Source organism: Haloarcula salinisoli (genome assembly GCF_019599405.1).
GTDB classification, from domain to species: domain Archaea; phylum Halobacteriota; class Halobacteria; order Halobacteriales; family Haloarculaceae; genus Haloarcula; species Haloarcula salinisoli.
In genome coordinates this window covers 329,744-385,328 of sequence record NZ_RKLQ01000002.1, presented here as the reverse complement: position 1 = coordinate 385,328, position 55,585 = coordinate 329,744, and the positions used below count along the sequence as shown (strand labels likewise).

General features: G+C 66.7%; 54 protein-coding genes and 1 tRNA gene (2 of these 55 cut by a window edge). 23 read left to right on the top strand and 32 right to left on the bottom strand.

The genetic code is table 11. The features are described from left to right. Window positions 1–720, top strand: partial view of an RNA-guided endonuclease TnpB family protein gene (locus EGD98_RS11080; protein WP_220588434.1) — the 3' portion only. The gene continues 552 nt to the left of window position 1, outside the view; the window shows 720 of its 1,272 coding nt (coding positions 553–1,272); the start codon falls outside the window, past its left edge; its stop codon occupies window positions 718–720. Window positions 721–887: 167 nt separating this feature from the next. Then, the gene (locus tag EGD98_RS11075) at window positions 888–1,991 is read left to right on the top strand and encodes a tRNA (guanine(26)-N(2))-dimethyltransferase (protein ID WP_220588433.1); all 1,104 of its coding nucleotides are present in this window, start codon (window positions 888–890) and stop codon (window positions 1,989–1,991) included. 12 nt (window positions 1,992–2,003) lie between these two features. Here the strand turns inward: EGD98_RS11075 and EGD98_RS11070 are convergent, their stop codons facing one another. After that, window positions 2,004–2,411 carry a hypothetical protein gene (locus EGD98_RS11070; protein ID WP_220588432.1) on the bottom strand — a complete coding sequence of 136 codons (408 nt, stop codon included), beginning with the start codon at window positions 2,409–2,411 and terminating at the stop codon, window positions 2,004–2,006. Between the two features lie 163 nt (window positions 2,412–2,574). On the opposite strand from EGD98_RS11070, the gene EGD98_RS11065 reads away from it, so the two are divergent. Continuing rightward, on the top strand, window positions 2,575–3,801 hold the full coding sequence (locus EGD98_RS11065) for a YihY/virulence factor BrkB family protein (RefSeq protein WP_220588431.1): 1,227 nt from the start codon (window positions 2,575–2,577) through the stop codon (window positions 3,799–3,801). Then, window positions 3,801–4,709 carry a phosphatase PAP2 family protein gene (locus EGD98_RS11060; protein ID WP_220588430.1) on the top strand — a complete coding sequence of 303 codons (909 nt, stop codon included), beginning with the start codon at window positions 3,801–3,803 and terminating at the stop codon, window positions 4,707–4,709. The genes EGD98_RS11065 and EGD98_RS11060 overlap by 1 nt, the downstream gene beginning before the upstream one ends. Here EGD98_RS11060 and glnA read toward each other — a convergent pair. Further along, complete coding sequence (glnA, locus tag EGD98_RS11055) at window positions 4,706–6,058, bottom strand: type I glutamate--ammonia ligase (RefSeq protein ID WP_220588429.1); 1,353 nt, start codon at window positions 6,056–6,058, stop codon at window positions 4,706–4,708. The two genes, EGD98_RS11060 and glnA, sit on opposite strands and share 4 nt — an antisense overlap. 126 nt (window positions 6,059–6,184) lie before the next feature. Here glnA and lrp point away from each other — a divergent pair, with 126 nt between their 5' ends. The 3 genes from lrp to EGD98_RS11040 all read left to right on the top strand — a co-directional run bounded on the left by lrp (window position 6,185) and on the right by EGD98_RS11040 (window position 8,958). Beyond that, complete coding sequence (gene lrp / locus EGD98_RS11050) at window positions 6,185–6,640, top strand: HTH-type transcriptional regulator Lrp (RefSeq protein ID WP_220588428.1); 456 nt, start codon at window positions 6,185–6,187, stop codon at window positions 6,638–6,640. 204 nt (window positions 6,641–6,844) lie between these two features. Further along, window positions 6,845–7,441, top strand: coding sequence for a TetR/AcrR family transcriptional regulator (locus EGD98_RS11045; protein ID WP_220588427.1), 597 nt, complete (start codon window positions 6,845–6,847; stop codon window positions 7,439–7,441). Further along, complete coding sequence (locus EGD98_RS11040) at window positions 7,438–8,958, top strand: MATE family efflux transporter (RefSeq protein ID WP_220588426.1); 1,521 nt, start codon at window positions 7,438–7,440, stop codon at window positions 8,956–8,958. Before EGD98_RS11045 ends, EGD98_RS11040 begins: the two co-directional genes overlap by 4 nt. A gap of 80 nt (window positions 8,959–9,038) precedes the next feature. Here EGD98_RS11040 and EGD98_RS11035 read toward each other — a convergent pair whose 3' ends face one another. Next, window positions 9,039–10,676 (bottom strand): hypothetical protein, encoded by a 1,638-nt coding sequence (locus EGD98_RS11035; RefSeq protein WP_220588425.1) that lies wholly within the window; start codon window positions 10,674–10,676, stop codon window positions 9,039–9,041. 407 nt (window positions 10,677–11,083) lie between these two features. On the opposite strand from EGD98_RS11035, the gene EGD98_RS11030 reads away from it, so the two are divergent. Beyond that, window positions 11,084–11,461: a metal-dependent transcriptional regulator gene (locus tag EGD98_RS11030; RefSeq protein ID WP_220588424.1), complete on the top strand. Its 378-nt coding sequence runs from the start codon at window positions 11,084–11,086 to the stop codon at window positions 11,459–11,461. A gap of 155 nt (window positions 11,462–11,616) precedes the next feature. Here EGD98_RS11030 and EGD98_RS11025 read toward each other — a convergent pair whose 3' ends face one another. Then, window positions 11,617–11,943: a NifU family protein gene (locus EGD98_RS11025; protein ID WP_220588423.1), complete on the bottom strand. Its 327-nt coding sequence runs from the start codon at window positions 11,941–11,943 to the stop codon at window positions 11,617–11,619. A gap of 337 nt (window positions 11,944–12,280) precedes the next feature. On the opposite strand from EGD98_RS11025, the gene EGD98_RS11020 reads away from it, so the two are divergent. After that, window positions 12,281–12,751, top strand: coding sequence for an Lrp/AsnC family transcriptional regulator (locus tag EGD98_RS11020; RefSeq protein ID WP_220588422.1), 471 nt, complete (start codon window positions 12,281–12,283; stop codon window positions 12,749–12,751). A gap of 119 nt (window positions 12,752–12,870) precedes the next feature. Continuing rightward, window positions 12,871–13,134 carry a HalOD1 output domain-containing protein gene (locus EGD98_RS11015; protein WP_220588421.1) on the top strand — a complete coding sequence of 88 codons (264 nt, stop codon included), beginning with the start codon at window positions 12,871–12,873 and terminating at the stop codon, window positions 13,132–13,134. Here EGD98_RS11015 and EGD98_RS11010 read toward each other — a convergent pair. Beyond that, window positions 13,131–14,081, bottom strand: a complete 951-nt coding sequence (locus EGD98_RS11010) for an AEC family transporter (protein WP_220588420.1) — start codon at window positions 14,079–14,081, stop codon at window positions 13,131–13,133. The genes EGD98_RS11015 and EGD98_RS11010 overlap by 4 nt on opposite strands. Before the next feature lie 119 nt (window positions 14,082–14,200). Between EGD98_RS11010 and EGD98_RS11005 the strand changes: the two genes are divergently transcribed. Continuing rightward, the gene (locus tag EGD98_RS11005) at window positions 14,201–14,743 is read left to right on the top strand and encodes a pyridoxamine 5'-phosphate oxidase family protein (RefSeq protein ID WP_220588419.1); all 543 of its coding nucleotides are present in this window, start codon (window positions 14,201–14,203) and stop codon (window positions 14,741–14,743) included. 62 nt (window positions 14,744–14,805) lie between these two features. Continuing rightward, window positions 14,806–16,641, top strand: coding sequence for a pentapeptide repeat-containing protein (locus tag EGD98_RS11000; RefSeq protein WP_220588418.1), 1,836 nt, complete (start codon window positions 14,806–14,808; stop codon window positions 16,639–16,641). Between the two features lie 4 nt (window positions 16,642–16,645). Here EGD98_RS11000 and EGD98_RS10995 read toward each other — a convergent pair whose 3' ends face one another. The 9 genes from EGD98_RS10995 to EGD98_RS10955 form a co-directional block, all read right to left on the bottom strand. Next, window positions 16,646–17,065, bottom strand: a complete 420-nt coding sequence (locus tag EGD98_RS10995) for a hypothetical protein (RefSeq protein WP_220588417.1) — start codon at window positions 17,063–17,065, stop codon at window positions 16,646–16,648. 288 nt (window positions 17,066–17,353) lie between these two features. Next, entirely contained in the window at window positions 17,354–19,033 is a 1,680-nt protein-coding gene (gene thsA / locus EGD98_RS10990; RefSeq protein WP_220589403.1) for a thermosome subunit alpha, read from the bottom strand. A gap of 172 nt (window positions 19,034–19,205) precedes the next feature. Further along, window positions 19,206–20,201 carry an ATP-binding protein gene (locus tag EGD98_RS10985; RefSeq protein WP_220589402.1) on the bottom strand — a complete coding sequence of 332 codons (996 nt, stop codon included), beginning with the start codon at window positions 20,199–20,201 and terminating at the stop codon, window positions 19,206–19,208. A gap of 201 nt (window positions 20,202–20,402) precedes the next feature. After that, entirely contained in the window at window positions 20,403–20,951 is a 549-nt protein-coding gene (locus EGD98_RS10980; protein ID WP_220588416.1) for a KH domain-containing protein, read from the bottom strand. A gap of 433 nt (window positions 20,952–21,384) precedes the next feature. Further along, window positions 21,385–22,863: an MATE family efflux transporter gene (locus tag EGD98_RS10975; protein WP_220588415.1), complete on the bottom strand. Its 1,479-nt coding sequence runs from the start codon at window positions 22,861–22,863 to the stop codon at window positions 21,385–21,387. Window positions 22,864–22,910: 47 nt separating this feature from the next. Next, the gene (locus tag EGD98_RS10970; RefSeq protein WP_220588414.1) at window positions 22,911–24,008 is read right to left on the bottom strand and encodes an outer membrane protein assembly factor BamB family protein; all 1,098 of its coding nucleotides are present in this window, start codon (window positions 24,006–24,008) and stop codon (window positions 22,911–22,913) included. A gap of 97 nt (window positions 24,009–24,105) precedes the next feature. Beyond that, complete coding sequence (locus EGD98_RS10965; protein WP_220588413.1) at window positions 24,106–24,351, bottom strand: ferredoxin; 246 nt, start codon at window positions 24,349–24,351, stop codon at window positions 24,106–24,108. A gap of 200 nt (window positions 24,352–24,551) precedes the next feature. Then, a complete protein-coding gene (locus EGD98_RS10960; RefSeq protein ID WP_220588412.1) occupies window positions 24,552–25,793 on the bottom strand; it encodes a response regulator in 1,242 nt (413 codons plus the stop codon). An 81-nt stretch (window positions 25,794–25,874) separates the two neighbouring features. Continuing rightward, entirely contained in the window at window positions 25,875–27,914 is a 2,040-nt protein-coding gene (locus EGD98_RS10955; protein ID WP_220588411.1) for a tetratricopeptide repeat protein, read from the bottom strand. A 95-nt stretch (window positions 27,915–28,009) separates the two neighbouring features. On the opposite strand from EGD98_RS10955, the gene EGD98_RS10950 reads away from it, so the two are divergent. The 4 genes from EGD98_RS10950 to EGD98_RS10935 all read left to right on the top strand — a co-directional run bounded on the left by EGD98_RS10950 (window position 28,010) and on the right by EGD98_RS10935 (window position 33,539). Beyond that, window positions 28,010–30,433, top strand: a complete 2,424-nt coding sequence (locus EGD98_RS10950; RefSeq protein WP_220588410.1) for an ATP-dependent DNA helicase — start codon at window positions 28,010–28,012, stop codon at window positions 30,431–30,433. Beyond that, a complete protein-coding gene (gene cgi121, locus EGD98_RS10945; protein ID WP_220588409.1) occupies window positions 30,433–31,023 on the top strand; it encodes a KEOPS complex subunit Cgi121 in 591 nt (196 codons plus the stop codon). Before EGD98_RS10950 ends, cgi121 begins: the two co-directional genes overlap by 1 nt. 207 nt (window positions 31,024–31,230) lie before the next feature. Next, complete coding sequence (locus EGD98_RS10940; RefSeq protein ID WP_220588408.1) at window positions 31,231–32,553, top strand: oxidoreductase; 1,323 nt, start codon at window positions 31,231–31,233, stop codon at window positions 32,551–32,553. Between the two features lie 134 nt (window positions 32,554–32,687). Beyond that, window positions 32,688–33,539, top strand: coding sequence for an alpha/beta fold hydrolase (locus tag EGD98_RS10935; RefSeq protein ID WP_220588407.1), 852 nt, complete (start codon window positions 32,688–32,690; stop codon window positions 33,537–33,539). Window positions 33,540–33,554: 15 nt separating this feature from the next. Here the strand turns inward: EGD98_RS10935 and EGD98_RS10930 are convergent, their stop codons facing one another. After that, window positions 33,555–34,103, bottom strand: a complete 549-nt coding sequence (locus EGD98_RS10930) for a MaoC family dehydratase (RefSeq protein WP_220589401.1) — start codon at window positions 34,101–34,103, stop codon at window positions 33,555–33,557. Window positions 34,104–34,402: 299 nt separating this feature from the next. On the opposite strand from EGD98_RS10930, the gene EGD98_RS10925 reads away from it, so the two are divergent. From EGD98_RS10925 to EGD98_RS10905, 5 genes are read left to right on the top strand one after another with little or no spacing between them, the layout of a single operon-like run. Beyond that, window positions 34,403–34,699: an AbrB/MazE/SpoVT family DNA-binding domain-containing protein gene (locus EGD98_RS10925; RefSeq protein WP_220588406.1), complete on the top strand. Its 297-nt coding sequence runs from the start codon at window positions 34,403–34,405 to the stop codon at window positions 34,697–34,699. 7 nt (window positions 34,700–34,706) lie between these two features. Beyond that, window positions 34,707–35,258 (top strand): hypothetical protein, encoded by a 552-nt coding sequence (locus tag EGD98_RS10920; protein ID WP_220588405.1) that lies wholly within the window; start codon window positions 34,707–34,709, stop codon window positions 35,256–35,258. A 43-nt stretch (window positions 35,259–35,301) separates the two neighbouring features. Further along, the gene (locus tag EGD98_RS10915) at window positions 35,302–35,844 is read left to right on the top strand and encodes a poly(R)-hydroxyalkanoic acid synthase subunit PhaE (RefSeq protein WP_220588404.1); all 543 of its coding nucleotides are present in this window, start codon (window positions 35,302–35,304) and stop codon (window positions 35,842–35,844) included. Window positions 35,845–35,848: 4 nt separating this feature from the next. Beyond that, entirely contained in the window at window positions 35,849–37,309 is a 1,461-nt protein-coding gene (gene phaC / locus EGD98_RS10910) for a class III poly(R)-hydroxyalkanoic acid synthase subunit PhaC (protein ID WP_220588403.1), read from the top strand. A 40-nt stretch (window positions 37,310–37,349) separates the two neighbouring features. Further along, entirely contained in the window at window positions 37,350–37,799 is a 450-nt protein-coding gene (locus EGD98_RS10905) for a TIGR00725 family protein (RefSeq protein WP_220588402.1), read from the top strand. Here the strand turns inward: EGD98_RS10905 and EGD98_RS10900 are convergent. From EGD98_RS10900 to EGD98_RS10890, 3 genes are all read right to left on the bottom strand, one after another. Continuing rightward, window positions 37,785–38,012: a hypothetical protein gene (locus tag EGD98_RS10900; protein ID WP_220588401.1), complete on the bottom strand. Its 228-nt coding sequence runs from the start codon at window positions 38,010–38,012 to the stop codon at window positions 37,785–37,787. The two genes, EGD98_RS10905 and EGD98_RS10900, sit on opposite strands and share 15 nt — an antisense overlap. Next, window positions 38,009–39,532, bottom strand: coding sequence for a glutamate-cysteine ligase family protein (locus EGD98_RS10895; protein ID WP_220588400.1), 1,524 nt, complete (start codon window positions 39,530–39,532; stop codon window positions 38,009–38,011). The genes EGD98_RS10900 and EGD98_RS10895 overlap by 4 nt, the downstream gene beginning before the upstream one ends. A gap of 94 nt (window positions 39,533–39,626) precedes the next feature. Further along, the gene (locus EGD98_RS10890; RefSeq protein ID WP_220588399.1) at window positions 39,627–40,121 is read right to left on the bottom strand and encodes a DUF7858 family protein; all 495 of its coding nucleotides are present in this window, start codon (window positions 40,119–40,121) and stop codon (window positions 39,627–39,629) included. A gap of 170 nt (window positions 40,122–40,291) precedes the next feature. Here EGD98_RS10890 and EGD98_RS10885 point away from each other — a divergent pair, with 170 nt between their 5' ends. After that, entirely contained in the window at window positions 40,292–41,152 is an 861-nt protein-coding gene (locus EGD98_RS10885; protein WP_220588398.1) for a transcription initiation factor IIB, read from the top strand. On the opposite strand, the gene EGD98_RS10880 is transcribed toward EGD98_RS10885, so the two are convergent. The 10 genes from EGD98_RS10880 to EGD98_RS10835 form a co-directional block, all read right to left on the bottom strand. Then, entirely contained in the window at window positions 41,131–41,796 is a 666-nt protein-coding gene (locus tag EGD98_RS10880; protein ID WP_220588397.1) for a MinD/ParA family ATP-binding protein, read from the bottom strand. The genes EGD98_RS10885 and EGD98_RS10880 overlap by 22 nt on opposite strands. Further along, window positions 41,793–42,617: a DUF7857 domain-containing protein gene (locus EGD98_RS10875; protein ID WP_220588396.1), complete on the bottom strand. Its 825-nt coding sequence runs from the start codon at window positions 42,615–42,617 to the stop codon at window positions 41,793–41,795. The genes EGD98_RS10880 and EGD98_RS10875 overlap by 4 nt, the downstream gene beginning before the upstream one ends. A gap of 33 nt (window positions 42,618–42,650) precedes the next feature. Then, a complete protein-coding gene (locus EGD98_RS10870) occupies window positions 42,651–43,472 on the bottom strand; it encodes a DUF7856 family protein (RefSeq protein WP_220588395.1) in 822 nt (273 codons plus the stop codon). Beyond that, window positions 43,469–43,804: a DUF7855 family protein gene (locus EGD98_RS10865; RefSeq protein ID WP_220588394.1), complete on the bottom strand. Its 336-nt coding sequence runs from the start codon at window positions 43,802–43,804 to the stop codon at window positions 43,469–43,471. Before EGD98_RS10865 ends, EGD98_RS10870 begins: the two co-directional genes overlap by 4 nt. Before the next feature lie 43 nt (window positions 43,805–43,847). After that, on the bottom strand, window positions 43,848–44,417 hold the full coding sequence (locus EGD98_RS10860) for a DUF7504 family protein (RefSeq protein WP_220588393.1): 570 nt from the start codon (window positions 44,415–44,417) through the stop codon (window positions 43,848–43,850). 125 nt (window positions 44,418–44,542) lie between these two features. After that, on the bottom strand, window positions 44,543–44,815 hold the full coding sequence (locus tag EGD98_RS10855) for a DUF7854 family protein (RefSeq protein ID WP_220588392.1): 273 nt from the start codon (window positions 44,813–44,815) through the stop codon (window positions 44,543–44,545). Continuing rightward, complete coding sequence (locus tag EGD98_RS10850; RefSeq protein WP_220588391.1) at window positions 44,815–48,495, bottom strand: LAGLIDADG family homing endonuclease; 3,681 nt, start codon at window positions 48,493–48,495, stop codon at window positions 44,815–44,817. The genes EGD98_RS10855 and EGD98_RS10850 overlap by 1 nt, the downstream gene beginning before the upstream one ends. A 127-nt stretch (window positions 48,496–48,622) precedes the next feature. Next, the gene (locus EGD98_RS10845) at window positions 48,623–50,050 is read right to left on the bottom strand and encodes an AGE family epimerase/isomerase (protein ID WP_236039515.1); all 1,428 of its coding nucleotides are present in this window, start codon (window positions 50,048–50,050) and stop codon (window positions 48,623–48,625) included. 101 nt (window positions 50,051–50,151) lie between these two features. Then, window positions 50,152–50,721 (bottom strand): metal-dependent hydrolase, encoded by a 570-nt coding sequence (locus tag EGD98_RS10840; RefSeq protein ID WP_220588390.1) that lies wholly within the window; start codon window positions 50,719–50,721, stop codon window positions 50,152–50,154. A gap of 76 nt (window positions 50,722–50,797) precedes the next feature. Then, complete coding sequence (locus EGD98_RS10835; protein WP_220588389.1) at window positions 50,798–51,229, bottom strand: group I intron-associated PD-(D/E)XK endonuclease; 432 nt, start codon at window positions 51,227–51,229, stop codon at window positions 50,798–50,800. Window positions 51,230–51,297: 68 nt separating this feature from the next. Between EGD98_RS10835 and EGD98_RS10830 the strand changes: the two genes are divergently transcribed. Then, entirely contained in the window at window positions 51,298–51,531 is a 234-nt protein-coding gene (locus EGD98_RS10830; RefSeq protein WP_328762682.1) for a hypothetical protein, read from the top strand. 155 nt (window positions 51,532–51,686) lie between these two features. Here EGD98_RS10830 and EGD98_RS10825 read toward each other — a convergent pair. From EGD98_RS10825 to EGD98_RS10810, 4 genes are all read right to left on the bottom strand, one after another. Next, window positions 51,687–51,757 (bottom strand) — tRNA-Pro (locus EGD98_RS10825). A 56-nt stretch (window positions 51,758–51,813) separates the two neighbouring features. Beyond that, window positions 51,814–53,673: an SLC13 family permease gene (locus EGD98_RS10820; RefSeq protein WP_220589398.1), complete on the bottom strand. Its 1,860-nt coding sequence runs from the start codon at window positions 53,671–53,673 to the stop codon at window positions 51,814–51,816. 75 nt (window positions 53,674–53,748) lie between these two features. Further along, a complete protein-coding gene (locus tag EGD98_RS10815; RefSeq protein ID WP_220588388.1) occupies window positions 53,749–55,428 on the bottom strand; it encodes a hypothetical protein in 1,680 nt (559 codons plus the stop codon). Between the two features lie 46 nt (window positions 55,429–55,474). Next, window positions 55,475–55,585: the 3' portion of a DEAD/DEAH box helicase gene (locus EGD98_RS10810; RefSeq protein WP_220588387.1), read on the bottom strand. Its footprint extends 1,923 nt past the window's final position; only the last 111 of its 2,034 coding nucleotides appear in the window; its start codon lies off the right edge, out of view; its stop codon occupies window positions 55,475–55,477.

The window sequence follows — 55,585 nt, the reverse complement described above, 5'->3', positions numbered from 1 at the left end:
ATTGGCGAAGCACACCTGCTCGCGGGCTGTGCCTGCGAGCAGGGGACTCCGACTGACCCATTGCTCATCAACGGTGGTCGCGCTCGTCACCTTCGCAAAGAGATGTTCACGACACTCAAGCGGCTCCAAGAGCGTGACGCCGCAGAGTGGCGGATAGACGAACGATTCGACCGCTACCAGAACGCACTCACAGACATCATCGAGAAGGCGTCTCGACGTGCCGTCGAGTACGCCTGTCGATTCGAGAAGCCAGTCCTTGTGCTGGAAGACCTTTCGGACATCCGCGAAGACCTCGATTACGGTGAGTGGATGAACCGAAGCCTCCACGCATGGGCGTTCGCTCGGCTCCAACAGCGTATCGAGGACAAAGCACGGGAGGCGGGGCTTCCGGTCAGATACGTCCGACCGGAGTACACGAGCCAGACGTGTCACGGGTGCAGTCACATCGGGCGCCGGAACGGCGACGAGTTCCGGTGCCAGAACGATGAGTGTTGGGTATCGGAGTACCACGCAGACATCAACGCGGCGGTCAACATCGCTGACCGCCATGACCCGTGGGGTGAGAGCCTGCCGCTGAAACCGGCGGGCGATGACATCTCACGGGATGGGAGCGCCTGTGACAGCGCCACGACCCACCGAGAGACGAGCGAGGAATCCTCGCAGATGACCCTCTCGACTTTCCACGGGTCGGAACCCTCTGCCAGCAACAGCGAAACTTAGCTGGTATTCCCATGCCGGGAAGCCGCGCCGTTCACGGCGCGGAGGATGTCACCTTGCACACGACGCCGGAAAAAATCTGACAGATAATGTGTCCAAAGCTTTCTACGACACACCCATGCCTAGCACACCTTCGAACGACTTAACGGCCGTCGCCGGCAGGGGTCGGTATGCGCGTCAACGAGGGCCAGGTGACCGTCACGGTCCCCGAACAGCCCGATGCGGGGAAGGGAGCCGACGTGTTCTTCAACCCCGTCCAGGAGCTGAACCGCGACCTGACCGTGGCCACACTGCGGGCCTACCGGAAGCGAACGCCCCGTGTCGGGACGTATCTCGACGCCACCGCGGCCAGCGGTATCCGCGGGGTTCGGGCGGCCGCCGACGGCTGGGAGACGAGTCTGTGTGACGTCGACGACGACGCCGTGGCGCTCTGTCGAGAGAACTTAGAGGACAACGGTCTAGAGGGCGAGGTCCACCACGAGAACGCCAACGTCCTGATGCATTCGGAGGCCTTCGACGTGGTCGACCTGGACCCCTTCGGGACGCCGATTCCCTTTGCCGACGCGGCCATCCAGGGCACCAAACACCTGCTCTGTGTCACCGCGACCGACACCGCGCCGCTGTGTGGCGCCCACTTCGAGAGCGGCGTCCGCAGCTACGGCGCCGTCCCGCGGAACACCGAGTTCCACCCCGAGATGGGGCTGCGAGTGCTGCTGGGAGCGATGGTCCGGACCGCCGCCCGCTACGACATCGCCGCCCGGCCCGTCCTGAGCCACGCCACGAGTCACTACGTCCGCACCTACCTCGAGTTCGACCACGGCGCGAAGGTCGCCAACGACTGTATCGACGAGCTGGGCCACGTCTACTACTGCCAGCGCTGTCTCTGGCGCGAGAGCGAGCGCGGGCTCATCGCGGACGCCCCAGAGACCTGCCCCCACTGCGGCGAGCACGTCCAGACCGCCGGCCCCATCTGGCTGGCCCGGAGCTGCGAGCCCGAGTTCGTCCAGTCGGTCGCCGAGGAAGTCACCGAGGAGATGGGCACCGCGAAGAAAGCCCGGGAGCTGTGTGAGACGCTCGCCGGCGAACTCGACACGCCGACCCACTACGACCAGCACCGGCTGTGTAAACGGTGGGGCCGCGGTGCCGAAGCGATGGACACGTTCATCGAGAAACTGCGGGCGGCGGGCTACGAGGCATCGCGAACGCACTACAGTGGCACATCGTTCAAAACCGACGCCGACGTCGAAGCGATACGCGACGCGACCGCGGAGTAGTCGGCCCGACCGTCAACGGTCGACCGACCCGCTGCCCCGATTCTGGACCGCCTCGGCGAGCGAGTAGGCAAGCAGGTACACCGGCCGGAGGAAGTAGTTCAGCATCCCGGCCAGTCCGACGAGCCCGCCCAGGGCCTGGAGTTCCGCGGCCGAGGCGGTCGGCTCGAAGACGATTGTGAACGCCGAGAGCGCGGGGGCCAGCCACAGGGTCGAGAGTATCCCGCCGACGTCGATACCTACCACCTGTCCCACACTGGCGTCGGGCCGCGTGTAGTACAGCCCCGCCGACAGCGCGAGCAGGAGGCCAAGCAGCGGAAGCGAGGCGGGGACCCCGGCGGTGCCGAGCGCGAGCAGTATCCCGGCGGCGACGAGACACAGCGCCGTCACCTGCATCGTCACTGTCCGTATCGCCGTCTCCATGGGCGGAGGTCGGGGTGGCGAGATATAAGCGCTGTGTGATGAAGAACGTCGTCGCGGCACCCGCATACGCCGGGGCCGCGCGGCGCTATCGTGGCCATCGAAAATCGATGGCTAAACCGTTTCGATTGTGACGATATATGTGGTGGCCGTTCGATAGCCGACTGTGAACCGGAACCGCACCGTCAGCGTCGGTCGGGACCTCCTCGACGCCGTCCGGACCCAGCAGGTCTCCTTTCTCTCGGCCAGCATCGCCTACTACATGTTCGTCTCGCTGTTGCCACTCCTCCTCCTGGGGCTGGCCGTCGCCACGTTCGTCGGTGGGGACGCCTTCGCAGACCGGGTAGTGCGGGTGCTCAGTGTCACACTGACGCCGCAGGCAGCGAACCTCGTCGGCAACGCGCTCACGAACGCCAGCGGCCGGGGCGGGGCGACTGCCGTCAGTCTCGCCGTCATGCTCTGGGGGGCGCTGAAGGTGTTTCGCGGCGTCGATACGGCCTTCTCTCGCATCTACGACACCCACGAGGTCGGGGGCTTTCTCGACAGCATCGTCGACGCGGCCGCGGCGCTTGGCGGCATCGGCCTCGCTCTGGTGGGCTTTGCCGTCGTCGGGTCGCTGGGCGCCGTCTTCGGTGTCGACGTCGCACTGAGCGGGCTGGTGCTGATTCCCATCCTCGTCGTCGCCTTCCTCCCGCTGTACTACCTCTTTCCCGACACGAAGACGACGGTCCGAGGGGTGCTCCCGGGCACGGTGTTCGCGGCCGTCGGGTGGACAGTGCTGGCGACCGTCTTCAGCCTCTATGCCTCCGTCGCCGGCAGTTTTCAGCTCTACGGCGTCATCGGCGGCGTCCTCCTGCTGGTGACGTGGTTCTACTTCGCCGGCCAGCTCCTGTTACTGGGGGCGGTGCTCAACGCCGTGTTGACCGGCGGCACGGACCGGCAATTACAACACGAATCCCTTCGAGGGTCCAACAAAGCGATGAGCGAGGATGCCGACAGCGAGACACCCCCGCCCGCCGAGACCGGGGGCGTCGACGACCTGACCGACGAGGAACTCGAAGAGCTACGCGAGGAGTTCGAGGCGTTCCGCGACGACGTGGAGGACCGCACGCTCCACCGCGACGACGTCGAGAGCGACCTCAAGAAGTACGTCCGCCGGCGGATGCGCCGGGGTCACGCCCGCGGCTGGGGCCCCTACGTCGTCCTGCTGTACGGGACCATCATGACGCTGGGCGCGTTCTACTACCTCCAGAGCATCTGGGCGGTGCTCGCAATGGTGGTCGTCTGGCTGTCGACGCTCGGGCTCTACGTCGTGATGGTCGTCGTCGGGCTCGGACTCCGGGTCACAGGGCTGCCGGGTATCGCCCTGGATAAGGTACGCGACTGGCGGTGATGAGCCGTGGCGTCGGTCTCACGGAGCTTCTCACGGAGCTGCCGACCGCCGTCGTCGTGCTCTTTGCCGTCCTCACACAGCTCGGTGATTTCTGGTTCGTCTCGACGGCGAGCCTGCTTTCCTACTGGCTGGCGTCGGCCACGCCGCGACTGGGACGTGGGCTCACCCGCGAGCGGGGCGCAGTGCTCGTCGGGCTGGTCGCCACCGCCGCCACCGTCTCCATCGCACTGAAGGCCGTCTTCGCGTTCCCGCGGCCGCCGAACCCCGAGATAGTGGCCGCAGCCGCCGAGCTTCCCTGGCCCGTCGAACCGTTCTACGAGTCGGTCGTCACCGGCCAGGGCTACGGCTTCCCGAGCGGGCACGCGACCACGACGGTGCTCGTCTGGGGCGGGTTCGCGTGGGCGCTACGGGTCGGCACCCGGCGACAGCGCTACGCCGTCGCGGCCGCAGTCGTCGCGGTCGTCTCGCTCTCGCGGCTCGTCCTCGGGGTGCACTATCTGGTCGACGTGGTCGCCGGCGCCGCCATCGCTGGGGCCGTCCTCTGGCTGGCCGTGACCAGGCTCCGGACGCCGACGCGAGTGTTCGCGTTCGTGACGCTCGTGGCCGTCGTCGGTCTCATCGCGGGCGGGTCGAGCCGGGACACCGCCGCGGTGCTGGGCATGGGCATCGGTGGGCTGGTAGCGTCGACGGCCCTCGACAGCGTCCGGGAGCCGACCCGTCGGGGCGGTGCCGTTACGGCCACACTGGGGGCCGTCTGGCTGGGCACGCTCGCCGCCGCGGTCGTGCTGGTAGCACCGCCCGAGCCCGTGGTGAGCGCTCTCGTCGCCGTCGGGATGGGGACAGCGCTGGCGCTGCCGCTGCTCGGTGAGCGCGTCGCGAAAAAAAGCGGTCGTGGTAGCGGCAGTTAGAACTTCTCGAGGTACTGCTCGATTTCCCACTCGGAGACGGAGACCAGGTACTCCTTGTGCTCCTGGGTCTTCGCCTCGACGAAGTTCTCGTAGACGTGGTCGCCCAGCGCGCTGGAGATGACTTCGTCGTTTTCGAGCTCTTCGATGGCCTCGCCGAGGTTCTCGGGCAGCGTCCCGATACCGTACTCCTCGCGCTTTGCCTCGTCGAACTCGTAGATGTTCTCCCGAATCGGGTCCTGGCAGTCGAGGTCGCGCTCGATGCCGTCCAGACCGGCGTGGATGAGCGCGGCGAAGGCCAGGTACGGGTTACAGGACGGGTCGGGGAAGCGAGCCTCGACACGCGCGGCGGCCGGCGTGCGGGCGGCCGGCTTGCGGATGAGCGCCGAGCGGTTCCGGTCGGACCAGGCGACGTAGACGGGTGCCTCGTAGCCGGGGACCAGGCGCTTGTAGGAGTTGACGGTCGGGTTGGTGACCGCGGCGATGGCGGGCGCGTGGTCGAGGATACCTGCGATGTAGGACTGGGCCGTGTCCGAGAGACCGAACTGGCCGTCCTCGTCGTAGAAGGCGTTCTCGCCGTCCTTGAACAGCGACATGTGGGTGTGCATACCCGAGCCGTTGATTTTCGGGACGGGCTTTGGCATGAACGTCGCGTGCAGGTCGTGCTGGGCCGCGATGGCGCGGACGACAGAGCGGAAGGTGGCGACGTTGTCGGCCGTGGTCAGCGCGTCGTCGTAAGTGAAGTTGATCTCGTGCTGGCCCTGCGCGACCTCGTGGTGGGAGGCTTCGATGTCGAAGCCCATCTTCTCGAGGCCGTAGATGATGTCACGGCGCACGTCGCTTGCGAGGTCCTTCGGTGCGAGGTCGAAGTAGCCACCCTTGTCACCGAACTCCGTCGTCGCGTTGCCGTCCTCGTCCTCCTTGAACAGGAAGAACTCCGGCTCGGGGGCGGCGTTGACCTCGAAGCCCATCTCCTCGGCGCGGTCGACGGCGTTCTTCAGAACGCGTCGCGGGTCGCCCTCGAAGGGCTCGCCGGTCGAGGTGTTGATGACGTCACAGATGAGTCGAGCGCTGGAGCCGCCCTCGACGTCTTCGCGCCACGGCAGGACGGCGAAGGTCGACGGGTCCGGGTCCAGACGCATGTCGGACTCCTGGATGCGGACGAAGCCGTTGATGGAGGAGCCGTCGAAGTAGATGCCCTCTGTGAATGCTTTCTCGGCCTGGTCGGCCGTAATCGAGACGTTCTTGATTGTGCCGAGGATGTCGGTGAACTGGAGTCGAAGGAAGTCGACGTTCTTCTCTTCGATCTCGTCGAGTACCTCTTCAGCCTCAGCGGAAAGTTCGCTTGTCATGCTTGGACACCGGGAAGGAACACTGCTAATACTAAAACCCTGCCGTTATGCGCAAGGATTTCGGCCTGCTCGGGCGCATTTGGACATTCGTAAAATTCTAATCCCCCGCTACCGTGAGTGGATGTAATGACGTATGAAAATCTCGACCGCAAGTTAGTGAATGCACTGTTGGGTGACGGCCGTGCCAGCCTGCGAAGCCTCGGTGAGGACCTCGACGTATCGGTGACGACCGTCTCGAATCACCTCTCGGACCTGGAAGATGAGGGTATCATCAACGGCTACACCCCGAAGGTGGACTACGACGCGCTGGGCTATGACGTCACAGCCATCATCCAGCTCAAGGTGGAGGGGTCCTCCCTGCCCGACGTGACCGAGAGCCTCAAAGCGCACAAGCAGATGATATCGGTGTACGAGGTCACCGGCGACTACGACATCATCGCCGTCGGCAAGTTCACCGACACCGACGGGATGAACGCCCAGATCAAGGAGCTGCTCACCGACCCCGAGATCAACGAGTCCAACACCTCAGTCGTGTTGAACACCGCCAGCGAACACGAGCAGTTCGAGCTCGACCTGGAGTAGGGCGAGCCGACCGACAGGACGGGGGACCTGTGACACACGGGGAACTCGACACCGCCCACAGAGCGGCCGCGCTGTCGAAGAGCGCTTTCTGCGCGACGACTACTGGCGTCGGACCGTCGAACAGCCCGAGCGGTGAGTGAGGGTGACACGGCAACGGGCTCGGAACCAACGGATTCTTGACTGACCAGTCAGTTAGTGCTGTCAATGAGCGATGGCGACGCCGCCGAGGAGATAATGTGTGCGACCTATCGCGCGCTCTGCTCGCACGGCTACGCGGACCTGACGATGCAGGACATCGCCGACGAATCCCCGAAGAGCAAGGCCGCCCTGCACTACCACTACGACAGCAAGCACGACCTGCTGTGTGCGTTTCTCGACTATCTCTACGAGCGGTTCGTCGAGCGGACGGCCGACATCGAGGCCGAGGACCCCCTCGATGAACTACTGGCACTCGTCGACGTGGTGCTCCAGAAGTCCGAGTCCGAGCCCGAAGCCTTCGAGACAGCGCTACTGGAGATACGGGCCCAGGCCCCATACGAACCCGGCTTCCGCGAGCGGCTGGGCCGGTTCGAGACGTATCTCGTCGAGGCGTTCGTCGAGGTGCTTTCGAGGGGCCGCGACGACGGCACGTTCGTGGCGGACGTCGAGCCCGAGGAGACCGCGCGCTTCCTCGTCACCGTGTTGACCGGGGCCTCGACCGAGCGGGTCACCGTCGGCCACTCCGTCGAGTCCACCAGACGGATGCTGCGCTCGTACGTCAGGCAACACCTGCTCGCCGAGTCGGGGGCGCTCGAAGCATGAGCGCCCGCGAGCGTGTGAGCGCCGTCGCGGAGCGGCTGAGCGGGCTTTTCAAGAGCAAAGAGGAGCTGGAGCTGACCAGCGGCCCCATCGGGAAGCCGTTGCTGTATCTCTCCTTCCCCATCGTCATCACGAACCTGCTGCAGGTCGCGTACAACCTCGCCGACACCTTCTGGCTCGGACAGTACAGCACGACCGCGCTGGCGGCCATCTCGTTTGCCTTCCCGATGATTTTCCTGCTCATCTCGCTGGGGATGGGCCTGTCGGTGGCGGGCAGCGTGCTGGTCGCCCAGCACACCGGGGCCGAGGAACACGCCCAGGCCGAGTACGCCGCCTCCCAGACGCTGACGTTCGCGATCGTCGGCTCGCTGCTGCTCGGCTCGGTCGGCTACTTCTTCGTCGAGGACTTCCTGCGGCTGCTCGGGGCCTCCCAGCAGGTCCTCCCGGGCGCGACGGGCTACCTGCAGGTGGTCTCGCTCGGACTGACGACGATGTTCGGGTTCTTCGTGTTCATCTCGCTGATGCGGGGGGCCGGCGACACCGTCACGCCGATGCTCGTCATGCTTGGCACGGTCGTGCTGAACATCGTCATCGACCCGTTCCTCATCTTCGGCTGGGGGCCGTTCCCGGAACTGGGCGTGGTCGGGGCCGCCGTCGCCACCGTCTTCTCGCGGGGGCTGGCCTTCGCCGTCGGCATCGCCATCATGCTGCGGGGAGACCGCGGCATCCAGGTCAACCCACGGGATATGGTGCCCGACTTCACGTACCTGAAGAAGCTGCTCGCCATCGGCGTCCCCGCCTCCATCGAGGGGACCGGCCGGGCGCTGTCGGTCAACGCGATGCTGTTTATCGTCGGGACGTTCTCGGTCACGGTCGTCGCCGCGTTCGGCGTCGGCATCCGCGTGTTCTCGCTCGTGTTCATGCCCGCCATCGCGATGGACCGCGGCGTCGAGACGATGACCGGCCAGAACCTCGGGGCCGACCACCCCAATCGGGCGGGACGGGCCAACCACTTCGCGGCAAAAGTCTCCTTTGCCCTCCTCTCTATCCTGGGCGTCATCACCATCTTCGCTGCCCCCGCAGTGGTCAGCGTCTTCAGCAACGACCCCGAGGTCGTCCGTATCGGTGCCGAGTTCCTCCAGTGGGTCGCGCCCACCTTCGGCTTCATCGGCATCGTCCGGGCCTACTCGGGCGGGTTCCGCGGCGCGGGCAAGACCCTCACCGCAGCGGCGCTGGCGGTGACGATGCTGGGCGTCGTCCGGCTCCCGGTCGCGTGGGTCATGTCACGCCCCGTCGCCCTGCCGGCCCGGGCGGCCGACCCGCTCTTTGGGATATCCGCGACGCTCGGAACGGGCGTCGTCGACGCGCTGGCGTTCTCGCTGGCAGAGCGGGGTATCTGGCTCTCCTTTGGCGTCTCGAACGTCGTCGCCGCGGCGCTCGCCTTTGCGTGGTTCACCCGCGGGACCTGGCGCGACGCCGACCCGCGGGCCGACCCCGACGCGGCGGTTGCCGACGACTAAGAGACCCGTCGAGCGGCCCAGCTGGGCAGTCGTCGGTGCCGGCCGAGAGAAGCCGCTCGTGACGAGGACGATGCAGGCTGTCAATCTGCCCGTCTGTGGACCTCCCAGGATAGGTAGAATTTCTGTCCCGAGGTCTCTCTGATGGCGTGGACCTGCTGCCCGTTGTTACTGGACCACCCCCGGACGGTCTCGAACCGGACATCCGAATCCGGCGGGGTCTGGAATGAGACATCCGTCTCCTCCGGGGCCTCGAACGTGAGGTTCGTCAGTTTCGACGACTCCGCGGCCCCACCGGCCCAGTCGCTGAGTACCGTCGTCTCGTTGGCCTGAATGACGGTCTTTCCACTCCGATAGAGCTGCCAGCCGTCCGGATAGCGCGTGGCTTCCCACCGTTCGTCCGGGTAGCCCACTGAGCCGCGAAGCGATGACGGATACGGGACGACGTATATGTTACTGCCGCCGCCGTCCTCCGCGACATTGATACTGTGCCCGGCGGGCTCGCTATCCTGAAACGCGGCGATTCGAACCTGTCCCGCCCCCTGTGCGATACGGATACAGTCACCGTGCTCGTTGGCGGTTTTCGACTGACAGGCGTCGTCGACAGTGAGCTTCGTCCCGGAGAACAGCACTTTGTGAGTCCCGTCGCCCGACAGGTCGTCCACGCGGCCGATCTCCGCGCCCGAAAGCGTCAGGTAGCCATCTGTGACGTGGAACATCGCGTCCCCACCGGCGCCCTCGGCACGACCCCTGTAGTACATCCCCGTACAGTCGATCTGTTGGTCGTACACCGTATCGAGGGGGTTGTCCGGAGCCGCGTACGTCGAACAGCCGGTTCCGAACTTCAGCTCGCCGGGCGTCTGCTTTTGGGTGTCGACACCGCGTTCCCTCGCCAGCTCGTTGCTGAAGGTAAACACGACACAGTTCGGGCAGGCTGGGTGGAACCCGGCCTGCGAGTAGCCAACCTCGTCGATAACACTGTTGTAACACCGCCCCTCGTAGACGAACACACCGTCTGCCGTGTCCGTGTCGAACGCACTCGCCTGGATGTTTCGCTGAGTGAACGCGTTGATGTAGCGCAGTCGAACGCACTCGGCGTCGTTGCCGTTCCCGTGGACGGTGAAGTTCCCGAACGGGAGTCCCTGACAGGACCGAGCAGTCAGGTTCTCGGTCTCCCCGTCGACCCGAAACATCGGGCTGCCATCGTCGATATCACACTGGATACCCGCCGAGGGGTCACCGAACCCCCACCCCTGGGGGAGGATGACGTTGCTCCCGGTCCCACCGAACGCGACTGTCTCGGAGACGTGGTGCGCGTTGCCGTCAGGGCCCTCCGCCGGGATGACGACCGTTCCGTACTCTTCCCCGTCCATCGTCTCCAGGAGCTTGTCGTTGGCCGCCTGTATGGCCTGACCGGAATCGGCATACTCCCTGGGGTCGACGACGACGCGTTCGTTTGTGGTCACGGCGACGACGTGGCCCGTCGCCAGTCGCTCTGCGTCGGGCATCGCCATACTCGGGGCCTCGTTCTCGCCGTCCGAGAGTGCCGGTGAGTCAGCTCGTGCCGAGCCGACACCGAAGAGGGACGCAAGTCCGACACCGCCCGCCTGTAACACGCCACGGCGCGTCGAGTCGAACTGCGGGTCCTTCATCCGACCTTCGAGGTCAGCGAGGAGCGATTCCTTGGCGTCGTCGGACAGGTCGTCGTATTCGACTGCCATGGCTGAACGTCGGATTATTTAATTTTAAATTCTTTGAAAACTAGACAGCGTGGCGGCTTCGGCGCGTTTGTTTTGGCTGGCCTAAAATCCGCAGCCATTATGTACTGTTGACCCGGCGGAGAGTATATGCGCGTCTCGACGGCACCCGGCCAGGAGCATTGGGGGACACTGGGCGGCGACAGCGCCGCTTGTCCCGTCGCTCGCTCGGGCGACGCCAGCGAGAACCGGCCTCGTGGGAGAAGCACGCCACCGACACGACAGCGGCGACGGCCCGGCCCGCGGTCACCCCGGCGGGTGGAAGCGGAGCGACAGACACAGATCGGTTCGTCAGGACGCGACGAACCGGTCGTTCCGTCAAGACAGAGATGGGGCGGGCAGCGGTCTCCACCAGCAGTCGTCGCCGACCAATGACCCGGGCGCCACCCTATCTCCTCGCGCTCTACATCGCTGGCCACCGAGAACCGCCGCCGGTCTCCTCGGGACGAGTCGCCGAGATGCTGGACCGCTCGACGGCGACGACTACCGAGACGTTCCAGCGGCTGGAAGAAGACGGGCTCGTCGTGTACGAAGCGTACGAGGGGACGACGCTCACCGAGCGAGGGGTGGAACGCGCCGCCGAACTGCACGAAACCTACGTTCGGCTGTCGTGGTTCTTCCGGAGCGTCCTCGACCTGGAGAACTACGAGACCGAGGCGATGCGACTCGCCGGCAACGTCAGTCCGAACGTGGCCGAGAAACTCGCGACCACGCTTCCCTACGACGACCCGGCCGAGCTGGCGGAGTAAGCGAGGAATCGAACGGAGTGAGATTCCTCGTTATTGCGAGCGGAGCGGGACCGACGGTCCCGCAGGCAGTCGGGCGGCGATGCCGCCCGACGACGGGGAGCGCTAGCGACCCGCGAGCAGCGAGGTGACGAGCGCTGCGAGTTCGACCGGCACGCCTAGAACGGCGGACTGTAGTCTTCGTACTCGTCCATCTCGTCCATCTCGCTGGTCTTGGAGGGCATCACGGCGGCGCGGGGGCCACCGGACTGAACGACCTCCACGTTCTCCAGCCCGTCGACGCTCTCCGGGAGGCGCTGCCGTATGAGTTTCATCGTCATCGGAGCGATGCCACAGCCCGAGCAGGCGCCGCCGATAGCGACGGTCGCCGTCCCCGCCGCTTCGTCGACGTCTCGGACTTCGAAGGAGCCGCCGTGTTGCTGAATCTGGGGGACGTTGTTGCTGATGTAGTTCCGCGTCTGCCGTGCAAGGCTTTCTGTGCTCATTGTAACAGAGTGTTGGGCCACATATGTAATAAAGATTAGCTGTTAGTAGTGCCTAAAAAACGCCTAGAAGGGCTCTGAGAGCCCTTTTTAGGTAGTGCTAACTTCAAATATACACGCCTTCTATCAAGTTTCGTATTGCCTAAACCTGCGCTCGCCGGGCGCGAGCGCGTCGCCAACGCGGGCCGGCCCTGATGGGACCGTTGCGGACGACTGAGAGGACTGTCGTAGCGATTTCCGACACGGGGTCGTAGGTCCCAAGCAGTCCCTGCGAACCAGGTCACTAGCGGGGTCCGGTAACCGACCTGACCGTTAAGAAGCCGACGGGAGATATATCCCCATGGGATGTAATAGAACTGACAGGCTCGGCCGGGCCATCATCCACCACCTCCAGACGGACGCCCGAAAGCCCATAACGGAGATCGCCGACGCGGTGAACGTCTCCGACAACACGGTCCGCAACCGCATCCGGTCGCTCGAGGAGCGCGGTGTCATCACCGGCTATCAGGCGACCGTGGACTACGACACGGCCGGCGTCCAGCACTACTACCTGTTCGTCTGTTCGGTCCGCGTCAGCGAGCGCGAACAACTCGCCGAGAAGGCCCGAGAGCAGCCCTCCGTGACGGAGGTCCTCACGCTCATGACCGGCACGCACAACGTCTACGTCGTCGCAGCAGCGAGCAGAAAAGAAGCCGTCAGCGACCTCGCTCGGCGCCTCGACAAACTCGGGCTCGAAATCGAACGCGAACACCTCATCTGGCGTCACGACCGCCAGCCGTTCAGCGGATTCGAACTCGAAATGGGACCGTAGTTCGACCGTCGGTAACCGCGTTTCGGAGATGGACACCACACCTAGGCGAGAGTTCGAAATCTACAGCGTTCATATATCGTCCGATAAGTATATTCTCACTGCCAGACAACGGTCACGAGATGAGACACGCCAACACACTGGAGTTCGCTCCAGAGACCACCCCCACCGTCAGTGAGCGAGTTATCCATACTATCGCGGACCGCGACGGGATTTCACCGCTCGATATCTCGCCACCGCTTTTCGACGCCGTCGACCCGGACGCGCTCGACCGACTCTGTGGGGACAGCGACGTCACCGTCGCGTTCGAGTTCGCCGGCTATCGGGTGACCGTCCGTGACGGCAGTCGCGTCGAACTCACCCCGCTCGACGCCGCCGGCGACTAGACGAGCCAGCCCGCCTCCAGTGCCGCGACGAGGGCGGTCACAGTGAGGACGCTCGCGACCGTCGTGACGAAGACGGTCGCGCTCGTGAACTCGCCGGGCGCCAGCCCGTCGCCGACGCCGCTGAACGCGCCGACGAGGATGATAGTGGTTACGCCGGTCGGCGTCGCAAGCAGGAGGACGACCGCACGAGCCACGGTCTGGTCGCCGACGCCGACGAGTAGCACCGCCGCGCTCGCGACCAGCGGAGCGAGGAGGAGTCGCAGTGCGCCCGCCGCCCCTACGGGTCGGAGCGTCCCCTCGATGTCGACGCCGGCCAGCTGGATGCCCAGGATGAGCAACATGACGGGAATCGAGGCGTTGCCCACGAGTTCCAGGGTCTGCATCAGCGTCGACTCGACCGGCGGCACGACGCCGGCGTAGCGGGCCGAAAGCGCGACGACGACGGCGTAGACGAACGGGACGCCGAACACCCGCCGCATGTCCGCGAGCGGGTCGCTCTCGCCGCCCCGGGCCGCGATGTAGATACCGACGGTGTACATCATGACGGCTTCGAGGGCGGTGACCAGCACCGCGACGCTGCGGCCAGTGGGTCCGAAGACGAAGTCCGCGAGCGGGATGCCGTAGTTGCCGGTGTTGGGGAAGACGGCGACGAGGACGAACGCGCCCAGCATCGGTTCGCGCTGGCCCGAGAGTCGGCCCACCGCCTCGCCGACGGCGAGCATCACGGCGGTAAAGAGCCCGACGCTACCCACGACGGCGAGGATGGTCCCGCCGCCCAGCTGTGAGGTGGCCAGGCTGTGGACGACGAGTGCCGGCGCGAGGACGTAGACGGTGATGGTGTTCAGGGCGTCGGCCTCGACGTCGCGGTACCGACCCAGCGCGTAGCCCACAGCCGCGACGGCGACGATCGGGAGGATGGCCGTCGCGAAGATTCCGAGCAGCGACACTGGTGGTGTGTCACGCGGCGAGAGGCAGAACAGTTTCGGCTCGGAGACAGACGGACGAGGGCTGTGTGACTGGTCAGTCGGCTGGTGTTTTTATATTCGACAGCGACGAACGAGGAGACATGACAGTCGACAGTCTCGAAGCCTTCGGGATGCGGCGGATGGACGGCGACGACATCGAGCGAACGCTCTCGAGCGAGAGTGTCGGCGTGCTGGGCGTCCCGACCGACGGCGCGCCCATGCTCAGGCCGCTTTCCTACTGGTTCGACGGCGAGGACGCGCTGTACTTCGTCTACGTGCTCGGCGGGGAGAGCGAGAAGCAGGCGTTGTCCGACCAGGCTGGCGCCGCGCGGTTCCTCGTCTACAACGTCGAGGCCCAGTTCAACTGGCGCAGCGTGCTGCTGACTGGGACCATCGGAGCAGTCTCGGCCCCAGAGCGGGAGGCGCTCGAAGAGCGGATGGACGTTGCCTGGCAACCAGAGCTGTTCGAACGAGCCGCCGAAGCGAGGCGCGACGCGCCTCGAACCGAAGCGGAGAGCGAAGCGAACCGCGGAGGAGCGACGACGGCCATCTATCGGTTCGATATCGACGACCGGGCCGGTATCAAACAGCTCGAACTGCCGCCGGAACTCAGAGCGCCCGACTCGTCGGGTCGGCTGGAGTAGGCCCGCTACCGGCGCCCGGCGAGCGCCGGGGCTTTGAAACCGACTGGTTGTGAAAACGACATATGGTCGACCGGTGCAGGTACGAGTGGCCGGCCGAGTGCCTGCGGGTCGAGCGGCGGGCAGAGGAGACCGCCCAGGCCGCCTGTTGTGCGCGCCCGGTCGCGGACGGGGCCGACCGCTGCAGCCTGCACGCGCCCGAAATAGCGGCCGAGGACAGCGCCATAGCGGCGGCCCCGGGCGACCGTGGGCCATCGAGAGGACGGCGTGGGCCCTTTACCGAGCTGTTCGACGGGGCGACGCTTGCCGGCTGCACACTGCGCGGGGCGGCCCTCGCTGGGGTCGCCCTTAGAGGGGCCGACCTCCGCGGTGCGACGCTCACCGAGGCCGACCTCCGCGGGGCCTCGCTCCGCGAGAGCGACCTGCGGGAGGCGAACCTGGCGGGCGCGGACCTGACCGACGCCACGCTCCGCGATGCCGACCTACGGGGGGCGAACCTGGAAGGTGCAGACCTCACCGACGCGAACCTGCGGGCGACAGATGCACGCGACGCGAACCTCAGGCGAGCGACGATGGTCGAGGTGAAACTGTACCGGGCCGATATGCACAAGGCCTACCTCGGCCGGGCGGACCTGACCGACGCGAACGTCGAGAGCGCCGACCTGACGAAAGCCTATCTGGGCCGGGCGGAGCTGACCGGGGCGGTGCTGGGTCGGGCCACGCTGACGCGGGCGAGCCTGCAGGGCGCGGACCTCACCGACGCCTCTATCGGGCGGGCGACACTGCGGCGGACGACGCTCTACAAGGCTGTCCTGACCGACGCGTATCTCGGCCGGACGGACCTGCGGGGCGCGAACTGCAACAGCGCCGAGCTCGACGGTGCGAACCTCGCACAGGTCGACCTCGGGGGAGCGAACCTCAGAGACGCAAACTGCGCCGGCGTGAACCTCGGCCGAGCTGAGGTGAGCGGGGCGAACCTCCGCAACGTCGACCTGACCGGGGCGAACCTGCGGGAGGCGACGCTCAGCGACAGCGTGCTCGACAGGGCGAGCCTGGGCGGGGCCATCTGCCGGGACGCCAAACTCGAGGGCGTCCAGCTCGACGGCGCGACGCTGCACGGCGCGACGTTCCGGAACGCCGACATGGCCGACGCCAGTCTCGAAGCCACCCACGGCGCCCGACTGACACTCCGGGAGGCCGACCTGTCCGGTGCGACGCTGGCCGAGGCCGACCTCCCCGCGGTAGACTGCTGGGGCACGGACCTGACTGATGCGGACTGTCGCGGCGCGCGGCTGGGCGGTGGCGACCTCCGCGACAGCGTCCTGACGGACATCACCGTGAGCCAGGGGACCCGGTGTGGGGAACAGACGAGCGCCGAAGCTGCGGCCGACGACGCCGGCGCGTGGGACGCTATCGCCCGGGCCTACAACGACCTGAAAGGTGCCTACAGCGAGGCCGGGCTGGTGGGAAAGGCCCGCCGACAGCACGTCCTCGAACGCCGTGCCAGGGGGTACGAAGCCCGCGCGAACGGGTCGGTGACCGGCTACGTGCAGCTGCGCGACGGACGGCCGAGCGTGACCCCCGGACAGGGCAATCTCGCTGCCTACGGGGCCTATCTGGGCTCGTGGGCGTCCCGCGTGACGACCGGCTTCGGCGTGCGCCCGTTCCGTCTCACCGTGTGGATGCTGGTGCTCTTTGCCGTCGCAGCGGTGGCTTACGAACTGGACCCCGGCATCACCGAGCCCATCTACTACAGCGTGGTGACCTTTACGACGGCGCCGCCGGTGGACAGCGAGCCGACGATACCACTCGTCGACGCCATCGCCCTCATCGAGACCTTCGGCGGGACACTGCTCATCGTGTTGCTTGGCTATATCCTCGGGAATCGCGAGCGGTTCTGAGAGTTCAGCCGGTCTCGTCGCTCATCCAGCCCTCGACGCCACCTGCTCGCACAGCGTGGACGAAGACGTACAGGGCGACGGCCATCATCCCCCCGGCCGCCGCATCCGCGAGCACCACCACGAGGGCTTCGGCGACCAGGGAGAGGACAGCCATCGTGACCAGAAAAACGAAGATAGCCAGTGCGCGATCGTGCTTGCCGATGTCGCGGAACCACTGCCCGACTCGCTGCCCGATGCTGCTGTTCGCTCCCGGACCGACTGCGAGGGCGAACAGCACGAAGCCAGCGACAGCGATGGGCAGCGACACCGTGTCGTCCAGAAATTCGGGGACGACGGTCGCCGTGACGAGCAGCGTCGTCACGACTTCGGCCCACGTCGGCGGTCGCTCGGGGAAGTACGTCCCCACGTCGAAGACCGGGCTCATACGGCGTGGTTCGACCGGCATATTGAAATTGGTGTCGGTGAATCGACTGGAAGACGAACGCAGCGGCTATCGGGTCAGTGTCGAACCGCAAAGAGAGAAATCAGTTAGCGAGCGGTGCGGACTGCGGTAGGGACGAGCATCCGGCGCGCGCAGCGCGCCGGTTCAACCGCGGCGAGCCGACCACCGCGCGCCGAAGGCGCGCGACGGGAGGCGAAGTCGCGATTTTGCCCCACGTTTTTGCACGACCGAGGGCGGCGAAGCCGCCCGAGGGAGTTGCAAAAAGTGGTCTTACATCATGCCGCCCATGCCGCCGCCCATGCCGCCCATGCCGCCGCCGGGCATGCCGCCTGCGCCGCCGGGCCCGCCAGGCCCTTCGTCTTCGTCGTCGTCGCCCTGGCCACCCTTGAGGTCGCCCGCGGCGATGACGTCGTCGATGCGCAGGATCATCACGGCCGCCTCGGTGGCGGATTCGATGGCCTGGGTCTTGACACGGAGCGGCTCAACAACGCCGTCTTCCTCCATGTCGACGACCTCGCCGGAGTACGCGTCCAGCCCGAAGGTCTGGTTGCCGGCGTCGTGCTTGCTGCGCAGGTCCACGAGGGAGTCGATGGGGTCGTGACCCGCGTTCTCGGCGAGGGTGCGCGGGATGACGTCGATGGCGTCGGCGAAGGCCTCGACGGCGAGCTGTTCGCGCCCACCGACGGAGTCGGCGTAGTCACGCAGGCCGAGCGCGAGCTGGGTCTCGGGAGCACCGCCGCCGGGGAGGACCTTGCCGTCCTCCAGCGTGGCGGCGACGACGCCGAGGGAGTCCTCGATGGCGCGCTCGACTTCGTCGACGACGTGTTCGGTGCCGCCGCGGAGAATCATCGTGACAGCGCGAGCGTCCTCGACGTCCTCGACGAAGATTCGCTCGTCGCCAGCGATGTCCTTCTGGGCGACGGAGCCGGCGAAGCCGAGGTCGTCGGCCTCGATGTCGTTGATGTTCGAGACGATGCGGGCGCCCGTCGAGCGCGAGAGGGCCTCGATGTCGGACTTCTTGGCGCGGCGCACTGCGAGGATGCCCTCCTGTGCGAGGTAGTGCTGGGCCATGTCGTCGATGCCCTTCTGGCAGATGACGACGTCGGCGCCAGTGGCAGCAATCTGGTCGACGTACTCCTTGAGCTGTTTCTCTTCCTGGTCGAGGAACTCCTGGAGCTGGTCGGGGTCCGTGACCGAGACCTCGGTGTCGAGTTCGGTCTCGGGGACCTCGATAGCCGTATCCAGGAGCGCGATGTCGGCGTCCTCGACGGCGAAGGGCATGTTGTCGTGGACGCGCTCTTTGTCGATGATGACGCCCTCGACGAGTTCGGACTCGTCGGTGGCGCCGCCGACCACGGTCTCGATCTGGATGTTGTCGGTGTCGACCGTGCCGTCGTCGTCGGCGACGGACTGGACCGCGCGGACGACGAGCTCGCCCAGCAGGTCCTTCGAGGACTCGGCGCCCTTGCCGGTCATCGCCGTGCCGGCGACCTTCTCTAAGGTCTCGGTGTCGTCGGCGTCGACGTCGATGGCGTTCTCTTCGAGAATCTCCTTTGCCTTCTCGGCGGCCTGGCGGTACCCCTGGGCCAGGATGGTGGCGTGGATGTCCTGGTCGAGAAGCTCCTCGGCCTTCGACAGCAGTTCACCCGCGATGACGACCGCCGTCGTCGTGCCGTCCCCGACCTCGTCCTCCTGGGTCTGGGCGACTTCGACGATCATGTTGGCGGCCGGGTGCTCGATGTCCATCTCGTCGAGGATGGTGACGCCGTCGTTCGTGACGACGACGGACCCGGAGTTGTCGACGAGCATCTTGTCCATGCCCTTCGGACCGAGTGTGGTCCGAACGGCCTCGGCGACGGCTGTGCCCGCCGTGATGTTCATCGACTGGGCGTCCTTCCCGGATGTCCGCTGGGACTCCTCGGAGAGTACGATCATGGGCTGGTTGCCCATCTGCTGTTGAGCCATAGTCACACGATGATTGAAAGTGATTCTATATAAAAGTTGTGGTGGCGGACGTTCGACCGCCACACTGCGGCCCCGCTAGATGGTGTGAGATGTGTTGTCGTGGCCCCTTTATATAGACCTCCGAGACGCCGTCAGAACCGACTTCGACGGGCGAAAACTAGTAGCCCATCCCGAAGCGGCGGTGGCGAAGTTCGGGGGTGACCTGAATCCGGTCGATGTCCTGGCCGGTGCGGTACCAGACAAAGGCCGCTCGCGTGAAGAGTTCGCGACACTCGATGCGGACCTCGCGGGGGTTGCCCTCGGTCCGTTCGTGGATGTCCTCGATGGCCTCGCGGGTAAAGAGGTCCGGCGCCTGGCCGTTGTAGGCCTCGTCGCGGAAGTACGCCAGCGAGCGGGCGATGTACTCGGCGATGTCGTCGGGCGAGAAGGGGTCGATGTGTTCGTAGTAGCGAAGCCGCGAGTCCAGCGTCCCCCGAATCTCGGCGACGCGGCGCTTGCCTTCGGGGGTGCCGGTCAGGAACAGCCGGACGCCGGCGTCGCCGGCCACCTGCAGCGGCGACAGCAGGTCGGCGGTGAGCACCTCTATCTCGTCGACGACCAACAACAGGGTCTTCCCGTCTTCTCGTACGCGCCCGACTATCTCGTGGACCGCCTCTTTCGCCTCCACCGTCGCCCACGGGATGCCGTTCCGGACCTGCGAGTACCGGCCCGGATTGACCGAGTAGCCCGCCGCGTAGGCCGCCTCCAGTATCGTCTGGTACAGCGACCGAGCCGTCGTCTCCCGGGGGTTGTCCAGATGCGTGACGACGAAGTCGTCGTGCTTGTCGAGGTCGCGCAGGACGATCTCCCGGAAGGCGGATTTCCCGGTCCCGTAGGGGCTCACGAGACCGATGTGCTGGTCCTGCAACAGCCACGACGTCACCTGGTTCAGCATCTCCGTGTCGTGACGGACATAGAGCGGCTCGGGCATATGGTCGAGCCCCGCCTCCTCGGTGAAGGGCAGGTCGGTCACGTCGTCGGGGTTCCCGCCCAGCCCCTCGCCGAAGGCCAGCAGCCGGCTCTCGACCTCTTCGAGCTGGTCGAGCAGGATGCCTTCGTCCGTCGACGCCGACCGGCCCTCGTCCTCGGCACGGAGCTCTTCGAGCTGGTTCATGACCTCGGTGACGGTCTGGCCACTCTCCGTCTCGGTGGTCCCGCCCTGGCCGTCGATGTTGTCCGGCACGGTTGTCCTCCGGAGTTATTGACCGCTCGCAGGGTTATATGTTACGCCCAGAGCATGAAAAAACGCCGACGAGACGGTACACTGTCAGTTCGGCCACGCTCTCGGCCGCGATATCCGGCGGTCGCTACTGACTCAGCCGGTGAACTGGTGGTACTCCAGACCCTTGTGTTTCATCTCGTTGTGCTTGCGTTCGAGGAAGGAGTAGACCGAGCCGTGGGGCGCCCCGTCGAGTAGCATCTCGGCGGCCTCCCGCACCGCATCGACCTGTTCGGGCCCGCCGATGATGCCAAGCGTCGAGCCGTAGATGACGACGGCGGCGCCGGTCAGCTCCTGCATCAGCTCGCGAGTCCGGCCGCCCTCGCCGATGAGTCGCCCCTTCTGCCGGCGGAGGTCGTTCTTGTTCCGGGCGGCCGCCTCGATGTCGATCATCTCGAACATCATCATGTCGTCGTCCAGCAGCGCCAGGGCGTCCTCTGGCTTGAACCCGCGGCCGATGGCCTTCACGATGTCCGGCCCCTTCAGCCCGGTCACGGGGTCGCCGACGGAGTCTATCTTGACGGAGCCGTCCTCGGAATCGATGTCGAGACGCACTTCCGCACGCTCCTCTATCTCGCGCATCGTCTCACCGCCCTCGCCGATCAGCACACCGATCCGGTCCTGCGGTATCTTCACGTGTTTCATAAGTATAGTTGCGCTTACGGGGTTCTGCCTGTTTAAGACTTCGGCGCTAGGTACGGTATTGTTTGTGAGTGTCTGTATGGGTGTGACGGACATCGTAGTCAGGGTGAACCGGGTTCAGTACAGCCAGAAAGCCCCCGGTCGCTCGACTACTGCGACTCGCTGTGCGCTTCCTTCGCTCACTCCGTTCGCTCAGTGCAGTGCTTGCGTCGTCTCGTACGTCGAGCGACCGGCCCCTTTCAGTCCCGCCCGGTCGGCTGGTCCACGGGGTGGGACTGAAAGGGGCCGGAGGCTCAGGGAGCGAGACGACGTAAGCACCGCAGGCCGAAGGCCGAGGAGCGCAGCGAGTCGCAGCCCCTGAGCCTCCGGGGGCTTTCTGGCTGTTGGGAACTGCCGTCAGCGATGAAACTGCGAGGAGATACGAAGCAGAATAATTCTAATCGTCACCCGTCCCAACGGCCGATTCCCTCGCAACAGCACGCCACTTTCCGGTCCAGAAGCGACCCGTGTTCACCGCCGCCTTCAGGTAGAAGTCCCCGACGAGGGCGACGAAGATGGCGGGCAGCCCGAGCCCCAGACCTGGCGAGACGGAAAGCCCCACCAGCGGCACGGTGACGACGAACGACGCCGGGAGCGCGAGCATCGCGACCGGCAGCCGGAAGCAGTAGCCCCCAAGTATCGTGCCGTAGAGCGGCCAGCGGGTGTCGCCGGCGCCACGCAAGCTCCCCCGCATCGTCCGGGAGACGGAGAAGCCAGCGACGAGCAGGCCAAAGACGCGGACGAACTGGGCGGCAAGGGCGGGGTACGCCGTACCGAACAGCGAGACGATGGGGCGGGCGAAGGCGACGAGGACGGCGGCGACGGCGAGCTGAACGGCGAGGGCCACTCTGAGCGTCTGCCAGCCGTAGTCGCTGGCCGACTCCTCGTCGCCGGAGCCCAGCTGCTGCCCGACGAGCGTCGACGCGGCCGTGGCGTACCCCCACGCGGGCATGAGCGCGAGCAACATCACGCGGCGGCCGATGGCGTAGGCCGCGAGCGTCGGCGTCCCGAGCACGCCAAGGATGAACAGGAAGGGAAAGCGGGCGAACGTCTGGAGGAGGCGCATCCCCGTCAGCGGCAGGGCCACCCGAACGATTTCACGGAGCAGGCCGAGGTCGAACTGGGGTCCCCGAAGGGGCAACTGGACCGCGTAGCGACTCGAGGCCAGCAGGCCGAGGAAGATGGCCGCCGCGAGCGTGTTGGCGATGGCGGTGCCCCAGGCCGCGCCGGCGATACCGAGTTCCGGAAACGGGCCGACCCCGAAGATGAGGAGCCCATTGAGCGCGACGTTCGTCGGCAGGGTCAGCAGGCGGACGTACATGGGTGTGCGGGTGTCCGCGCTGCCGGCCAGCGCCCGCGAGGCGACCATGCTCCAGAACCGCGGGGCCATCGACAGCATCACGATAGAGAGGTAGGTCGCCCCGTACTCTATCGTCGTCGGGTCACTCGAGAGCACGCCCACGAGGGCCTCGGGGTAGAGCCACGAGACCAGCGTCAGCGGCGCCGAGAGTAGGAGCGCCAGCCACAGCGACTGCTTGACCGCCAGGTCCGCCCGGTCGGGCCGGTCGCCCCCCTGGAGCCGCGAGACGACGCTGATGGTCCCCGAGGATATCGCAAGCGAGAGCCCGAAGCCGACGAAGTAGTACTGAAAGCCCAGTTCCAGGCCGGCGATGGCCGCGTCACCGAGCGCGATACCGACCATCAGGAAGTCCGCGAGCCGCAGCAGGATGCGCAGGCCGCCGGTGACCATCACCGGTGCGGCCAGGTCTGTCGCCTCCGTGGCCTTCTGCCGGTCGACGAAGCCGGCACGGGAAAGCAGCGCCGGGACGGCGCGGACGAGTCGGCTCAGGAGCGAGCCGAGCGAACGGCGGTCCATCTACGCGTACTGCGGGCGTGAGGACCGAGTGGGTTTCGATGGAGCGGTCACCGGTCGTGGTGACCGAGTATCCGCTGGCGGACCCGCGTGTCGCGGCTCGACCCCAGGACACCCGCGCCCAGCGCGTAGACGCGGCCATCCGTGCTCCCGACGTACAGCGTCCCGTCGACCACCGTCGGCGCCGAGTACACCATGTCGTCGGTCCGGAACCGCCATCGCTCCGTGCCGTCGGCGGCGTCGAGGCCGTAGACCCGCCCATCCGAACTCCCGACGAAGACGGCGTCGCCGGCGACCGTAGCCGACGAGGAGATGGTCAGGTCGGCCTCGTAGCGCCATCTGAGCGCCGAGCGGTCCGTTCCCAGCGCCGACAGCGAGAGCGCGTGCAGTTCCGAGCCGGCGGCGACGAAGACGGTGTCGTCGGCGACGGCCGGTATCGACTGGCCCCTGACGACCGTCGGTTCCGCCGAGTCGGTCGCACGGACCGGCCAGCGCACCGCGCCGTCCCCGACAGCCAGCCCGTACAGGATGCCGCTGTCCGTCGCGACAAGTACGGTGTCGTCCGCGACTGTCGCCGAGCCCGGGCTGGTGAATCGGGTCCCGTGACTCCAGCGCTGGTGGCCGTCGGCCGCGTCGAGCGCGTAGAAATCCACGAGAGAGTTCGCCGGGTCGCCGACCATGTCCTGACTCCCGACGTACACCGTCCCGTCGACGACCGCCGGCGACGCCGTGACGTCGTGGCTCGCCTCGAAACGCCACCGCTCGGCCCCGTCAGTCACATCGAGCGCGTAGACGTTCCCGTCCTGACTCCCGACGTATACCGTCCCGTCGGCCACAGTCGGGGACGAGACGACCTGGCCGCCCGTCTCGAAGCGCCACTGCTCGGTCCCGTCGCTCGCGGAAAGCGCGTAGACGTACCCGTCCTGACTCCCGACGTACACTGTTCCGTCGGCGACGGCCGGCGACGACCGGACCGAGTCGCCCGTCTCGACGCGCCACTGCTCGGTCCCGTCGCTCGCGGAAAGCGCGTAGACGCAGTCGTCGTAGCTACCGACGTACACCGTCCCGTCCACGACTGTCGGCGACGACTTCACCCAGTCGCCAGTCTCGAAGCGCCACTGCTCGGTGCCGCCACTACCCCTGGTCATACGACAGCGTTCAGACAGGACCAGCAAAGCCTTTGTGAGCGTGTGTGAGTGTGTCACAGACCGCCGGCTGTAACCGGCGAGCCGACGGCGCGTAGCCCTATGGAATCAGTTGCTCGCCGTCGTCGTCGTACACCGCGATGGCGTCGACCGGACAGACCCGGGCGGCGAATTTCGCGTCGAACTCGGCGTCCTCGGGCACCTCCTGGACGAAGATGTCCTCGTCGGTCTCCTCACCGTCGACGAGGACTGCCTTGCCGGCGTCCTCGTCGCGTTCGAACCCGTCCCACTCCGCGACACACTGGAACATCCCGATGCAGGTGTCCCGGTCGTATTCGATTTTCATACACGGGTTTCGGTAGTGATAGTCAAAGGCGTTGTCCCCGTATCGCCGCGGCAATACAGCCGCGGCGGGACACCGTCAATCCGAGGCAATACAGCCGCGGCGGGACACCGTCAATCCGAGGCAATACAGCCGCGACTGTGCGTCGCTAACTCCCGGCAACTGTGCGTCGCTAACTCCCGGCAGGACAGCCGCGTGGTTCCTCAATCGGCAAGCCGGTCGAAGGCGGCCACGACCGAGCGACCCAGAATCTCCAGGGCGTCGCGGTCCGCCGAGGCGAACCCCGCTGAACCGACCCACAGGAGCCCGTAGTCGCCAAGTGGAAACAGGAACACCGACGCGACGCCGTCGATGAGCCGGTCCGCGTCGACGTCGTAGGACTCGACGGTCCGGGCGGAGCCGGCCCGGTAGGCGGCCACCTCGACGCTGTCCGCGGGGAGTCCCCGGCCGTCGGATGAGAAGTCGACACCGTCGTCGACCCCCGCCGCGGCGAGTTCGAGCAGGGACCCCGCGACGTCCTCGAAGACGGCGACCGTCGGGTCCGAAAGCAGCGTGACCACGCTATCGACGGCCGTCTCGGCGACGGCGGGCCGGGTGTCCGCCGCGGCGAGCTCGCGGATGGCGCCGTTGAGCGCGGCGAGCTGGCGCTCGCGGCGACGTTGCTCGGTCAGGTCCCGAACGACGACCTGGACGGCGTTCTGGCCGTCGTAGACCACTGGCGTCCCGCGGCTCTCGACCTCGCGTATCTGGCCGTCGTCCCGCAGGAGTCGCCAGGCGATCCAGTCGGACTCCTCGCGGCCGTCGAGCACCCGATGCATCCGCTCACGGACGGCGTCGCGGTCGTCCGGGTGGACGTACGACATGGCCTCGGTGCCGTGGGCCTGTGAGTGGCTCTCGAAGCCGAACATCCGGACCATGGTGTCGTTGACGTAGACGATCTCTTCGCCGTAGTGGACGAGGATGGCGTGGGGCGAGGCCTCGACCAGCGTTCGGTAGCGCCCTTCCGACTCCTCGCGGGCCAGCTCTGAGCGCCGGCGGGCGACGGCGTTCTCGATGCGGTTTGCCAGCACGTCGTACTGGTCGCTGGTCGTCCGCTTCTGGAGGTAGTCGGTGACGCCGGCGCTGATGGCCTCGCTGGCTATCTCCTCGCTCCCGCGGCCGGTATAGAGGATGAAGGGGAGCGACGGTTCGCGGTCTTTGACCGCACGCAGCAACTCCAGTCCGTCCATCTCGGGCATCTCGTAGTCGCTGACGACACAGTCGACGGCCGTCTCCGCGAGGGCGGCGAGTGCTGTCTCGCCGTCGCTGGCCAGTGTCACGTCGAAGTCCTCGCGCCGGTTCTCGAGGTGGAGCCCGGTGACCTCCGCGAGGTCGGCCTGGTCGTCGACGAGGAGGACGCGGGTCGAACCCGACGACGAATCCGTATCGCCGGCGGTGGTATCCATATCTCCGGGAGACCAAGCAAACATAAAAACGATTCGGGCATACAGTGGTGCCGCCACTCGCCGACGCGGACCGGGCAGTGGTTACGCCGGTCCGTCGCAGCGCTCGGGGTCGAACTCGAGCCGGACCGTCGCCGGCAGCTCCTCGCCGCTCTCGTAGGACGCCGAAGCATCGACGTCGGCGGCGTGAGTGCTCGCTATCTCACCGGCGGCGTAGCGTTTGAGGCGAACGTCGACACTGGCCTCGTCCGGCCCGCTCAGTGTACGCGTCCCGTCGGCGTCCTCGACTTCGGCCCGCAACACCGTCACCTCGATGTCGTAGGGCGGCTCGCCGACGGCGTCGTTCAGCGGCAGACTCATCGAGAAGGACGCTCCGTTCGTGGTAGCGTTCAGCTCGTCGCCGTCGACGCTGACGATGACGTTCGCGTCCCGTCCGGTGACGCTGAGCAGCCAGTAGTGGTCGTACTTCGACCCGTCGCGGCGGTTCCCCGCCGTCGGGACCGAGTCGGCGTACCGGTCGAGCGTCTCCTCGATGCTCTCCTGGGCGTCGGTGATCGGCAACGAGTCGCTGTCACACAGGTCGAGACCGCGGCGACACCACTCCCGGACCGCGTCGGTGTCGCCGTCGCGTTCACAGATGTCGACCAGCGTGGCGGTACAGTCGAGGAGCCAGCCGCGCCCGAACTCGTCGGGTCTGTCGGCGGCGGCGGGCAGACCTGTTTCCAGATGTCGGCGAGCGGCCGCGTCTGCGCCCCAGTCGGCGCAGTAGTTTCCGAGCCAGCAGTTCGTCAACGCGTCCCGGGGCGCCGGCGCCAGTGCGGCCCCGAAGGCCCGCTGTGCGGCCTCGCTGTCCCCGAAGTAGGCGAGCGCAGCGGCGTAGCGGCGCCGGTACTGTACCGACGAGGGCGCGGCGTCGATGGCCCGCTCGAAGCGGTCCAGCGCCGTCGCCTCGTCGGGGTCGTCGGCCCTGTAGGCCAGCATTCCCAGGCCGAAGTGGGCGCCGGCGTGGTCGGGCGCCAGCTCCAGCGCGCGCTCGTAGTACGCCCGGGCCATCGCACGGAGCCCGACTGTTCGGTACTGGTCACCCACCGCGGCGAGTTCGTCGGAGTCGGTGACGTCGCCGGCGTCACGTTCGAGCGCCGCCACTACCCGCCGCTCGAACAACCCAGCCCAGTCGTCCGCGTCGACGGTGGGCGGTGCCGCATCGGGTGCGTCGAACGGCCCGTCGTCGTCACTGGCCGGCGGGAGCGTCCCCGTCTCGACGCGCGTCGCCAGTCGGTCGAGCGCCGCCGTGTGCGCCGAGACGGCGTCCGTGCGGTCCAGCGCGTACTCACACCAGCGGACTGCGGCGGCGTCCTCGCCGGCCGCGTCCAGCAGCTCGACGAACCGAACGAGCGCGGGGACCAGCGGGTCGAGTGTCGAGAAGCCGAACCCCTCTGCGTGCAGTTCGAACCCCGACTCGAAGTAGGCTTGCGCGAGTCCCGGCGAACCGCGGCGGTCGTGGAACCGGGCGTACCAGAGGTGTGCGAGCGGGTCGGAACCGAGTTCCTCGATAGCGTCCTCGAACGCCTCGCGGGCGCGTTCGTCGTCGCCGCGGTCGGCGTGGTACGCTCCGTGGAACCGCTGTGAGGTGTCACGCTCGTGTGGGAGCGACAGCCCCGGCTCGGTGACGGCGGCGTCGAGGCAGGCGGCCAGAAACGCGGCCGACTCCCGGAACCCCGCCGGGTCGAGGGGGTCGGTGTGGGTCAGCGTCGCCACCTCTTCGAGAAACGCGTCGTCGGCCGTCCGGGCCATCGTCTCACAGACCGCCCCGAGCGCCCGGATGACCGCGGCCCGCCGGGCCAGTGGCTCGGCCTCCGGCGCAGCGTCGGTCACGGCCGCGTGGGCTTTCCTGACGACATCTTGGATGTCGGTCGCTGGCCTGCCGGCGTTCGCGAGCACCCCGGATAGCTCCGCCGAGGACAGTGACAGCGCCTCGGCAGCGTCCAGCTGCGACTCGAAGACGCCGTGCAGACGACCGAAGGTGAGCGTCTCGGCTGCCGGCTCGTCGACGGTGACGGTCACCCCATCCGTGTCCCAGGTTCCGGCCACCCGTGCTGTTATCGCCAGCAGCGTGTCCGTCATTTACTAGTTTGTTTCGTCCAGCCACAGGTGTATTCTTTGCCCCGACACGGCCGCGAACGAACGTTTAAATCCGTGGCCGGTCGAACGACGCGGTAATGGACGTTGCGGACCTGCCGGGCGTGCCCGACTGGCTCCCCGACCACTTACGCGAGGACGGCATCGAGCAGCTGTACCCCCCACAGGGCGAGGCCGTCGAGGCGGGTGTGACCGAGGGGCAGAACATCGTCGCGGCCATCCCCACGGCGAGCGGGAAGACCCTCGTGGCCGAACTGGCGATGCTGTCGGCCGTCGCTCGCGGTGGCAAGGCCCTCTACATCGTGCCCCTCAGAGCGCTGGCCAGCGAGAAGCAAGCCGAATTCGAACAGTTCGAGCAGTACGGGCTCTCGGTAGGCGTTTCGACGGGCAACTACGAGTCCGACGGCGGCTGGCTGGGCGACAAGGACATCGTCGTCGCCACCAGCGAGAAGGTCGACTCGCTCGTGCGAAACGACGCCCCGTGGCTGGAGGACCTGACCTGCGTCGTCAGCGACGAGGTGCACCTGGTCGACGACGGCCAGCGCGGCCCGACCCTGGAAGTGACGCTGGCCAAACTCCGGCGGCTCAACCCCGACCTGCAGACGGTGGCGCTGTCGGCAACCATCGGCAACGCCGGCGAACTCGCCGACTGGCTCGACGCCGAACTCGTCGACTCGGACTGGCGGCCTATCGAACTCCAGAAGGGGGTCCACTACGGGCAGGCCCTCCATCTGGAAGACGGGAGCCAGCACCGCCTCGCCGTACAGAACAACGAGAAGCCTACGGCCGCCATCGTCCGGGACACGCTGCAGGACGACCACGACGAGGACGGCGAGGTCACGGAGGAGGGCGGCTCGACGCTCGTGTTCGTCAACTCCCGTCGCAACGCCGAGGCCGCCGCCGGGCGGCTGGGGAGTACCGTCCGACCGCACCTCAGCGCCGACGAGCAGGCCCAGCTCGAAGGTATCGCCGCCGAAATCCGGGACGTGAGCGACACGGAGACCAGCGACGACCTGGCCGACGCCGTCGAAGACGGTGCCGCCTTCCACCACGCGGGACTGGCTCGCGGGCATCGGGAACTCGTCGAGCAGGCGTTCCAGGACCGGCTGGTGAAGGTGGTCTGTGCCACCCCGACGCTCGCGGCCGGCGTCAACACGCCATCGCGCCGCGTGGTCGTCCGGGACTGGCGCCGCTACGACGGGTCGGCGGGCGGGATGGCCCCGCTCTCCGTGCTGGAGGTACATCAGATGATGGGGCGGGCCGGCCGCCCCGGGCTGGACCCATACGGCGAAGCGGTGCTGGTGGCCAGCAGCCACGACGAACTGGACGAGCTGTTCGAGCGGTACGTCTGGGCCGACCCCGAACCCGTGCGCTCGAAACTCGCAGCCGAACCGGCCCTGCGGACCCACATTCTGGCGACCGTCTCCTCGGGCTTTGCCCGCTCGCGGACTGGCCTGCTGGAGTTCCTCGAACAGACCCTCTATGCCAGCCAGACCGACGAGAGCGGCCGGCTCGAACGTGTCGTCGACGACGTACTGACGTATCTGGAGCGGAACGGCTTCCTAGAAGTGGACGGGGGTGAGCTGGATGCGACGTCGCTCGGCCACACCGTCTCGCGGCTCTACCTGGACCCGATGAGCGCCGCCGAAATCGTCGACGGGCTGGAGTACTGGGCGCGTCACGCGGGGGAGCCCGACACGGGCGACGAACCCGACGGGCCCGAGGACGCGACCGCCGACGGCGCGTTCAGCACGGCGAGCGAACTGGCCGAGGAGGCCGAAGCGAGCGCCGACGTCGACCCCGACGACATCTCGGCGCTGGGGCTCTACCACCTCGTCTCGCGCACCCCCGACATGTACCAGCTCTACCTCCGGTCGGGCGACCGTGAGGAGTACGAGATGGAACTGTACGAGCGCGAGGACGAACTTCTTGGCCCCACGCCCTCGGAGTTCGAGGACGAGCGCTTCGAGGACTGGCTCTCCGCGCTCAAGACCGCCCGGCTGCTCGAAGACTGGGCCAGCGAGGTCGACGAGGAGACCATCACCGAGCGCTACGGCGTCGGCCCGGGCGACGTCCGCGGGAAGGTCGAGACGGCCCAGTGGCTGCTCGGGGCCGCCGAGTCCCTGGCCGGCGAGGTGGATTCGGACGCCGCCCGCGCCATCAGCGAGGCCCGCATCCGCGTCGAACACGGGGTCCGGGAGGAGCTGGTCGACCTCGCCGGGGTGCGAGGTGTCGGTCGGAAACGCGCCCGCCGCCTGTTCGAGGCCGGCATCGGCGACCGCGCACAACTCCGCGACGCGGCGAAACCGGTCGTGCTGGCCGCCCTGCGTGGGCGCCGGAAGACCGCCGAGAACGTCCTGGAGAACGCCGGCCACCGGGACCCCTCGATGGACGGTGTCGAGCCCGACCCCGACGTCGAGGTGAGCGAGGAGTCGCCTCGGGACAGCGAGGAGGACGAGGACAGCGAGATCGGTGAAGACCAGTCCAGCCTGGGGGACTTCTGATGGACGTCGTCGAGGGACACGCCGACATCGACGACGTGGGCGCGTTCGTCGCCGAACTGGACGCCATCGGGGAGACTCACGGCGTGACGATACAGGCCTTCGACGCCCGCTACGTGGTCGACCGCGAGCATCTGGTACGGGCCGTCGACCTCGCCGCTCGCGCCCGGGAACGCGGTGATACCATCGCCGAGGATTTCGGCGTCGAGATACTGCTGTACGCCGCCGGTCGCCGCCAGATAAATCGGGCGCTGGCGATGGGCGTGTGCGAGGGCGAGTGTCCGATTGTCGCGGTCGTGGTCGGTGAGGTCGCCCAGCAGGCGACCTCGGACCACGTGAACGGCGACGCTGGAGCCGTGCGCGGCGAGGGCGAGGGGGCCTCGGTCAGCGCGAGCGGTGGAACCGCGAGCGACGAAGCGGCCGCCGCGGCCGACCTCCGCGAGCGACTCACCCCCGCCGAGACGCTCGGCAACTACGACGAGGAGCGCGTCAGGGACTTCTTCGACGTGACCGACACCGAACTGGCCGCGACCGAGGGGGCGCTGGCCGACGCCATCCGCGAGCGGGTGGCGCTGCTCGTCGTAGAAAAATAGCGAGAGTCTGAGCTTGTCGAAGACTCTCGAAGGCGAAGCGGGGAACGAAGCGAGGGGCGTGCGTAGCACGCACCTCGATGTGTAACGGGGAACGGAGTGACCCGCAGAGCGGTAGCCAGGAATCGAGCGACGCCGTTTTGTCCACGCCGTGCCAGTGACACACATGGTCAGACAGCACAGCGACGGGTGGCGCCCAGCCGGGAACACGTGACCGAGCTCACCGACCCGCTCGATATCGGCGGCTGCCGGCTGCCGAACCGCCTCTATCGCGCGCCGGTGCTGGAGTGTGCCGGCAACGGCGAGGATGCGGTCGAGACCCTCATCTCCGAGCTGGAACCCACGGCCGAGAGCGGCGTCGGCCTCGTCTTCCAGGGTGCGAGCATCGTCACGCCCGAGGGGGGCTGTGCCGCGCCGAACATGACCCGTGTCCACGACCCCGACTTCGTCGCCCGGCTCGAACAGCTCACCGACGCGATTCATGCACACGAAGGCAAGATATTCCTCCAGCTCGCCCACGGCGGCCTCCGAAGCATGGCGACGTGGCACGCCGGCTACCGGGCGCACAATCCCGACGAGCGACAGCTGGCCGTCTCCCAGCCGCCGTGGCAGCTTCGGGCGCTGGACCGACTGGGGCTAATTTCGCTGCGGCCCCGTGTGCTCTCGACGGCAGAAGTACGGGAGCTCGCCGAGCAGTTCGGCCGCTCGGCGGGCTACGCCGTCGACGCCGGCTACGACGGTATCCACCTCTCGGCGGCGAACATGAGCCTCGTCCAGCAGTTCCTGTCGCCGTTCTACAACCGTCGAGACGACGAGTTCGCCGACGGGGTTCGGTTTCTCGAAGCCATCCACGACGCCGTCCGCGAGCACGCGGGCGACGTGCCGCTGGTGACCAAGGTGCCAGCCGAGACCGTCGCGCCCAGTTTCGTTCGAAGGAATATTTCGATGGCCGAGGCCGTCGACTTGGCTGAACGACTGGTCGGTATCGGCTACGACGCCGTGGTCCCGGTCGAAGTCTCGACGTTCTGGGACATGAGCATCGTCCGCGGGGCGTATCCCGACCGGGCGTGGGCTGCCACGGAGTTGCAGGACGGCTACGCGGCGGCGTTCGGGGGCCGCTGGCGAGCGCGGGCGGTGGCGCTTCTCAACCGACTGCAGGCCCGCCGGTTCGACCGCGAGCCCGGCTGGAACGCCGCCTTCTGTCGGCGAGTCCGTGACCGGGTTGACGTGCCGGTGTTGCTGGAAGGCGGCCTGCGGACGCGGGCCGACTGTGACCGGTGTCTGGGCGGGGATTCGGGGGACGGGGAACCGGCGGCAGACATGGTCGGGATGGCCCGGCCCTTCTACGCCGAACCCCGACTCGGTGCCAGGCTGCTGACCGGCGAGGACGCCCTCTGTGCAAGCTGTAACAACTGCACGATTCCGCAGGTGACTGGCGAGCCCGGCCGCTGTCGGACGCCGTCGGTCGTCCGGGCGAAAGGGCGCCTCGAACAGAATGGTGCCTACGAAAGAAATTCTTCCGACGGCGAGTGAGTCGAGCGCACGGGCAGTGGGACATGGACCGGTAGCAGAATCGCCCTGAATTCTCGCTGAACGGGGCCGCGTCGGTACCACGTGCTAGCCAGTGTGGAGAAAGCCTCATCTGACGTGCGCCCCGACTCCAGCCAATGACTCCCCAGATTGCGTCCGAACGCGTCGAGCTATCCATCGACGGTGACGACGTGGGCCTCCACTACAAAACCGGTGGTAGCGGGCCGCCACTTGTGTTCTTGCACGGTATCGGGCTGGACGCCGCGACGGTGTCGTGGCGCCACGCGCTCCCCGCGCTGGCCGAGGAGCGGACCGTCTACGCGCCGGACCTGCCGGGCCACGGCGAGAGCGACAAACCGGACCGCGCGTACACGACCGAGTTTTACCTCGAGGCCGTGGAGGCGTTTCTTGACGCCGTTGACGTGGACGAGCCCGCGATTGCGGGCCTCTCGATGGGCGGGGCGCTGGCGCTTGGCCACGCACTCGATGGGGGCAGCGTCGAGCGGCTGGTGCTGGTCAACAGCTACGGGCTGGGCGGGGACGCCTACTGGCGAACGGCCGCGAGCGGGATGTTTCAGACACCGTTGCTGGGGAACATGGTCTGGCAGGGCGTGAGCACGTCGAAACCGGCCATCAGGACCGGGCTGCGGAGCATGGGCGCGACCGAACCCCCACAGGAGCTCGTCGACGACGTCGACAGTGTCGTCGACCGCCAGACCGTGCGGGCGATGCGGCGCTGGCAGCGCAGCGAGTTCCGCCAGCGCGGCTTCCGGACCAACTACGCCGACAGACTGGACGAGCTGTCGGTGCCGACGCTGTTGATCCACGGGAGCGAAGACCCTCTCTTTCCGCCGACATGGTCCCAGCAGGCGGCGACGAAACTGGCCGAGAGCGAACTGAAACTGGTGAAAAACTGCGGTCACAACCCGCCCCGGGAACGTCCGGAGTGGTTCAACAGCGCGGTGCGGTCGTTCTGTGCGTCGGAGTGAGGCGAATCGGAAGCGCTAGCTGTCCTCGGGCAGCTCGTCGATGAGGACCACGGCCTCGCCGTCGATGACGACCGTGTCGTCTTCCTTGACCCGGGTGGTGAGGCGGTACTGTTCGTCGCCCAGGTCCTCGACGATCTCACACTCCGCTGTGAGGCGGTCCCCGATGCGGACGGGGTTGTGGAACTCCAGGTCCTGGGAGAGATAGATGGTCAGTCCGGGCAGGCGCGCGAGCGCGGCGCTGATGAGGCTGCCGACGAGCGTGCCGTGGGCGATGCGGCCACGGAAGCGGGTCTGCTCGGCGAACTCGTCGTCCAGGTGCAGCGGGTTCGTGTCACCGCTGGCAGCGGCGAACTGCCTGACGTCGTTCTCGGAGATGGTCTTGGTGAACTCGATGCGGTCGCCGACGCCCATCTCGCCGGGGTGGTCCTCCGAGATGGTTACGTGCCACTCCGGGAGGTCCTCGTCGGGCTCGATGCGTTCTGCGGGCGCCGGGAGCTCGTCGTCGGGGTTGACGCCGAAGGCCGCAAATGCCGCCCGGTTGGCAGCGACGACGCTGTTGAACATGTGAGAAGATGTCTCGGTCCACGTGTCGAGCAGCGGGTTGCGCAATGATTCAGAACTCATTGATAAATCGTGTTTAGGGGTCGGGCTATTAAACCTTGGTGTTAAATTCCACTCGATAGGCAGGAGACGGCTTCTATCCCCCGTCAACGGCAATATTGATTTTAGTTAACGCACGCAGCGAGGGCGAGCGGAGCGTTCGGCGCCGCTCTCGCCTCCATACCACTCAATACCACTCAATGGCATCAGATGGTATAGGACGGGAAGTTTTAAGTGGTTGACTGGTGTAGTGGGAGGTACCGATGGCCGATGAGGACGATGGTCTGATGTGGCCCCCGATGTTCAAGGGGATGCAGCAGGCGAGCGAGAACGCGATGGAACAGCAGCAACAGATGATGAAACAGTTGTTCGCGAGCGGCGGGATGCCCAGCTTCGATATGAATCAGCTGGGTGCGATGAGCCAGATGGCGACGTTCAAGACCCGCGTCCAGAGCGGCGGACGAATCAGCATCCCCGATGCGGAGCGAGAGGCGCTCGGCATCGAGGAAGGCGACATCGTCCAGACAGTCGTCCTCCCGGTCACAAACAACACGGAGTAATACACCAATGGTAGACTACACCACCCCCGTCACGACCGCTTTCGAGATGCAGCGCGCAACGATCGAGCAGAGCCAGAAGGCCCTGGAGCAGACCGTCAGCTTCCAGCAGAACGTCAACGAGGCGCTCATCGACAGCCTCGACACGCAGGAGTCGGCCCAGCGCCGCAGTGTCGAGCTCTCGAAGACCGCCTTCCACAGCTACCTCGACGCCGTCGAGGCCACCGTCCCCGGCATGGCCGGCACCGTCGACGAGCTCCGCGCCACCGTCGACGAGCAGTACGACTTCCTGCTCGAGAACCACGCCGAAGTCTTCGACAACGTCGAGAGCGAGATGCTCGAGGGCGTCGAGGCCTACGACGAGATGACCGAGGACTACGTCGCCGCCGTCGACGAGCAGGTCGGCATGCTCGTCGAGGCCCACGAGGAACTGGAGTCCCAGTCCGTCGAGGTCGCCGAGCAGTTCGGTGACCAGCTCGAAGAGGTTCAGGAGCAGGTCGAGGAGATCCAGTCGCAGGTCGAAGAAGTGCAGGCCCAGGCCGCCGAAGCTGTCGAGGCGTAACTAACCAGCCGTTTTTTGTGCGTCACAGGACGATAGTACACCAATGAGCGATACAAACCAGATGCAAGACGAGTGGACGGAGATGGTCGAGGAGATGAACACGGCGGTCGCCGACTCCATGGAGCAGAACATGAAGGCCCAGGCCGCCTTCGTCGAGTCGTGGGCCGACGCAGTCGAGGACTCGATTCCCAAGGAGGACGAACTCTCTGAGGGGTTCCAGGGGTACAACCGAGCCTACGAAGAGTGGGTCGACGCCGCCGAACAGATGGTCGAGCGCTCGACAGCCGCCGCCCAGGGCGAAGACGTCGACCCCGCCGAGTTCCGTGACATCTGGCTCAAGTCCGCCAACGAAGCGTTCAAGCAGGTGATGGGCACGTCGGCCTTCGCGGCCGCCAACGGCCAGCTCGTCGAGTCGATGATGGAGATGCAACAGGAGGCCGAGGAGATGAGCCAGGACGCCATCGCCCAGATGGGGTTCCCGACCCAGGAGAACATGGACGAGGTCGCCGAGCGACTCGTCGAACTGGAGCGCCGTCAGCACGCGGTCGAAGAGAAGCTCGACCGCATCCTCGAGAAGCTGGAGTAACATCATGTCATCCAACCCCCTCAACCCCTTTGCGGCCGCGCTCGACTTCCAGCGCCAGACGCTGGACTCGATGACCGAAGCCGTCGAGATGTCGTCGGTCGCCGACGAGCGCCTCGAACTGATGGAGTCCGTCGAAGTGGGCCAGACGCCCTCCGAGGTCGTCTACGAGGAGAACAAGCTCGAACTCCTCCACTACGACGCCGAGGCCGCCGGCATCGAGGTCGACGAGGCGGACAAGGAGTCGGTCCCCATCCTCATCGTCTACGCGCTCATCAACCGCCCGTACATCCTCGACCTGCAGGAGGAACGCTCCGTCGTGCGGCGCCTGCTCGAAGCGGGCCACGACGTCTACCTCATCGACTGGAACGAGCCCTCGCGGCTCGACCAGCATCTCACCCTCGACGACTACGTCAACCGCTACATCGACAACTGCGTCGACGTGGTCCGAGACCGCTCCGGCGAGGACGCTATCAACCTGCTCGGTTACTGCATGGGCGGGACGATGTCGGTGATGTACACCGCCCTCCACAGTGAGAAGGTCAACACGCTCGGCCTCATGGCCGCCGGCCTCTGTTTCGACCAGACCGGCGGCGTCCTCGAAGAGTGGGGCGCTGGCGAGTACTACTCGCCCTCGGACGTGACCGACACCTTCGGCAACGTCCCCGCCGAGATGCTTGACGTGGGCTTTGCGCTGATGGACCCCGTCGAGAACTACGTCTCGAAGTACATCCGGTTCGCCGAGAACATGGAAAACGAGTCGTTCGTCGAGAACTTCGGCCGGATGGAGAAGTGGCTCGGTGACGGCATCGACGTCGCCGGCGAGACCTACGTCCAGTTCCTGGAGGACATCTACCAGGAGAACAAGCTCTACAAGAACGAGCTCGAACTGGAAGGCGAGCACGTCGACATCCAGAACATCGACATGCCCGTCCTCCAGCTGATGGGCGAGTACGACCACCTCGTTCCCGCGGCGGCCTCGAAACCGTTCAACGAGGTCATCCCGAGCGACGACACGGAGATAATGGAGTTCTCGACGGGCCACATCGGGCTCTCGGTCTCCTCGTCGACGCACGCTGACCTCTGGCCCGACGTGGCCGAGTGGTACAGCGAGCGCAACCACGACGAGGTCGACATCGAGGTCGAGTCCCCCGAAGAGAACGCCCAGGCGGCCGTCGAAGAGGTCGCCGACGCCGCCAGTGACGCCGTCGAGGGCGCCGAAGCGGACGCGGAATCGAACGACGAGAGCGACGACGCGGAAGCCGACGTGGCGACCGCCGAAGACGATGTCGAGGAAGGCGCCGCAGGCGTCGACACCGTCTCGGGTATCGGCCCGACCTACGCCGACCGGCTCCACGACGCCGGCGTCGAGACAGTCGAGGACCTGGCAGCACACGACGCCGCCGAACTGGCCGAGATAACCAACGCCTCCCCCTCGCAGGCCCAGGACTGGCTCGACCAGCTCTGAGAAGCGGTTTCTTTTCTGTCTCTCGGGTGGTAGCCGGGACATGCGCGTTGCCGTCATCGGCGGCTCGACAGTCACGGACAGGGAGTACGAACAGGCCCGCGACGTGGGCCGGTTACTCGGCGAGCGCGGCCACGAGGTCGTCTGTGGTGGCCTCGGCGGCGTGATGGAAGCGGTCTGTGCGGGCGCCCGCGAGACGGGTGGTCACACCATCGGTATCTTGCCAAACGAGGACCGCAAGAGCGCCAACGACTACGTCGAGACCGCTATCGCGACGGGGATGGGCAACGCTCGGAACGTCCTCGTGGTCATGAACGGCGACGCGGTCATCGCTGTCGACGGCAGTACCGGGACGCTCTCGGAGCTCGGTCACGCGCTCGACATGGACCGTCCGCTGGCCGGTATCGGAGCGCATTCCCTCGAAGGAATCGAACACGTCGAGACCGCCGAGGCGGCCGTCGACTACGTCGAATCCGCATCAGCGGTCCAGTAGCCGGCGGAGGGCGGCGGCGACCGCCAGAAAGCCCAGCCCGACGAGGCGAACCCGGCCTCGTGCCCCCGGTTTCGGGTCGAACTCGACCCGCAGGAACCACCGGTACGACAGCCCACCGAGCCACAGGAGGAAGCCAGGGATGGCGAGGTGGACGACACCGGCGAGCGCGCTGCCCACCCACAGCAACGTTCGCTCTGTGTCGGAGAGCTTCATTTGTCGAGCCAGTCGAGGAACGTCCCTTCGAGCAGGGTCTCCTCCTGCTGACTGATGTAGGCGTTTTGCATCCCCCAGATAGCCTCGGCCAGCGGGACGTTCTCCGCGACGCGCTTTCGGACGTAGTCGTGTTTCCAGCGGGCAGGCGTCATCCGGCGGTCGACCCGCTCGCGCAGCGGTCGGAGATACTCGTGGGCGGCCTCCGTCGAGAGCCCGCGCCCTTCGAGTCCTTCGCGAGCGTGTTCGAACAGCTCGCCGTATATCTCGTCGGTCGCCGTCGTCGTCGCACCGTCGGCGGTGACCCACTCGATGTCGGCCTCGAGCCCGTCACGGGTGGCCGCGTAGAAGTTTGCCTTCGCTGTCTCCCAGTCCTGTGACTGTATCGGGTGTTCGAAGCGGACCAGGCTCTCCATCAGCCCGGCCACGAGCGCCTCGAAAGCGATGGCGTCGTCGACGGTCGGCTGGGCGGGCAGCGGCCGGAACTCGATGCGGGCGTTGGCGGCCGACCGAGTGGGGCCCTCGAAAACCGGGCGGACCCACCGCCAGTACGAGCCGTGTTTGTGCCGGAAGTGGACGAAGTCGTCGTCGAAGCGGGTGCCCGACTGGAGCTGTCGGGGGACGATGGTGTCGTCCTCGACGATGTCGTCGATGGCGTCCTCCACGCTGTCGAAGTCGGGCGGGAAACACACCTTCGGCGGCGTCGAATCGCCCTCGGGCGGGTTGAGCACGGACTCGAAGACGCCGATGCGGTTCTCCATGTGGGCGTCGGCGACGATTTCCTCCTCGGGCGCGTCGTCGTAGAGGTCGGGCGGGAAGAAGGGTGAGTTGACACCCAGTGCCAGCACCGGCGCGGCGATGCGCAGCGCGTAGCTGAAGTACTCGGGGAGGTCGGGGGCGTGTGGGATCTGGTAGTGGGGCTGGATGGAGGTGATGAGCGCCTCTGGCATCACCGTCTCGGCCGTGAGGGAGACGTGTGGGGCGTCGAGTTCGAACGCCGACGGGTACTCCGTGTTGGCCATCGTGTGGTACCGCACCGCGTCGGTCATGTTCGTCCCGATACGCACCCCGCCCTCCTCGACGCAGTCACAGAGGTAGTCCCGAGCGGTCTCGCCGTTGGGCGGGACCGTCCACATCCCGTCCGAGACCAGCCGAATCCCCTCACTGCGAACCCGCTGCTGGGCCGGGAGCAGCGACGCCTTCAGCTCGTCGCGCTGGGCGGCCAGCCCGTGGGAATTGAGGGGTTGGGGACTGGTCTGCATCTCCGCGTTGTGAAGTCCCAGTTCCTTCTCGAAGCCGATGAGCTCCAGCAGCTGGCGTGGCACCCGGCGCAGGGCGTCGGTCTGGTCGTCGACGGCGTACAGCTCCAGCTCCATCCCGACGATGGCCTCGGTGTTGTCGAAGGTCCCCGAGCGAATCTCCTCTTTGAGCTGTGTCGCCTCTTCGCGTGCCCGCTCGTGGAACGCCTCCCCATCCACGTCGAGGGCCCGACCCACCGCCGCCGCCAGTTCGGATGCCGACATATCCCCGGGTTCTCGGCGAGGAGTGAAAAGCGTGGTCCAGCGGACGGGTGTTTCAGAACCAGGGACGGAGCCGAGAGTTCGTTCGCACAGAGACTCACAGCAGCTCGTCCACATCACTCCGAGCTTCCCCCAGCGGGTCGGCGTCCTCGGTCACGAGTGCGCCCTCCACCGCGTCGCGAGCCTCGGGCAGCGGGTCCGTGCTCTCGACGTAGGCCGCAAGCGCGAAGGTGCGCTCGCCGACACCAGCGAGTGCCATCGCGTCGCTGCGGGAGAGCCGTCCGTCGAGCCAGTCGGCGACGACCTCGCGTCCAGTCGGGCCGACCGGCGAGACCTGCTCGCCCAGCAAGTGAAGCGTCTTGGCGGCCGTGACCGGCGGCACGTCGGCGACGTGGCCGCAATCGTCGACGGCGCGGCCGCTCGCGTACGCGTCCACGACCGTCGCCGCCGCCTCGGGGTCACAGGGGAGCTCGTCGGCGAAAGGAGCCAGTCGCTCGGCGAGTGAGTCGTCGGTGTCGTCGACGGCCGCGACGCCGCGCTCGCGCTGGCGGTCGGTCACCTCGATGCCGGCGGCGATGTCGGCAAGGCCCATTGGTTCCGGGTTCGGCAGCTTCGAATTTAAGAGTGGGGTTCTCGCGGGTGCGTCGTCGGGAGGGCGGAGTATCTACCTACCGGTAACCGGTTGGTGAAATATCGTCAGAGTCGCCATACAGCCCTGCTCCCGCCGGTTTTTTAACCACCCTGGCAGCCGTAGCTTCGAGTATGTCTACGACAACCGCTGGTTGTCCAGAGTGCGACGGGTCGCTGAAACAGGACGGCTGTGAGACCGTCTGTGCCCACTGCGGGCTGGTCGTCGGCGAGGACAGCATTGACCGGGGCCCCGAGTGGCGCAGCTTCGAGGACGACGAGACCGACAGCGCGCGGACCGGGGCGCCGCTGACCCGGTCCCGTCACGACCGCGGGCTCTCGACGGAGATCGGTCGGTCGACGCGACTCAAGGGGCGCAAGCGCAGACAGATGGCGCGACTCCGCCGGCAACACCGCCGGGCGCAGGTCAGCTCCAAGCGCGAGCGCAACCAGGTGTACGCCTTCACGGAGATACGCCGTATCGTCGGCTCCCTGGGGCTCTCGGCGGCCATCCGCGACCGGGCCTGTGTGCTCTTCGAGTCGGCTCAAAAAGAGGACCTGCTCCAGGGGCGCTCGCTGGAGGGCTTCGCCGCGGCGACGGTGTATGCCACCTGCCGGACCGAGGGGGTCGCCCGGACCGTCGAGGAGCTGTGTCGGGCCGCTCGCGCGGACCCCGACGAACTTCGGGCGGCCTACGACGCCCTGAACCGCGAGCTGGGCTTGCCGACCGGGCCCATCGACCCGCGGGAGTACGTCCCCCGCTTTGCGACCGCGCTGGAGCTGCCTGATGAACTCCGGAACCGAGCAGAGCAACTCGTCGACGAGGCGCGCGAACGGGGCCTCATCGGCGGCCGCAATCCCGCGGGCGTCGCCGCGGCCTGTCTCTACACTGCAGCACAGGAGCAAGACGTCGAACTCACGCAGGCCGAGGCCGCTGACGTGGCCGACGTGACGCCGGTGACGCTGCGGACGACCTACACGGCGCTACAGGAATAGACGGCGGCCGCGAGGTTCTCGAAGGCCGTCGCCGCCGCGGAGTCGGGCGCGGTCCGGTCGACGGGGTGGCCGTGGCGCTGGGCCGTCGCCAGGGCGTCACTGTCCGGAACCGTAACGACGGGGGCCCCGAATCGGTCGGCGACGGTGGCAGTCGACGGGTCGGCCCCGACCCGGTTGAGCACCACCCGACAGAGCCCGGCGTCCAGTTCTCTGGCGAGTTCACGCACCCGGAGCGCGTCGGCCAGCGCGGCGGTCGAGTCGGTCGTCACCAGCACCGCCGCGTCGGCGACCGCGAGCGGGAGGCCCACGTCGGCGCGCAGCCCGGCGGGCGAGTCCACCACGACCCAGCGGTGGGTGCGGTCGAGCGTCTCGAGCGTGTCGGCCAGTTGCGTCGGGTCGACCGCCCGGGCGCCGGCGAGGGTCCGACCACAGGGGACCATCGTCACCGGCCCGTCCTCGCGGACGGCTTCGGCAGGTGTCGCCCGCCCCGCCAGCACGTCGTGGAGGTCCGGGCCGTGGCCCGCCGGCAGGTCCGCCATGGCGAGGTCGCCGTCGACGACGACGCCGTCTAACTGGGCCGCCAGGTTGTACGCGACCGTCGACTTGCCGACGCCGCCCTTCCCCCCGGTGACGGCCAGAATCATGCGAGCGCGGCCAGCGTCTCCACCGGTATCGTCGCCCGCGCGCGCCGGTCGGCGAGCCGGCGCGCCCGCCGGGCGAGGCGTCTGAGCTGTGCCTCGTCCCCGGCGTCGGCGAGCGCCCGGACCCCGTCGAGGCCACCGGCCTCGTTGACCGCTCTCGTCGCCTCGGGGAGTGTCTCGGCGACCGCGAGCGCCTCGGCAGTGTCGGTCCGCCGTTCCATCTCGGCCAGCCACGGGCCGAGTTCCGGGGGGAGTCCCGCGGTGTGGTCGCCCTCGGCGTCGCTATCGGGTGAGCGGTCGCCAGGAGCACCGTCTTCGTCCGCGACGGGCGTCGCTGCCGTGGTCGGAGACTCAGCACGTTCCGCTGTGGGCTGTGTATCGCCGTCCTCACCGGGCGCTGTGGGCTCCGGCGACGATTCGGCCGCCGGCACAGCGTCAGCCGGCGGCGACAGTTGGGCCGCCGGCACAGCGTCAGCCGGCGGCGACGGGTCACCCAGCTCACGGACCACGTCGGCAGGACTGGTCGAGCGCGTCTCCCCAGTGTCTGTCTCCGGAGCGGCCGTGACGTCGGCGAGTTCGGCCGGCGGCGCCTCGGGCCGGGCCGGCGTCGCATAGCCCAGCGCGTGCGAGCCCGGCGTGAGGACGCCCGAGAACCCACTCGCCGTCCAGCCGGCCTCCGGGAGGCCCTCGCTGCGCGGGGGCCACACCGGGCCGTCGAGGCAGTTCCGAACGGTCACCCGCGTGGGCTCGGCGATATCCCGCAGGTGGACGGTGACCAGCGTCACCCCGTCGTGGTGGCTGGCCGAACAGTCGAACGTAACCATAGGGCGTGGTGCACCCCCACTCGGATTTAAATCTCAGCACCGGACGACCGGGGCCGAGAGCCAGTCGGCGGCGGCCGTCGGGGTGGCGAAACGGTCGGTCGCTACGACCACCGGGGCGTCGGTTCGGGCGAGCCTGAGGACGGCCAGCGCGGCCGGGACTGGCGGGACGTCGCCTGGGTCGTCGGGTCGGTCCGCCGCCGGCGGGCCGGGGACGGCCTCGAGGGCAGCCACGAAGTTCTCGGCGACCGCGTCGACGAGGTCGCGGCGGGCGTCGCGCCGACGGTTCGCCAGCCGGTCGGCCAGCCGGCGACGCCTGGCCTGTCGGTCCCGGTACTCCCGAGCGCGGTCGCGTCGCTGCTGTCGGCTCTGCCGGGCGGCGGTGCGTTCGGTCTCCCGCTTTGCGAGTGTTCGGGTGGTCTCGCGCACCTCTGCCCGTATCTCGGCCGTCTCGGCTCCGAGCGTCTCGCGGGCTTCGAGCCGACCACGGGCCGTTGCGGCCGACTCCCGCAGCTCGGCGACGGTAGCGTCGTCGACCGACTCCCGCGCGCTCGGGAGGGTGGGTTCGGCCCGGTCGAGGTCGGCCAGCCGCTCGCGAAGCTCGGCGATGGTGTCGTCGTGGGCCGTCTCGTGTCCCCTAGAGCGGGCGGCGGCGGCCAGCGCCGTCTTCGTCCGGAGCCCCATCGACGGGTGGACGTGCCCGCAGTAGTCGTACACCGGACCCGCCGCCGGGGCGTCGACGGCCGGCAGCGGCCAGGTACCTCGAATCGCCGCGGCCACGGTCGCACCGTCGACTGGCTGGCACCGCAAATCGACGACCCGCCCCTCGTAGGCCGTCCCGCAGACGTGGAGTTTCACAGCTCCTCACCCCGCAGCTGGTCGGCCCCGGGAAGGTCACGCCCGCTGGCGAACTGTCGGTACGGTATCGAGGGGGTCTCGCGGGCTTCGTAGGCCCGTGCGGCCTCGCGAACGCGGTCGGGGACATCCTCGGGCTCGAACGGGCGAACCCGCTCTAGCTGGACGTCGAGGCCGTGTTTCTCACGGAGTCTGAGCGCCTGGAACGCCCCGAACTCCGTCGCCGAGAGCAACGCCGCCCGACCGAATTGTCGGACGACCGTCTCCTCGTGGGCTCGACAGACGTTCCGCAGGTCGCGACGCGCCGCCCGCGTGTAGGTGACGACCAGCAGCACGGGCCGAACTGTCGCCTCACTGGCAGTTAAATTTTAGTTCTCGCTACTGCAACAATTGTCGCCGCCGGACCGACCACTCGCCGTCCTCGCGCTCGACGATAGCGTCGAACAGCGACGCGAGCGCGTCGATGGTCTGGGTGTCGTGGGCAGCGGGGTCGAGATGGAAGTGTGCCCGGGCGTCGGCCGCATAGAGGTGCCCGGTGAGGGCGTTGAGGAACTCGTAGGCCGTCTCAGTCTCCACGTACTGGAGCAACACGGTCAGCGAGTCGAAGCAGACGACCGCGTCCTCGTGGGTCGAGAGCGCCTGGCTGAGGGTGATTCCCAGCCCGGTGAGGTCGTCCGGTGTCGACACCGACTTGACGGTCACGTCGTCGGCCCCGTCGGTCTCGGTCGGCATATCGCCGACGGCGATGACCGACAACGACCCCGACGCGTCGGCCTCCCGGAAGGTCTCGATACAGGCCGACGGTGGACGGCTGTAGGTGACCCAGAGGACCGTCGTCTCGGGAGTCGTCGTCGAGAGCAGTTCCACGCAGCTGTTCTCGGGTCCCATCGACGACGTACACACCAGCACCGACGTGGCGTCGCCGACAGCTTCGCGGAGCGTGCGCATCGGGTAGTGTCTCAGCGGCTGTCACTAAAACAGCTTCCCTCGCACGGGCGGTTCGTACTGGTGGCTGTAAGTTCGTAAAGAAAATCGCGGTGGCAAACTCCTTCAGTTTGTTACAGCCACCAGTCTCACTCGACCGGGGAGACGGTGAAGTCGCCGGCCTCCTCGACCAGCGCGGCGACCCGGTCGCGGGCCTCCGGTGCCGAGGCCGCGAGGACGACCAGCCCGTCAGTCGCCCCGGCGCCGTTCGCCCGGTAGGCCTGCATCTCGCCTTCGAAATCGGCCGCGTACGTTCTGAGAATTCCGCGCACGTCCGACTCTAGCTCCGACAGCGAACAGTCGCCGGCCTCGAAGGTCGCCAGGGCGTCCTCGACGTTCCTGAGAGCGCTGATTCGGTCCATCAGGTGGTTCGGAGGTGGTCGGTGCGGGGTTCGTACACCTCGCCGCGCTGTTTGAGCTTCTCGATCTCGTGTTCGGCCTTGGACTCGTCGATGCCGACCTCCTCGGCGCGCTCGACGACGACGTCGATGGGTGCGCCCTCGTCGTACTCGTCCTCGATGTCGTTGATGATGCCGCGGATGTTCTGGATGCGGTCGCGCTGGGTCTTGGAGGTGCCCGTCTCGACCACGTCGGCGTCGAACTCGCCCGTCTCGGGGTCGACACCGATCTCTTTCAGGCAGTAGTGGGCAATCTCGACCGCGCGGTCGGCGTCTGACTCCTCGACGGTGTCGGAGAGACGGATGCGAGCAGAGGCCTCCGCCAGCCGGACGAGCGCCTCTAGCTTCCGGGCCGTGACCGGCACCGGCGCGTCCTCGTCCTGGCCTTTCATCCGCAGGTCGACGTAGAAGTCCTCGATGCGGGTTTTGGCCTCCTCGGTCATCGTCGGGAAGCAGTTTCGCTTCGAGTAGGCGATGTACTTCCGCAGGAGCTCGGGTTCGATGGTCGGGGCCACCTCGTCGGTGACGGTGTCGACCTCCTCCTCGGTGTAGTTCGAGGTCGGGTTGTTCGTCCGGTGGGTGTGGAGTTCCCCCGCGTAGTTGGTCTGGACGATGTGCTCGGCGAGGTCCCGGTCTTTCTCCTCGTCGGGCTTGTCGGTGACCGTGAAGATAAGGTCGAATCGGGAGATGAGGGCGGGTTCGAGGTCTATCTGCTCGCCGATGGGTTCGTACTGGTCGAAGCGGCCGTACTTGGGGTTCGCCGCGCCGAGCAGCGAACATCGGGACTTGAGCGTGGCGTTGATACCCGCTTTGGAGACGCTGATGCGCTGCTGTTCGAGGGCCTCGTGCATCGCCGAGCGGTCCTCCGGGCTCATCTTGTCCAGCTCGTCGACCGCCGCGATGCCCTGGTCCGCGAGCACCAGGGCCCCCGCTTCGAGCGTCCACTGCTGGCCGTCCCCGAAGTCGTCCCGAACCGCCGCAGCGGTGAGACCCGCGCTGGAGGAACCTTTGCCCGAGGTGTAGACAGAGCGGGGCGCGATTTGTTCGATATACGACAACATCTGGGAGTTGTGCGAGACGACACCGTTCGAGACGTAGTTGTGGGTTCCCTCTATTTCGAGGTCGTAAACCCACTCCTCAGCAGTCTCTATCTCCTCGATCGATGTGATCGGGTCCCACTCGATATCACCAGTTGCGAGCGTGCGGAGCCGCTGTACATCAGTCGAAACCGAAAGTCCACGGTCTATCCGTTGCAAGACAGCCTCTTTAGCGTCCGAGACCACACCTCCGTCCGGTATCGCGTCGTTTCGCTCGTAGTAACTAACTGCGGTCTGTGTAACGTCCATTCCCGTTGCGAGATCGGCTTGAGAGATGTTCAGTTCCGTACGTAGGTCTTCTACATCGTTCCATTCACCGTTTTCAACTCGCTCTCTGGCGTCTCGGAACCATTGCAGTCGCTGTTCGAACGTCTCGATGACGTTCAGTAGACTATCACATCCGGGGTTTCTGTCACCGCGCTCGTAGTGCTGGTACGTCGTCCGTGGGACACCGCAGTCGAACTGTGAGAGGGCAAGTGCCTCCCGTATCCGTTTGAGATCTGTCGAGAGGTTAGGAACGATTTCGGTATTAGTGTTCCGTGAGGTCCCGTCAAAGGCTGCTGATGCGTTTGTTTTGCGGGCCGTCACGAAGCCAATCTGGTCGAGATAGGTGACAAAGTCTTCACCACTGATTCGCAGCCGGTAGCTACCCCCGCTCCTGGCTTCAAGATGGCTCGTAATCCCGAATGTCAGGAGTAACGTCTGGACACCCTCAAGTAGGTCCCGACTCACCGAACCGATCGCAATTTCGCGTTCTTTCGGTGACACCGTCCCCTCGCTGTCGACGTAGGCTCGGAGGAACGCGCGTTTGTTCGCCGGTGTCGCACGGAACAGACACTCCGGAACCCGCTGTTCAGCGGACGCGTCCAGCATTGCCGGTTCGAGTTCGCGGAAGAACTCAACCAGCTCAACAGACGAACAGCAAGCGAGTTCGACAGCATCGTTAGTATGGTGGGTTCGCCTCGTCGCACGCAGGCCCAACGACTCGATAGCAGCTATCGTCTCTTCGATTATCTCTTCGTCAGCATTGGTCACTGTGACGCTGCCGTTCGATTCACCGTCCGTGATGTGTCCCTCTGCGATGACGTACCCGAGTAAGCGAGATAGGGGAGGGGTCACCCTTTCAGGGGTATTCAGCGAGTTGGCGTTCGGTTGGTCAACGCATCTGTGGTCCACGTTCAGCGTGTTGTCCCAGTCACCACGCAGCCAGCCGGGGACAGCAAGGAAATCTCCCTGGGAAAGCTCATCGGCCCGTCTCGCCGAAAGCGAGAGATCCGACTGTACAAACAGTGGGTGAGATGGTGTAACAGTCACGCTACGGCCGCTCTGTGTCTGAATTTCGTATAGCGTTTCCGGGGCCTCCCGCTTCCAAACTTTCGTGGCCGATCCGGTCGTGACTGACCCGTCGTCGCCGACGGTCTGTACCTCGAAGTTCGTCTCCTGATACACGCCGTCGTCTATCTCCTTGGGGTCATCCAGATGTGACTCGACAAGCTCGCCTAACTGGCGCTCTGTCCCATCCGCCATCATCACCTTTGTGTCAAATTTTTGGCACTTACCCGTCCCTGGGTCCCCTATCAGGAGCATATGGAGGTCCCCACGTATCCGAGACCCGTCAGGAAGCTCCTTGGTCACCCCGGAGAACAGCTGGAGCATCATCGCGAGCTTCTCCTTCTCGTAGCCGTAGATGGAGGGCGCGATGGCCCCGACCATCTGGTCGTAGATGTCGGCCTCGTTCGAGAGCTCGACGATTTCCTTCTTGTCGGCGTCGGTGATGTCCATGTCCTCGAACTGCTCGTCCTCGATGACGATGCTGACACCGTCCATGTAGATGTCGAACATCGGGGACTTGTCCTGGTCCGAGCCCTGCTGGTCTAGCTTGAGGATGCCGGTCGCGCGGACGTGGTCGCCCGCAGTCACCGTGCCGGTGATGTCGTCCTCGACGTTGATGTCGATGGACTGTGGCGTCTCGCCACCCCGCAGGCCCTCGGGTGACTCCTGGACACGAATCTTCTGGGCGTCGATGAACTGCGACTGGTCGGTGTTGAGCCGGAAGGGGCCCTGGCGCTCACAGCCCTGGCACTCGTGGGGCTCCTGGAAGTCGCCGGCTGTCTGGGGGATGCGCGAGAGGGTGCCACAGCGCTGGCACTCGAAGGCCGCCTCGGTGACCTTCGGGCGGACGTCCGTCGCCTTGCGGACGATACCCTGTACGGAGATGAGGTTGCCGTGGTGTTCGTGGCGGATGTCACGGATGTCCTCCGATTCGGGGAGATTGCGCACCCGGACGTGGGCCTGGCCCAGCGAGACGTCGACCGGCAGGTCGTACAGTCTAAGGGCCTCCTCGGCGAACTCCTGGAGCTGGCTGGGTTTCGTGCGGTAGTCGTCGGCCAGGTCCTGGTCGAAGCGGTAGAGGTCGTCCCAGTCGATGTACAGCGACTTCTGGTCGTTGGGGTACTTCTGGGCGAGCTCACCGATCTCGTTGCGGTAGTAGTTGCGATAGAACTCCTCGAAGCGGTCGATGAGCTCGGTGTTCTCGGCAGTCGCCATCTGAGTGTACAGGGTTTGTGCGGGCTGGCCTAAGAAGGTTGGTATGGCGGGGTGGAAGTGTATCCGGTGGCCGGTGGAGTGGGTGACTGCAGTTGGTTCGGCTGTGAAACGAAGGGGTGAGTCCGGGTCACTCGCAGAGACTCCGAAGCGCCTCGTCACACGCGCCGATAGGGTGGTAGCCGGGCTCAACAGCGGGGCCGTCCCCGGTCTGATATGGTTCGTTTGCCGCGTCGACCCGTTCATACCAGTTACCGGATGGGGCAGTCAGATTATCTATCGCGTACGTCCACAGGCGGTCGTACCAGTCCCGATACCTGTCCTCCCCGGTGTGGGCGGCCAGGGCCGCTGCCGCACCGATTGCCTCAGCGACCGCCCACCCGTACTTGTCGTCAACCAGAGGGTCACCGTCCGTATCGAGCGTGTAGTAGAAGCCGCCGCGGTCGTCGTCCCAACCCATCAGCGCCGTCTCGAACAGGTCAGTCGCCCGGGCTGCAGGCCAGTCGTCGTCGACGTAACTGTCCAGAACTGCGAGCAGTTTCGCCCACTCGGCGTGGTGGCCAGGCTGGTAGCCCCACGGCCGGAACTGGTGGGTCGGCTCGTCGCGGTTGTAGTCGTAGTCCGGCGTCCAGTCGCTGTCGTAGTGCTCCCAGATGCGGCCGTCGTCGGCGAGGTCGACACAGAGGCGTTCTGCGACCGTCGCCGCGCGGTCGCTGTACTGCCGGTCGCCGGTCGCCTCGGCCGCGACCAGTGCCGCCTCGCAGAGGTGCATGTTCGCGTTCTGCCCGCGATAGCTACTTGCGTGGGCCCAGTCGGGGTCGTAGACGCTCCGATAGAGCCCCTGTCCGGGGTCGTAGAACCGGTCGTCGACGAGCGACCACGCGTCGGCGAGATGGGCCGCGGCGTTCGGTATCCCGGCGGCCGCCGCCCGGGCGTAGGCGAGGACGACGAACGCATGCCCGTAACAGAACCGCCGGCTGTCGACGGCCGTCGTCCCCTCCAGCAGCCAGTGATAGCCGCCCCGGTCGGCGTCACGGAACTGGTCGTGGAGGAACCGCACGCCGCGGGTCGCGGCCTCGGCCCACCGCTCCTCACCGAAGCGGTCGTACGCAAGGGCGAAGTTCCGAGTGAACCGCGCCGTGGCAACGAGGTGCTTGCTCTCGCGGTCGTACACCGCGCCCGTCTCGGTGTCGAGTTGCGGGATGAATCCCCCGTGGTGGTCGTCGAGACACGTCGGATGGTAGAACGCCAGTATCGCCCGTATCCGACTTCGGAGCCAGTCCGGGTCGCTGTAGTCGGACATAGTAGAGAGGTGACTGGCCGTCGTCGCATGAACGTTCGGGTGATCGGGCCACTGTCGGGGACGGAGAAGTGGGATCGCGCGGCTGCTGATGCGGACCTGGGCCTGCCCGAGCGAGACGTCGACGGGCAGGTTCTGGTCGAAGCGGTAGAGGTCGTCCCAGTCGATGTACAGCGACTTCTGGGCGAACGCACCGACCTCGTTGCAGTAGAACTCCTCGAAGTGGTCGATAAGCTCGGTGTTCTCGGCAATCGCCAGCTGCGTGTCCCAGGTTGGTGCGGGCTGGCCGGAGACGGTTCGTATAGCGTGGGGGCCGGGGCCGACACTGTGTTGGCGTACCGGACGAGCCAGGCCGAAGGTCACTCGGCGGCCGTCCCCGCCGCCGCCGATGCCTCCGGCCCGTCGGTCAGATACCACGCCGCCGCGTTGACCGTGACGCCGAGGACGAACAGCCCCCAGGTCGCCCACCACGACTGGTACCAGAGCAGGTCCATCATGACGACGGGGCCTTTCACCACCGGCCAGAGCGGTTCGATTCGCGTTGAGACGTCCGGCGCCGACAGCATATCGGCGAAGACGTGCGCGACGCCCGTGACGAAGACGGTGATGGCGCCGATGACCGTCGGGCGCTCTCGGGCCCGCGCGGAAAACCACGTCGCGTCCGTGCGCTCCCCGATACGACGAAACACCAGCCCGACCAGCGGCCCGAGGACCACCGCGAATGCCGTGGCGGCCAGCACCGTGTGAAGGACCCCGTGGTGGTGAATCCCCGCGAACCAGTTCGAAAGCAGCAGGTCGACGTCCGGGAGCATCCCGAACCAGAACCCGCCGCCGACGACCAGCGCCGCGGTCCGCCGGTGGTCGACGAAGTACCAGACGGGCGCGAGCCAGAGCAGCGCCATCCCGAGGTGGCCGAGGACGTCTACCATGGTAGCGACGAGGGGCTTCAGTCGGAAACATGTTAGCTCTAAAATATGTTAGGCGGTCTTGACCGCTAGCGCCGGGCTACGATTGTCGCGTCGGCTGCAACGGCCAGCGGTCGTCGAACTCGTACTCGTCGGCCCAGTTGATGCTCGAATCGGCCTGTTCCGGCTCGTCGACCCGCAGGCGAATTCGTGTCTCGAACTCGTGCTCGCCAATCGCGTGAAGACTGTCGAGTGTCGGCGTATAAACGAGGAAGTAATCGACGTCACCGTCGTACGTCTGGTAGGTGTTTCCGGCCGAGTTCGTGTGCTGAGATTTGCCGTGAAAGTCGATTTTCCCATCATGTAACCGCCCAGTTTTGATTTGAATTCGGAGTAATTCGGCTGCCGGCGTTTCGACGACGATGTCGTACCGCTGGTTATCGCTAAATGGGATAGCGACTGGTATCCCTCGCTCTTTCAACTCTGCAATGACCCGTGCCTCTGTTGCGTCGCCCCGCTCGTGTGATTTCATGATATTCTACGTGGATTTTACGTATATTAGTATATAAAGTTGCGTAAATACGCAACCTTCTGTGCTTAGTGTCCGGAGTCAGAACGGTCTGGCACGAAATGTCCAGAGCGCTGTTGACCGAGAAAGAGCGGGAGCGAATAGCTGGTGATTCAGCAAACGAACAGCGGCGGCACGAGGCGGTGTCACGAGCGCGTCGTCGAATTCACGAAGAGCTACCGGACGACCTCGAACTGCTCGAACGACACCACCCAACACTCTATGACGAACTCGTGTCGGTGGTCTGTGACAGTGACGAGGAGTAGAACGGGAAGCGGAGTGGGACCACCCGGATTCGAACCGGATGAAGACTCGCTTCGCTCGTCTTCCAGGGTTCGAATCCGCGTCGTGACCCACGCATCGCGACCGGAGATGAACCCGCACACGCTTTGCGGTGCTCGGCGGTGCGGTCGGGTAGAAATGGGACCACCCGGATTCGAACCGGGGTCACAAGCACCCAAGGCTTGGAGTATACCACTAACCCATGGTCCCGCGCATCTCAATCGGCCCGTCACCGAGTAAAGGGTTTCGTTGCGCCCGGGACCGTGTCACGCCGGCGCAAGGCCCCAGAAATAGGCGATGCCGAGCGTCGTCACGACGGCGAAAACGGCCTGTAGCGGCGCGCCGACCTTCAGGTAGTCGGTAAAGCGGTAGCCGCCGGGCCCGTAGACGAGCAGGTTGGTCTGATACCCCACAGGCGTCATGAAGGCCGTCGAGGCGGCGAAGGTGACGGCGAGCACGAACGCGAAGGCGTTGGCGCCCAGTTGCCCGGCGGCCTCGACGGCGACGGGAATCATCAGCACGACGGAGGCGTTGTTCGAGATGATGTTGGTGAGCACGGCGGTGACGACGTACATCAGTCCGAGCACCAGAATCGCGGGCAGGCCGGGCGCAGCGAGCACGAACAGGTCGGCGATGAGGTCGGCCCCGCCGGTCTCCTGCAGGGCGATACCGAGCGGGATGACGCCGGCCAGAAGGAAAATGACGTCCCACTGGACAGCGTCGTACAGCTCGCCCGGACGGAGACAGCCAGTCAGGACCATCGCCAGCGAGCCGCCGAGCGCGGCGACGACGATGTGAACCTGGGTGAGCGCGGCGACGCCGACGACGGCGGCGACGATACCGACGGCGACGGGAACCTTCGACTTGCGGTAGTCGGGGCGTTCGACCTCCTTGGCGACGATGAAATCGCGGTTGACGTCGAGGCGGTCGATGGAGTCGACGGTGGCCTGGACCAGCAGCGTGTCCCCGACCTTCAGCCGGATGCGGTCCATCCGCTGGCGGAACAGCTCGCGGCCGCGCCGGAGCGCCAGTACCGTCGCGTCGTAGCGCTGACGGAAGTTCGAGGAGGCCAGCGTCTCGCCGACGAGCGAGGAGCCGGGCGAGACGACGAGCTCGATGAGGTTCTGCTGGTCGCTGGCCCGTTCGAGTTCGGCGTCGTCGACGGTCACGTCCGGGACCATATCTAGCCCGTCGAGGTCTAACAGTTCGACCAGCGTATCGCGGTCGGTCCGGACGGCGAAGACGTCGCCGGCGCGTATCGTCTTCTGGTCGAGCGGTTCGAGGAACGTCCGCTTGTCCCGGACCAGCTGGACGACGTCGACGTCGAGTTCGGTCGCCGCGATGGCCTCTCGAACCGTCTGGCCGACGATGGGCGAGTCCTCGCGGACGACCACCTCGGTGAGGTAGTCGGCCATCTCGAACTCGTCGGTGAGGTCCTCGCGGGGCTGGATACGCCCGGGGACGAGCCACCGGCCGACCGTCAGCAGGTAGACGGTGCCGACGATGGTGACGACGATGCCGAGCTGGGTGAACTCGAACATACTGAACGGACGGCCCAGCAGTTCGGCCGACAGCTGCGAGGCGAGGATGTTCGTCGAGGTTCCGATGAGGGTGAGCATCCCGCCGAACATCGAGGCATAGGACAGTGGGAGGAGCAGCTTCGACGGCGACGTGTTGCCCTCGTGTGCGATGTCTGTCACCATCGGCAGCAGGATGGCGACCGCGGCGGTGTTGTTGATGAACCCGGAGATGGGACCCACCAGCCCGACCGTCGCCCCCAGTTGCTTCGTCTCGCTGTCGCCGGTCAGTGAGGTGAGTTTCGCGCCGAGCAACTGGATGATGCCGGTCCGCTGGACGCCGTCCGAGAGGATGAACATCGCGAGCACGGTAATCGTCGCCGTCGAGGCAAAGCCGGACAGTCCCTGGGCCAGTGGTGAGATGTCGTCGCCCGGCTGGTGGAGGACGTACAGCGGTTCCGCCAACAGGTTCAGGTCGACGAAGGTGGCCGTCACCGGCTCGACGGCGAGCAGCGCCACCATGACGGCGATGGCCGTCACGTCGACGGGGACGAGCTCGGTCGCAAAGAGCACGAGCGCTGCGAGTATCAGGCAAAAGACGAACGCCATCGCGGGCGTAATCGGAGGCAGCGACACAGTACCCTGGTAGACAGGGGGGAGCAAAAGCGTGGGGATTGACGGTGTCTACCTATCCAGGTCAGAGAGCAGCGAGTCGTAGCTCCGGGCGAACACCGGCTGTTGCTTGATGGATGTGCCAGCGACCTTGAACACCGGAATGGCCAGCGGGCCGTCGGCGCCCTCGACGACGACGCCGTCGGTGGACGCCTCGTCGCTCCACTCGGCGTCGAGCTCCCGGACGAGCACCTCGCCGAAGTAGCCGCCCAGCTCCGTGGAGACGCTGGTGAACACGCGGTCGTCGAAGGAGGCGTCGTTGCCAAAGTCGGCGTCGTCGAACCGGTCGTCGTCCCACTCCGCGCTGACCAGCGCGTCGAGTCGCTCCAGCGAGTCGGGGGAGTAGTCGAGGTCGTACTCCGTCCAGAACGAGACGAGTTCCTCGGCCGCTTCCGCGTAGGTCGCACGGAGCCCATCCCCGTCCGTCGGGTCCGGGCCGTCGGTTCGCTCGTCGTCCTGGTCGTCGGACGGCGCGTCGGCGCTGTCGGGGTCTGCGGGTTCGGACGAGCCCGCTGGGGGACCGTCCGCCGCCGAGGGGGCGTCGGCCACCGTCGGCCCCGTTCCGGCCGTCTCGTCGTCGAACAGCGACTCCGAGGGGTCGGGTGCGTCGACGGTCTGTGACTCGGACGGGTCGGCCGACGCCGGGTCGGCAGACTCGTCCGCTGGCGTCGCGTCGGCACCAGTGGCGTCCGCCGCTGTCCCCGGCTCCGCTTCCTCGATGAGCGAGTCAGTGCCTTCCTCCGCCATGACGCGCTCGACGGCCTCGCGGGCAGCCTCGCTCAGGGACGGGTCGGCCGACGCCGGGTCGGGAACGTCGGTCCCCGTGTCCGCCGCCTCACCGTCCGATTCGTCGTCCGCTGTCTCGACGGTCGCGTCGTCGCCCGGTTCCGCAACGCTCGGTCCGTCGTCCGCTGTCTCGACGGTCGCGTCGTCGCCCGGTTCCGCAACGCTCGGTCCGTCGTCCGCTGTCTCGACGGTCGACTCGTCGCCCAGATTCTCGAAAGCCGGTTCGTCGTCCGCTGGCTCGGCAGTCGACTCGTCGCTCAGATTCTCGAAAGTCGGTTCGTCACTCGATGCCTCGGCAGCTGGTTCGTCTGTCGGCGGCTCGTCTTCGCCCGGGTCCGTGGTCGTCGGTTCGTCCTCGGCAGCCGCCCCGGCGTCTGCCTGCTGGTCCGTCCCCGCGTCCGGGTCGTCGGCGGCTGGCTCGGTACCGTCGAGGCCGACCTCGTCTGCGGCCCGGTCGGCGACGGCGGCGAACACCGCGCCCGAGGTTATCGAGCGTTCCGCCACGTCGAAGACGGCGACGGTGGTGGTGCCGTCTGGGCCGGAGATGGTGACGCCCCAGTCCGGATTCTGTGTCCACTCGCCGCCGTAGACGCGGATGAGCACCTCGCCGAGGTAACAGCCAAAGCGAACAGTGTCGGTGGCGTAGGCCCCCGGTGTGTCCGAGGTGGCGAGGTCCTCGTCGTAACCAGCGTCGATAGCGTCGTCGAACTGTTCCAGCGAGGAAAGCGAGAAGTCGAGTACCGAGACCTCGTCGGCGACGCCCGCTGCCCGCTCGCGGAGCGCGGCCTCGTCGAGGTCGCGGGTGTCGATTACGTCAGGCTGTGTCGCCGCATCGTCGTCGGTGTCGTCGGCGTCGCTGGCGTCGCCGCCGCCGACCACGCGCCGAATACTATCGAACAGCCCCATGCACACCGCAAGACTGTGTGGCTACAAGAAGTTAGGGGCCCGAGTATCAGTGTTCGTCGCGTAGCTCCATCTCGGCGACGATGTCGTAGGGGTCCCGGCCTTTGCGGATGCCGTCCAGCAGCTGGAACGACTCGTCGGGCGCGAGAAAGTGCCTCGT

What these genes read in the sequence shown, in the direction of transcription:
- EGD98_RS10960 (WP_220588412.1), bottom strand. Translation starts at nt 25,793, where the DNA reads ATGGATACCACCGCCGGCGATACGGATTCGTCGTCGGGTTCGACCCGC.
- EGD98_RS10980 (WP_220588416.1), bottom strand. Translation starts at nt 20,951, where the DNA reads ATGAAACACGTGAAGATACCGCAGGACCGGATCGGTGTGCTGATCGGC.
- EGD98_RS10885 (WP_220588398.1), top strand. Translation starts at nt 40,292, where the DNA reads ATGTCTACGACAACCGCTGGTTGTCCAGAGTGCGACGGGTCGCTGAAA.
- EGD98_RS10950 (WP_220588410.1), top strand. Translation starts at nt 28,010, where the DNA reads ATGGACGTTGCGGACCTGCCGGGCGTGCCCGACTGGCTCCCCGACCAC.
- EGD98_RS11060 (WP_220588430.1), top strand. Translation starts at nt 3,801, where the DNA reads ATGAGCCGTGGCGTCGGTCTCACGGAGCTTCTCACGGAGCTGCCGACC.
- EGD98_RS10905 (WP_220588402.1), top strand. Translation starts at nt 37,350, where the DNA reads ATGCGCGTTGCCGTCATCGGCGGCTCGACAGTCACGGACAGGGAGTAC.
- EGD98_RS10880 (WP_220588397.1), bottom strand. Translation starts at nt 41,796, where the DNA reads ATGATTCTGGCCGTCACCGGGGGGAAGGGCGGCGTCGGCAAGTCGACG.
- EGD98_RS11025 (WP_220588423.1), bottom strand. Translation starts at nt 11,943, where the DNA reads ATGAGCACAGAAAGCCTTGCACGGCAGACGCGGAACTACATCAGCAAC.
- glnA (WP_220588429.1), bottom strand. Translation starts at nt 6,058, where the DNA reads ATGACAAGCGAACTTTCCGCTGAGGCTGAAGAGGTACTCGACGAGATC.
- EGD98_RS10900 (WP_220588401.1), bottom strand. Translation starts at nt 38,012, where the DNA reads ATGAAGCTCTCCGACACAGAGCGAACGTTGCTGTGGGTGGGCAGCGCG.
- EGD98_RS10920 (WP_220588405.1), top strand. Translation starts at nt 34,707, where the DNA reads ATGGTAGACTACACCACCCCCGTCACGACCGCTTTCGAGATGCAGCGC.
- EGD98_RS10915 (WP_220588404.1), top strand. Translation starts at nt 35,302, where the DNA reads ATGAGCGATACAAACCAGATGCAAGACGAGTGGACGGAGATGGTCGAG.
- EGD98_RS10955 (WP_220588411.1), bottom strand. Translation starts at nt 27,914, where the DNA reads ATGACGGACACGCTGCTGGCGATAACAGCACGGGTGGCCGGAACCTGG.
- EGD98_RS11045 (WP_220588427.1), top strand. Translation starts at nt 6,845, where the DNA reads ATGAGCGATGGCGACGCCGCCGAGGAGATAATGTGTGCGACCTATCGC.
- EGD98_RS10930 (WP_220589401.1), bottom strand. Translation starts at nt 34,103, where the DNA reads ATGTTCAACAGCGTCGTCGCTGCCAACCGGGCGGCATTTGCGGCCTTC.
- EGD98_RS11020 (WP_220588422.1), top strand. Translation starts at nt 12,281, where the DNA reads ATGGGATGTAATAGAACTGACAGGCTCGGCCGGGCCATCATCCACCAC.
- EGD98_RS11040 (WP_220588426.1), top strand. Translation starts at nt 7,438, where the DNA reads ATGAGCGCCCGCGAGCGTGTGAGCGCCGTCGCGGAGCGGCTGAGCGGG.
- phaC (WP_220588403.1), top strand. Translation starts at nt 35,849, where the DNA reads ATGTCATCCAACCCCCTCAACCCCTTTGCGGCCGCGCTCGACTTCCAG.
- EGD98_RS10985 (WP_220589402.1), bottom strand. Translation starts at nt 20,201, where the DNA reads ATGAACCAGCTCGAAGAGCTCCGTGCCGAGGACGAGGGCCGGTCGGCG.
- EGD98_RS10835 (WP_220588389.1), bottom strand. Translation starts at nt 51,229, where the DNA reads ATGAAATCACACGAGCGGGGCGACGCAACAGAGGCACGGGTCATTGCA.
- EGD98_RS10855 (WP_220588392.1), bottom strand. Translation starts at nt 44,815, where the DNA reads ATGGACCGAATCAGCGCTCTCAGGAACGTCGAGGACGCCCTGGCGACC.
- EGD98_RS10895 (WP_220588400.1), bottom strand. Translation starts at nt 39,532, where the DNA reads ATGTCGGCATCCGAACTGGCGGCGGCGGTGGGTCGGGCCCTCGACGTG.
- EGD98_RS11000 (WP_220588418.1), top strand. Translation starts at nt 14,806, where the DNA reads ATGGTCGACCGGTGCAGGTACGAGTGGCCGGCCGAGTGCCTGCGGGTC.
- EGD98_RS11075 (WP_220588433.1), top strand. Translation starts at nt 888, where the DNA reads ATGCGCGTCAACGAGGGCCAGGTGACCGTCACGGTCCCCGAACAGCCC.
- EGD98_RS10815 (WP_220588388.1), bottom strand. Translation starts at nt 55,428, where the DNA reads ATGGGGCTGTTCGATAGTATTCGGCGCGTGGTCGGCGGCGGCGACGCC.
- EGD98_RS11030 (WP_220588424.1), top strand. Translation starts at nt 11,084, where the DNA reads ATGACCCGGGCGCCACCCTATCTCCTCGCGCTCTACATCGCTGGCCAC.
- EGD98_RS10890 (WP_220588399.1), bottom strand. Translation starts at nt 40,121, where the DNA reads ATGGGCCTTGCCGACATCGCCGCCGGCATCGAGGTGACCGACCGCCAG.
- EGD98_RS10840 (WP_220588390.1), bottom strand. Translation starts at nt 50,721, where the DNA reads ATGGTAGACGTCCTCGGCCACCTCGGGATGGCGCTGCTCTGGCTCGCG.
- thsA (WP_220589403.1), bottom strand. Translation starts at nt 19,033, where the DNA reads ATGGGCAACCAGCCCATGATCGTACTCTCCGAGGAGTCCCAGCGGACA.
- EGD98_RS11015 (WP_220588421.1), top strand. Translation starts at nt 12,871, where the DNA reads ATGAGACACGCCAACACACTGGAGTTCGCTCCAGAGACCACCCCCACC.
- EGD98_RS10820 (WP_220589398.1), bottom strand. Translation starts at nt 53,673, where the DNA reads ATGGCGTTCGTCTTTTGCCTGATACTCGCAGCGCTCGTGCTCTTTGCG.
- EGD98_RS11035 (WP_220588425.1), bottom strand. Translation starts at nt 10,676, where the DNA reads ATGGCAGTCGAATACGACGACCTGTCCGACGACGCCAAGGAATCGCTC.
- EGD98_RS10965 (WP_220588413.1), bottom strand. Translation starts at nt 24,351, where the DNA reads ATGAAAATCGAATACGACCGGGACACCTGCATCGGGATGTTCCAGTGT.
- EGD98_RS10860 (WP_220588393.1), bottom strand. Translation starts at nt 44,417, where the DNA reads ATGCGCACGCTCCGCGAAGCTGTCGGCGACGCCACGTCGGTGCTGGTG.
- EGD98_RS10975 (WP_220588415.1), bottom strand. Translation starts at nt 22,863, where the DNA reads ATGGACCGCCGTTCGCTCGGCTCGCTCCTGAGCCGACTCGTCCGCGCC.
- EGD98_RS11070 (WP_220588432.1), bottom strand. Translation starts at nt 2,411, where the DNA reads ATGGAGACGGCGATACGGACAGTGACGATGCAGGTGACGGCGCTGTGT.
- cgi121 (WP_220588409.1), top strand. Translation starts at nt 30,433, where the DNA reads ATGGACGTCGTCGAGGGACACGCCGACATCGACGACGTGGGCGCGTTC.
- EGD98_RS10875 (WP_220588396.1), bottom strand. Translation starts at nt 42,617, where the DNA reads ATGGTTACGTTCGACTGTTCGGCCAGCCACCACGACGGGGTGACGCTG.
- EGD98_RS11005 (WP_220588419.1), top strand. Translation starts at nt 14,201, where the DNA reads ATGACAGTCGACAGTCTCGAAGCCTTCGGGATGCGGCGGATGGACGGC.
- EGD98_RS10925 (WP_220588406.1), top strand. Translation starts at nt 34,403, where the DNA reads ATGGCCGATGAGGACGATGGTCTGATGTGGCCCCCGATGTTCAAGGGG.
- EGD98_RS10935 (WP_220588407.1), top strand. Translation starts at nt 32,688, where the DNA reads ATGACTCCCCAGATTGCGTCCGAACGCGTCGAGCTATCCATCGACGGT.
- EGD98_RS10970 (WP_220588414.1), bottom strand. Translation starts at nt 24,008, where the DNA reads ATGACCAGGGGTAGTGGCGGCACCGAGCAGTGGCGCTTCGAGACTGGC.
- EGD98_RS10995 (WP_220588417.1), bottom strand. Translation starts at nt 17,065, where the DNA reads ATGAGCCCGGTCTTCGACGTGGGGACGTACTTCCCCGAGCGACCGCCG.
- EGD98_RS10850 (WP_220588391.1), bottom strand. Translation starts at nt 48,495, where the DNA reads ATGGCGACTGCCGAGAACACCGAGCTCATCGACCGCTTCGAGGAGTTC.
- lrp (WP_220588428.1), top strand. Translation starts at nt 6,185, where the DNA reads ATGACGTATGAAAATCTCGACCGCAAGTTAGTGAATGCACTGTTGGGT.